Here is a 51,333-nt window from a genome sequence, read left to right on the forward strand (position 1 = left end):
CGCGGTTCATCGCTCCGGCCGTCGCGGTCATGCCACGCTCGAGTGCGGGCATCTGGACCTTCAGCATGTGGTCCAGCGGCTGCGACAGGTGGTTGAGGGTGATGCCCTGGATCCGCTTCTGGATCTCTTCCCACTCTTTGCCGTTGCGTTTGACGGTGTCGACCAGGGCGCGGCCCTGCCGGTCGAGGTTGTTGTAGGCCTCCATTCCCTTCTTGCCGTCAGCGAAGGCGTCCTTCATCCCGTTCAGGCCGACGACGAGTGTGCCGATACCGGCGGCGGCACCGGCGAAGATGGCGGGCAGCAGGGCGGCGTTCTGGGCGAGCGCCTGGATCTCGATGCCGACCGACGACAGCGCCGCCGCGCCCGCGGGCAGCGAGGCGATCCCGAGCGCGCCAGCATTGAGCATGGCTGCGCCACCGAACCCGGACAGCGCGCCGGAGCCGGATCGGCCGCCGTTGGTGGCGACGTTCACCGTGACCGTCTGACCGTTCAGCGCGGCGATCCGTGCTTGCGCGGCCGCGGTGTCGGCGTGGACGTCGATGTCGATGTCCTCACCGGCGAGCATCCGGAACATGCTGATCTGGCTGTATGCCATCGAGGTGTCCGCGCCGACGCGCACGTCCACGTGCAGGTCCATCGCGGCGAGCTTGGCCCGGATCAGGGTTTCGAGATTGTCGAGGCTGGTCTGGTCGACGCCGACTTTCACATCGAGCGCCTCATGGATCAGCGCCAGGTGCAGCGCCAGCTCATTGGCGAAATCGGTCAGGTCCGGGTTGATCTCGACATCCAGCGAGGCCCGGACCAGCTTCAGGTAGTCCTCTACCTCCTGCGCGAAATTCGTGAAGTCCGGCTTGATCTCGACGCCGAGCTCGGCCTCGACGCGCTCCAGGTCCTCTCGCAGCTTCCGGACGAAGTTGCTGAAATTGGGGCCGATCTCGACGTCAGCGGTGCCCGCGGTGTAGTTCGCCACTCACTCACCCCCTGTCAGCTGTTGTTCCATCTCGATGAGCGGTGCGCGGCGTTGCTGCTCGCGCAGTTCGAGATGCGGATAGTCGGGCCACGGCTCTGTCGGCGCTGCGGCCAGATCGGCGCGCACGGTGCCGTAAGCGATTTGGCTGAGGCGGTCGAGGATCTTCGTCAGCATCGCCTCGTGCCAGCCGAACCCCTCGATCCGAGGAGGGGTCGGGCGGTCGGATTGCTTCTGCGCGGCCAGCTCGGCGGCGACGTCCGGATCTTGAAGCCACTGCGACCAGCAGTCGGTGCCCATCTGTTGCCGGAACCGTTCGTGGAATTCGAACAGGGTGCGCCAGTCCCGCTCGCCTCGTAGCCAGTCGTCCAGGTCGAGACGCAGGATCGATTGGAGGTCCCAGCGCAGCGCGGCCCCGTAGACGCCGACGAGGTCTACGAGGCCGGAGTACCCCCCACTTCAGCCGCGCCCCGGCCGAGGAAGTGATTGGTCAGGCGTATTTGCAGGGCGATCAGGAGACGCTCGCCGTCGGGCTGGGTCTTGAATGCCTGCACCACACGCAGCAGGCCGACATCGCCGAGCAGCACATTCAGTACGCCGAGCACGTCCGCGCGGCGGCTGGCAATGTCGAGTGCGACCTTGGACTCGAGGTCGGTCGGAAAACGCGCGATCACCGGCGGATCGAAGCCCATCGCCTCGCCGAGTTCGAACGGCTCCGTCACCGGGGCGATCAGCTCGTAATCCCCGGCGATCGCCCGCAGTTCGTCGAACGCGGCGATCTTCTCCGCCGCCGCCTTCGGTGGGGCCTTTCGTGGGGCCTTCTTCGGTGCGGTCTTGCGGGGAGTGCTGGCAGCCATGATTCCTCCTGGGTATTTCCTGGCGGTCCTGGCGGAGCCGCCCCCGCGCTCCGCCAGGTAGGCGCGGGGGCGGCGCTAGGAGGGTCAGGCGACGGTGATCGCGGCGGTGTCGGTCAGCCCGCCGAGGGTGGCGGTGATCGTCGCGGCCGCGCCGGTGGCCACGCCGGTGACGCGACCGGTCGCCGAGACCGTCGCCCGAGCCGCGTTCGAGGTGCCGTACGTGCACTCGGCCGTGCGGTCGAACCCGTTGCTGTCGATCACCAGCAGCTGGAGCTGCTCGGCGACGGCGACGCTCGCCGCAGCCGGGCTGACAGTGATCGAGGTCGCCGCGGTGGCGAATCCAGCAGTGGACGCGATCGAATCGAACCCGGCGCCCGCGACACCGAAGTCGTACGGGCCACCGAACTCGGCGTCGTCCAGCACGGTGAGGGTGTAGCCGAGCCCGAGTTCCTTGCCGATCTGGCCCTGCATCGCGGCACGCTTGGACACCGAGGTCTTCGGGTACATGAAGTACGGGTACAGGTTTCCGCCGGAATTGGAATCCTTCGCAACGACCAGCGCCGAGTAGTACCGGACGTCGAGCGACGAGGTCTTGTGCGCGCGGAAACCCTTACCGGGCTGCGCGTTCACCGTCGACAGGTCCATGTTGTGCGCGAGTTCGAGGTTGATCTTGCGCCACTCCTGCGCAATCCAGTCGATCGTGAACGACTCTCCGGTGACGATCTTGCGCCGCGGCATCGGCGAGCCGTAGCCGTCGATGTCGGCGGTCTGAGTGTCCGGCGCCAGGCTTACACCCGCCGCCTTCTGGATCTCGCCGGAGGTCTTCCACCCGGCGGGCAGAGTCTGCAGAACACCGGACGAGTCGCACAGATCGGTCGGCATGTACGGCGCGCCGGGCGACCACAAGTGCAGCACCACCAGCCAGTCCAGCGCGGACATCACCAGCGGATCCTGCTTGTCCTTGAGGGTGAGGAAATCGGTAGCGGCCATGGCCGGCCTCCTTTCGGGCATGACGAATCCCCGCGACCCGAGCGGGTGCGGTGCGTCAGGGGTGGGTCAGAGAGGGAGGGACTCGCGGATACGCGCGTAGTCCGGCAGGTTGCGCGGTCGGCGCAGTTCGATGCGGTAGGTCGCCGGGACCAGCCGGTCATCGGGGTTCAATTCGGGCAACTGCTGAGGACCGACGATCTCCTCGATGCAGTCCACATACGTGATCGACCCGTCCGCGCGGCGCACGGGCCCGCCGTGCTCATAGGACAGGAACATCTGGCGCAGATACTCCAGAACCTCCCACGAGGTGGAGCGCTTGCGGGCGATCACGCCGAGCTGCACGGCCGCCGGATCCCACAGGCCTTCCGCTCCCATGCCGCCGCGGTAGGCACGCACCACCGGGGTGCCCGCCTCCACGAGATCGGCGAAGTCATCCGGCAGCCACGTCACCGCCAAGCCGGTCGGGGTCAGCAGGTTCAGGTAGTACTGGGCCAGATCGAGCGCGACCAACTCGGCGTCCGGCCAGCCGCCCTCCCACCAATCCGGGAAAACGATGTCGCTCACAACGACCCCAGCATGTTCAGCACACGGTTGAGGTCGAACACGCCTGCACGGATATCCTCGTCGCCGTCGTCGGAACCGAACTCGTGCGGCAGACCGTGCGGCGCTTCGGATCCGCCGACGATCAATCGTGAGCACCAGCGGTCTTTGTTGCGGCCACCGAGGAAGGTCTCGACCCGCGCCGACCGCGCCAGGCGGCGAGTGCGTTTCGCGACGATTTCCCGGTAGATGGCTTGCGCGATCTCGGCACGCTCGAACATGAGCGACCGCATCTGCGCCGACAGCAGCAGTCCGGCGATGGCCGGATTGCTGCCCGCGCCGCTGGCGTCACGGTAGGGGATGTTGTGGCGCATCAGATCACCGCCTTCAGCGTGTAGATGACGTAGCCGGGATCCCAGCCGGTCATGGGATGGACGCTGTCCCATTGCGCCGGGCCGAGCACCTGATACACGACCCCGGTGACTTCGCGCAGCAGTTGATCAGCTGGTTTCACTGCGAACTGCCCCTTCGGCACCGCCAGGGTGCTCGTCAGGGTCGCTGAATCACGCGCCGTCGCCGGGTACGCGCCGCCGGGTTCGGCGGGGATGTTCTGCCAGTGCACGCAGCGTTCGAGTGTGGCGACGACCGCCGGGGTCTTGTCGCCGACTCGGTCACGCGTACCACGCAGCACCGACCACGTTTCGCCGTACGGGGCGACGATCGGCTGCATTTACAGCCCCGGGCTCGACATCGACACCGCGCCCGACGCGTTCACGCCCAGCAGGGCCAGGATCGCGTCACGCTCGGCGTTGGTGATGTACAGGTTGCCGTCCGGATTCCTGTACGCGATCTGAGTACTGAACGGCCCCATCACCTGATAGGCACTCTGGGCGCCCTCGATCGCGGCAGTCGTCAACGCACGGCGAACCATGCTGCACGACAGGATCTTCAGGCCGGTGGCGAGTTCCTCGTCTTCGGCCGCCAGGGCCACGAGGTCGCCATACGACTTGAACCAGACGCCCAGCCACCACGCCGCATCGCCCATCAGCACAGTCACGGTGGCCTCGCTCGCCTGGGGCAAGGCCGGTGGCCGAGCGATGAGGTCAGCGTAGGTGGCGAAGGCCATCGGTCAGCCGTCTTTGTTCGCGTCCGAGTCGGCGCCCACGCCCTGTTCGCCGACCGGGTTGTCGGCCTGCTCCGGGTCGTCGTCGCCGAGGTCGATCACGATGTCCTGCCCGATGGGCTCGGCCGAGGTCTGCACGACGTTCAGCCGATCGAAACGGGCGATATGGTCCGGATGCACCTCGACGGTGTCGCCTTCGTTGGCCGTGCGGTACGCGCCCGCCGGATCCACATACGACATCAGGCCCAGGCGGACGGTCCTCTTGCCGGACTTGGCTACGGACGCTTTGGCGCCGCCGGCGTTCCGAGTCGTCATGCGTCCAGCCCCGTCACTTTCAACACCGAGTAGGGATGGGTGACCGCGAAAACCGGGCGGACCGAGGTCTGCACCCAGGTGGATTCGCGCGATTCCTCGCGGTAGGTGACGGTCCGCAGCTCCTGCTCGAAGCGGACCTGGCCGACGCCGCGCTCCTGCAGCGCGTACGCGGTACCAGCTGCGACGAGGTCCGAGGAGACCATGTCGACCTTCCAGGTGGCCAGCACCGACTGCCAGGTGTCGCCGTAGACGGTCTGGAAGTTCATCTCCTCCTGCGGATTCACGATCCACAGCGTCGGCACCGCACCGAGACCGAACCCCTTCATGACCTTCTTCGCCTTCACGAAGTCCGCGGCAGGTCGCGCGGCCGGGGTCGAGGTGGTCATCGACAGTGCGGTGGCATCCGCCCAGGACACACCCGTGATCTGCACCGCCGATCCGATCGCGGTGATCGAGGCCTCCAGTTCGGCGATCGCGCGCTGATGGATCTGGTCGCGCACATCGTTGCCGAGCTTGGTCGTTTCGGTCTGGATCACCGACAGGTCGTTGCGGTCGCGGGCCTCGTCGGTCACCGGGTACCGGCCACCGAGCTTCTTCACCTGCGCGGTCAGCGGCGCGGGCCGGTCGAACGTCACTTCCGGGAACTCGGCGCCAGGCGCGATTTCCTGCGCCCGCCGCACCGGCAGGATGTCGTTCTTGGTGGCCTGGGTGTAGAGCAGCGCGCCACCGGACACGCCGCCGCCGTTGACGAAGATCCGATCCGCGAAGTAGTCGACCAGCGCGGTATCCGACACGTAGGTGTTGATCCGCGTCGGCTCCTTGAGCATCAGATCGACGGTGATCGAATTCCCGCTGACCGTAGGCGGTCCGAACGGGTATTCCTGGTTGTACGGGCTGTTGGCCATGATGACTGCGCCTCCTTTCCTTACTCGTAGATCGCGATGAGGATGTCGTTGCCGTTGGTACCGGCCTCCACGGCCTTACCGACCGCCTTGCCGGAGGCCAGGGTGATCGGCCGGCCGGAAGCTCCGACCTCCACCTCGGCGCCGAATGCGATGGTGCCGCCAGCGGTGACCGGGACGATGCCGCCGCGGAACAGGGTCACCGTGGCACCGGATGCCGCGTCGTATCCGGCGACCGCGAGCGCCTTCGCGCCCGCCGCGGCAGTCGCGACACGAATCAGGCCATCGGCGCCTCGCGTGGCCGAGACGTCGACGAACGTCTTGCCGGTCACCGAGGCAGTGGTGCGGGCGGTGAATTCGCGGCCCGGCCGAAACAGCGGCTGGACTTCATTCGCCATGAGCTATCAGCTCCTTTCGGGGAGTCCCCGCGGACGCCAATCGGCGGGGTATGAGGTGTCCGGCGGTGCCGGAGGGGTGGGCGAGGCGCCGGGCCTCAGACCCTCGACCGGCCGATCACTCGGCGGCGGGGTCGGTGCGGGAGCGGAACCGAAGCGGGCCCTGTAGCGCTCGCCTTTCGCTTCCATCTCCTCTCGGGTTCCGGACCCGAGGAAGTCGTAATCCTCCGCGGGGACGCCGTACTTGGCGGCGACCGCCTCGCGAGTGAGTTCGGCGATGGTCTTCTGCGCGGTGTCGAGTTGGTCGGTGACCCGCTGCACTTCCGACTTCGCCGCCTCCTGCGCCTGCTCGTGCGCCTTCACGATCGGTTCGGCCTGCTGGTACTTCGTGCGCCAGCTCGCGTTCTCGCGGCGGAGCTCCGCGATGACGGTCGTGGCCTCCTCGGGCGTCCAGTCGGTCTTCAGCGGCTTCGCCGGGTCGGCGGCAACCGGATCCGGAGATGGCGCGACAGGATCGGCCTGCGGCGCTACGCCTGTCGGCGCGGGTGGCGCCGGATCGGTGGGCGCAGCCGGTGCGGTCACTGGGGTGGGATCGGTCATTCAGCAGCCCTCCTGGGGCGTCGGGCCGCCACCAGGGCGGCAGAAATGGCGAAACCCCGCAGGCGGGTGCCATACGGGGTTCCGAGTAACCGGGTCGAGCAGGTGCGCGTCAGCGCAGAAAAGAGGGCAGCCCGTCAGTCTCGTTCGAGCCGTCGAGCTGTCCGTCGAACGCGGCTCGAGCGGCGTCGATGAGTTGCGGTGGCACGTTGGGCACGGCGGCGGAAATCGCCTTCAGCGCTTGCTGCGTCGGGAAGTCCAGACCGGTGTCGGTGCGCACACCACCGCCTGTCGCCGCACGCTCGAGCGCCCGGTCGAAGGCGGCCTGCAACTGGTCGCGATCCGGCTGCGGATCGTATCGCCTCATATCCTTCTCCTTGACTCGACCAGTAATCGGTGCAGCACGTGCGCTGCTTCGGGCGCAGCGTCGCCGTTCATCTCGACATCGACGAAGGCCTCGGCCACAGCTTCTTCCCTGTTCAGGCTGACATCGCCTCGACGGCTGTAGCCGCTGAGTTCGCCAATCCATTCACGATATTGCGCAGCGAGCTCGGCGCGATCGGCCGAACTGGTGACGTTCGCCATGAAATGGCGTTCCAGCTCCTCGACAGCGTTCGCGCTGGCGTGGTCATCGCCCTGGATGTCGAGGACGTGGCCCAGTTCATGGACGGTGACGGCGTACACGGCGCGCTGTTCCATGCCGCGGGGATGGAATCCCACCGCGACGTCGCGCTCCGCCTCGGCCTGCATGCGTGCCGGGTCGAGCATGTACTCGCGGCTGAACATCAGTGACGTACAGGTCAAGGTCCCGTCCGGGTTCATGATCGATGTCGTGTTCGCGTACGCGTGGTCCTGCTCGTCGTCGGAGATGCCGACCACACGAGGCATCTCGATGTCCGGGTACCGGGCTGCCACGTCGTCGAAGGCACCGGCGAACTCGCGCAGTTGCTCCATAGGCAGAGCCGGGTCACTGAAACCAACCGCCATGACGCCGTAGCGGGCTTGCAAGTATGCTCCGACCTCCTGTGGTGAGGCCGCGGATTCGAGCGACTCCGGGACTCGAACATCGCCGGATGGACGCCGCCTAGGAAGCGGAGGCGTCGGCCTCTGCTCGGAGTTTTCGCTTCCTTGGTCGGCACGGCTGGCCCGAACCCGCTCAGGCGCGGCCGGACCGGCTCCGGTGCGCCTCCTGTCGGTGGCGTCGAATGTTCCGTCGGCCTGGGCGTCGCGTACGGCCCGGGTGAAGGCGCGGTTCGCGTCGCTGCCGACCAGTCCTTCGGTCGAGTCGGCCCACAGCCGGTCGAGCTGGGCGAGGATCTCAGGGTCACGTCGGCTTCTGCGCCACGCCCGATTGAACAGCAGCCGCGGTTCATCACCGCGGGCCAGGGCACTGGCAGCCATCCACAACCGTTCGAGCCGTTCGAATTCTTCGCGGCCTTCCCAGTCCTGGCCACGGCGCACAAGCACGGCCTCGCAGTCGCAGTTGTCGTGGTAGGACTCGCCCAGTGCTCGCGTTCCGCGGGTCCTGTTGTTGCGGCCGCGGCCGACGACCGTCAGCGCGGACTTGTCCGACCGATAGACCGGCCCGCGTGAGGCGAGCATCGCGCAGAACGCGCAGTTCTCCGCGCCGGACAGCACGCGCGCCCAGCCGATCTCCTCGTCCGCGCCCAGCGCCGTGTTCACGACCGCTTCCCGTCCGGCCTGCGCGACGTGACGGGTCAGGGTCGCCGAAAGGCGCTCGGCTACCTCACGCACCACGGTCGGGTCGGTGCGGTTCTCCAGCGTCGGAGCGGTGACACGCGCGCGGGCGCGACGCCTCGACGTCGGATCCAGTTCGGCCGGCGCGGCTACGCGGGCGCTCGGGCGCGGGGCCACCTCCGGCGCGGTGACGCGGGCACGGCTGGCTCGGGGCGAACTGTCCGGCGATTCCGGACTGTTCGGAGATTCCGAATGGTTCGAGTCCGCAGTGCGCTGGTCGGGTTGCGGTTGGGCAGCGGGCCGAGGCGGCGGCGGTTCGACCGCGCGTTCCAATGCGGCAACCACCGCCTCGACCGGATACGGGTTCGGTTCGGCGATGCGGATGTCCCGGTCGAAGCGGCGGATCTCCTCGACCGCCTGGCCGTAGCTTCGCTGTCTCCGGGCGACCACTTCGCGGTGCAGGCGGCGCGCCATCTGCTGGCGCTGTTCCGGTGTGACCGGCACGCCGTCGGCGCGCATTCGGCGCAGGATGATCCGGCCCAGCGCAGCGCCGAGGGCGCGGTGCAGCAGCCGCAGCGCGGCAGACAGCAACTAGACCTCGGCGGGGAGCTCGGTCGGCATCTCGTCCTGCCGGGCCCGCGCGGCAAGGGCGCGGTTGACCTTTTCGCGCGTCCAGCCGGGGATGTCCTCCCAGAGGATTTCGTCCGGCACGTTGAGCATCGTTGCCATCTTGCCGAGGGCGTCGACGGTCTGGGCGAGGCTGCGCGCTGTCTGGTCGCGCCAAATCACCTCGCTGGCAAAATCACTCGCCGCTTCGGTGTCACCCGCGATGTGCGCCGCAGTGCGCAGCATCTGCTCGTAGCTCTCGCCGAGGCTGGCCTCGATCTCGGAGACCTTTCGGTCCTTGCCCGCTTCGAGCGCCGCAAGGCTGGCCTCGGAGATGTTGCTGATGCCGGACAGGCCGAGCTGCTGCGCGGGGACCTGACCGACCGCGGCCAGGTCGCGCAGCGCGCTCTCTTTCGACTTGATGTAGTTCTCCAGGTCGGTGGCGTCGAACTGGCCGGCCTTGACCGTGGCGTCCTTGAAGTACCAAGTGTCGCTCGCGGCGTGGCGCAGCGCATCCGCCTCGCTCTTCGGGATCCAGCCCATGACGTAGCGCTGCCGGAACGCTGACCAGTACTGCGCGACCAGCATCTCGAACGTGGTTTCGTTGATGCGCTCCTGGATCGTCAGCAGCGGCTCGACGATCCCGAACTGTTCCTCGCCATCGAGCAAGATGCGGTCCTGGAACCGGACGACCGGGCACACACCGACATCGTGGGCGCGTGCTTCGATGTACTCGAAGTTGTTCGCCTTGATGTACGCCGGGTCCGTCCAGCCGAGACCCGACTGTGGTGGCACGTTCTTCGCGCCGATGAAGTGCACCAGCTTCTCGTCGTACAGACGGATGTGCGGGCCCTTCATCTCCATCGCGTAGATCGGCCATGCGTCGTCGACCGGTCCGCCGCGGCGCGGATCCCACTCCAGCGGTTCGCCATAGAGCGCGGTCATCTGCCTCGGTGAGGCACCCCGCAGCATCACCGGCGTTTCGTCGGCGGGGCCGTCGCCGTCGCTCGGTCGCAGCGACGGCAGCACCGTCACATACGAGGCGCCGTAATGCAGGGCACCGCGGTTGACGCCGGTCTGCTTCGCATCGAATGCGTTGCGCTGCCACCATTTCCACGGTCCGGCCTGCACGCCGGTACGCAATCCGCCCAGCGGATGCACGGCGACGTTGGTCAGGTAGTTGTCCACCTTCAGCGCTTGGCCGAAGACGTCCAATATCAGGGGCAGAAAGTTGGTCTGACTCTTCCGCGCGAGCCCCGGCATCGGACCGGCCATCTGCTGCGAAGTCGCGCCTCGGATCTCCAGCGCCCGCACTGCCTGCTCCGGCGTCCACGGGCGTAGCGCCGCCTCCAGTTTCTCGAGGCGCTGAAGCTCGTACGCGCGCGGGCCCGACAGCATGTATCGGACGGCGTCGAGGGCCTGTTGCCGGTTCACCGATCACCGCCTCTCACACGAACATCGCCTCACCGGATGGCTCCGGATTCGCGATCAACCAGATCTTCCGCATCAGCCGGGCGCCGACCATCGCCACCGCGCCGTCGACTTTCTTCGCCGAGCCGCGGCCCGATTTGCCGAGGCCGACGCCGTACTTGCCGGGCCGCCGGCGTGCGTTGTGCACGTGTGCGCGCAGCCGCTTGTTGCCGTCGTGGCGGAACGCGCCGTCCTTGATGTCGGTCACCGTGCGTTCGGCGTGCTCGGTGTGCAGCGCGGCGTGCCGTGGCGCGCGCATGTCCCAGATGATCGGGTGCTGCCGGTCGCCCGACTTGACCGCGGGCAGCCGCCAGTCCTGGATCTCGGCCCAGTCGTCGCACAGCGGTTCCCAGTACAGCTCGCCGCTTTCGTCGTCCCGGGCATCGGATGGGTCGCACCACAGGCCGTACACATCCCAGCGAGCGCACGCCCGGCGGACACGGCCGTCGACATCGGCGCGGTCGACCAGCCACGCGCGTTTGCTGTCCCAGTTCGCCGGGCGCTCCCAGATGCCGACGACGAACACGTCGCCGGTGTCGAGGCGGCAGCCGATCAGCGCGGTCGGGTCGTCGCTCTTCGAGCCGTCGAGGAACAGGAACACCTCGGTGCCCTCGGGCGGCGCGGGTGCCGGCGGATTCCCGAGGCGATCCCAGAGTTGCGGCGTCGTCCAGGCGTCGGCCGTGGCGACCACCTGGTTGAACCACTTGCGCCGCGACTCGCTCGGCGGGTTCGCCGGGTTCAAGATGCTCTTGACGATGCGGCCCTTAGGCCGGGTGTCCAGCCAATAGGAGTCCCCCGCGATCGAGTGGACCACCGCGGGCGCGTCCTCCGCCGTCAGCGGTGCCTCGGGCGGCGCTTCCAGCGAGTCGTACAGCAAGCCGAAGTCCATCGCGATCGAGTCCTCGCCCTGCGTCGCCTCGTACGCCTCGCGCATCCGCTCGCCGACCGAGTCCTCACCCGGCCGATAGGCGTTGCAGATGTCCATCATCCGGGCGGCGCCGGCCTCCGACTTCGCGGCGTTGCCCTCCAGTGCGCCGGCCATGTCGTGGCCGCCGTTGGACGAGTTCCAGTTCTGGGTCTCACATCGGAACACCTGCGTCGGGCGGCCGCCCTCGATCGCGAGCGGCGATGATGTGACCGCCTCGATCTGGCGAGTGTCGCCGAGCCCGTAGACGTTCAGCTTGCCGATCTGGATTCCGAAGTGAGCGCGCGTCTCCGCGGGCACCAGGGACGGGAACAGCTTCATCGTGTTCTTGGTCTGCTCCTGGCTGACCGCGATGATCTGCACCCACGCGTTCGGCTCTTCGCGCCCGATCGGCCTGTCGCCGTCCCAATGGTCGAATGCGACTTCGGCGAAACAGGCGGCCATCGCCAGGCATGCCGCGATGGGATCCTTGCCCCAGCCTTTCAGCCGTTGCAGCACCGCGGAGTGGTAGAGCCAATCGCCGTCCTGGTCGACCGCGAAGTACCACAGGATGTAGCGCGTCTGCTCCGGTGTGAACTGCCAGGGCTGACCCTTCTTGTCGCGCAGCCACTTCCCACACCACGCCAGCACGCGCCACCCGAGTGTGTGCTCCGGTAGCACCCATCCGTTGTCCCACTGCCAGACCGGGCCGATCTTGACCGGCTCGTATTCGAGGTCGACCGGCGGCACCGTGGTAGCGAGCTGTTCCTCGTACCACGCGATGATCTCCGCGAATTCGGACTCGGCAGTGGTGATGAGAGCGGGGCCAGCGCTACGCGCTCTGGCCACGAGTGGCCCAGCGGGCGTTTGCCGCGGCGCGGGCCGCCGTCGAGCGAGACTCTTTCTCCGCCTCGCCGCCGTCGGCGTCGGGCAGCTTGAGCTGCCGCAGCAGCGCCGCGAGTGTGGCGCGGTGCTGGCGCAGCTCGGTCACCATCGGGTGCACCACCATCTGCCCCATCGAGCCGGGGATCATCAGCGAGCCCTTGTTCAGCACCGCTTCGAGCTTGTCGATCAGGTCCACCTCGCGCGCGGCCTCGCGCAGCACGCGCAGCTCGTCGGGACGCAGGTCCCACTTGGCGACGATGTCGGCCCACAGTTTGCGACCACCCGGGGCGAGTCCCTTCGGCGCAGCAGGTTTCGATGCCATATGACCTCCAGGGTCTCGACCGCCACCAGGGCGGCTGGCCAATGAGCCGCCACCGGCGGCCGATCGGCCTGGAGGTCAGCTCAGTTCGGACAGATCAGCCAGGCGGCGCACCGAGCACGGCGCCGGACGTTCGGTGACCGTGATGTACCGGCCGACGCTGTAGCGCTCCACCTTCAGCCCGTCGTCGGTCACGTATCGGCGGCCGCGGCCCTCGGGCAGTCGGCCCCAGACATGCAGGCCGGTACCGGATGGTGAGACCTCGACGTAGGTGGGCGGCAGCTTGGCCAGGAACCGCGCGGCCGCCGGGGTCGGGACGCCGTCGACGAGGCAGTGGTCCAGATCCAGGCAGCCGATACCGGCACCCAGCACGAAGCCCTTGCGGGCGGCGGGCTTCACGCGCGACCAGGGCGACCACGTCTCGGCGTCGGTCGACGAGGCGGCCTTGCCGGTCGGCTGGATCGGGACCTTCGTCGGCAGCCCACCACGGTAGGCCTGCTTCCACATCACCCAGCGGTCGCGGGTGCGCAGCTCGGCGGGCAGCACCTGGCGGTCGCGGTAGGCGGCCTGCCGGCAGGCGTTCGAGCAGAACCGCGGCGTCCGGCCGCGCGCGTTCGTCGGCGCGAACCGATCACCGCAGTACTCGCACTCCTTGATCCCCACACGCCCATCCTACCTGGCGGTGTTACGAATTAAAGCCCCTATCAGCGGGGATACCCCGGGGTTGCTGGACGCTCCGCAGCCGCCCCGCGGCCGCACGGCTGTGACCTGCGGAAAAACAGGAGAGAGCCGCACGCATGGTCGGAGGTGCTATGCCTTCCGCCGAACTCGGACCCGATCGAGGGCCATCCCCCACCCACTAGCTACGCCTCGGCAACCGTCCGGGGTGGGGCTCGGGCTCGCGGTACCGGCTGAGCCGGGCTCGGCCGGCCGCGGCCTCGCCTTGGGTCTTGGCGTCGTGGCAGTCCTTGCACAGCACCTGGAGGTTGTCGTCGTCATCGGTCCCGTCGGCCTTGACGTTGAGGATGTGGTCGACCTCGCGCCCTGGCTTGCCACACTTCTGACAGGTCCGGTTGTCGCGCATCCGGATCTGCTCGGCCTGCGCGCGCGACACTCCGCGGTAGCGACCGGGCTCGCGGGACCAGGGCATCAGCCGTCCAGGCGCGCGAGCAGCGACGCCCAGCGACGTGCGCACTGTACGCAGGAACAAGGCGCGGACCTTCCGGGTAGGGGCGGCCTCACCTCGCCAGGGGCTGCGGCCTTGGCCGTGATCCGGTCAGCCACACGCTGAGCCAACCTGTCGATCAGTCGGTCGTACCAGTCGAGCAGTCGGCTACACATCTTCGTACGTCTGCTCGAAGATGTCCGGCTTGCATGGGTAGAAGCCCTTGCTGTCGCGGATGATCCACTCGCCTGTTTCGATGCCGACGTGCGCGTTGTTCGCAGCGATGAGCAGGTCGCCTGTCGGGTCGGAGTCCTCGGTGCGGTCTTCGGGATCGACTGCGTGGAACGCGCCGACGGTCCAGTCGCGCAGCTGCGCGGCGTTGTAGCCGGTCCACTGCATGGCCTCGACGACGATGGGGCGCTTGCGGTACCGGCGTGCGCTCACCAGTTCACCGTCCACAGGATGTGCAGCGGGATGGCCTTGAGCACGGCCGCGTGGCCGATGGGGTGGCACAGCAGCGCGTGCGCGATCGCATACAGGTCCATCGTGAAACCTCCTGGCGGATGGAGTGGAATGGGTTGCCCTCGGCGGGATTCGAACCCGCGTCTGCGCGATGGGGGCCACTTGCCTTTCGGCCGGCCTCGATCCGTACACGCGCGCCGTCTTCGGCCGCTGGACTACGTGAGGGCGGGGTTCGCAGCGCGCAGCGTGACCACCCGCGATGGATATGCGCGGGCTTGCGGAGGTTTGCGCGTCTCCCTGGGGCGCTTGCCGGGTACCTGAACCGGTTTGACGCGCTGCGAAGTTCAGGGGGTCAGACCCGAGGCGGCCAGTTCCAATGGCCGACGGTCGGTTCCTCGGCGAAGGGAATGTTGAGGATCCCGCGGGTGCCGCCGAGCATGTCGCACACTGTGAGGTTCAAGGTGCTGCCGTCCTCGTTGACGTGAGCGACGATGGCGGCGGACGGTGGTGCGTATTCGTGGTCCTGGAAGTGGACGACGCGTCCGACGCTCGGGCCTGGGGCGCTCACGCGGCACGCTCCCAGTCGTCGGCGAGCAGATCGGTCTGTGAGGCGACCCACGGAACGATCTCGCCGTCGACGGTCTTCATGTCGATGTGCGGCCGGTAGTTCACGGTCTGGCCGACCAGATCCGGCGCGGCCTGCCCGAGCGTGCGATCGGCCTCCACGGTGAAGGTCGAGCCGGGCACGAGTACGAGCCACATACCCTTGCCGTTCCATCCGGCGCGGGCGACGCGCCCGCCGTCACGGAGAACGGCGAGCGCCTGGCCGAAGTCCATCGGCATCAGAAGATGGCGCGGATGACGGCGCTGAGCACGTCACTCCAGTCGATGGCACCGATGGCGGCGGATCCGGCGGCGGACAGGGTGGACAGGATGGCAGACAGCATGGGTTGCTCCTTCATCAGAGATTGGAGTGGGCAGCGCGCAGCGAACTCCCCGTCCAAGGTTGGAGAACGGGTTGCGGAGCTGTGCTCGTTGGAGGGCTTACCGGCCGAGCCGTGGCCGGGTTGACGCGCTGCGTCCGTGGCGAGGACGGGATTCGAACCCGCGACCTGTGCGTTATGGCCGCACCGAGCTACCGAACTGCTCTACCTCGCTGCGTGCTCCGGGCACGAAAAAGCCGCTGCGATCCGATTCTGGGGTCGGGTCGTCAGCGGCGGTTTCGAGTCTCACTGTACATGAGCTGGGCATCTAGTTGATCAGGGCGCACAGCCAGTCCGAGCGATGAGGCCAGTCTGCGAGTGGGGTGCCATGTCCTAACGCGATGTTGGTTCCGCTTTAGGTCGCGCGATGCTGAGCTCGGACAACTTCGCAGCATCGAGGGCATCGACGGGCATGATCGCTGGGGGAAACCCGAACGCTCGGAAGTCATCGACTAGCGCAGCTCGAACGAATCCGAATGCGTAATCAAGCCCGTACTCACGCAGGAACTGCATCGTCTCTTCATCCCCGGGAGCCTCAGCTTCACCACCAAAGACGAACCGCACCATGACCTCGAAACTGGCTTCCACGGCCGCATTTTCCAGGTCGACCTTTGCGCGGAGATCCAGTACTGGAGCATTCCCAGCCTTGGGATCCCGGCTCATCACCGGCGCAATGCCAGCCTCGAAGTTGCCAGACTCCAGGTGCGATGCATCAAAATTTTCTGCGCGCTGCACGTACCTGCGTATCCAGATCACATCACCAGCGGTGATGCGGTTCACCAGATCGGTCACAGCGCGCTCAGCCGGAAGTTGTAGGCGTGGACAACGGAGGGCTCCGCAGGCCCGGCCGGGCCTGCGGGCGACATCAGTGTGCCCGAGAACCGACTGGTGGCGCGATGAGGATCGTCCTCCCACTTGAAGGTTTGAACCCGAAAGACGCCCATCACAGCCTTCGCGTACCGGCGGATCGTCGACATCGTGGGGTTCGTCGAACCGCTCTCCAACCTCGACACCTGAGACTGATCGATGCCCATCTCGGTAGCGACGTCAGCCAGCGACATCTGCCGCTGGATGCGAATCTCACGCAGCCCAAGGATGAGGTTCAACTGCTCATCAGCAACCGCGCTGCCCAAGTGATCTCTATCGGTTGGCTCTGCGATGCCAGGGAAGAGTTCCATCTCGCTGCCTCCTCTCTCGGTCCAAGGGTGCCCTATTGAACGCCCCAGCGCATGCGTTATAACGCAAAATCTATCAACTTGTTTCCCAGCGTCTCCATCTGGCTCTCACGTTCTCGCAGGTCGTCACCCCGGAGTACATCGCGTCATGGATGTCCCAGGTCTGATCCAGGGAGGTCCAGTCAGTCGTCTCACTGACCGGCTTGCTGCCGATCCCGCTACCGATGATCTTTTCTGTCGGAGGCCCCCATTCCGGACGCATTTCTATGAAGTACAGCCGGTACAGTGTTCGATTGTCACTGCTCTCGGCGTACAGCTCACCCGTCCACGGCATGGGCCAACGACCATCCTCGAACTTGGACCCTTTGAGGTCCTTGACTCTCTCCCCGACTGGGCAACGATGCGTGGGCCAGCCCTTGCGGTTCGGATCGGCGTTGTTTTCCTGCGGCGGTAGCCCCGTTCTGTAGGCCCGCCGCGCTTGCGCCTCCAGCAGTTCGGCGGCCTCCTCGTCCTCGATACGGAGCTTGTGAAACTGCTCATCGCACTCTGACGTGTAGGACCATGGACAGCCTGGTGTATGGATCCGGGACATGTAGACCCACACGCTCGGCTCACTAGCCAACGCGACCCTCCCATCACACGCAGCCACCGAGCTGGCGGCGACCCGTTGTCATATGTTGCCAGACACAGTGTTTCGGAGTCGGCCGATCTGAACGATTTGACCAGCGGTTTCGGATCGCTATCCGTTCTGCCGCGCACGGTGCGGTTGCCGTCCAACGTCACGCGCGGTCGATCCGATTCCAAGCTGGTCACGGCTGAATCATCCTCCCCGTCCACCGCTGCCTACGGTGTTCGTACGTGACCGCGGGCTGATAGGTGCCGTCAGGGATCACGCCCCATTCATCGGCGACGATCGGACGACCGTGTTCGGCGCTGTCGTATGTGCACTTCCACTCCGAATTCCAGAATCGCAGACGACGCTGTGTCGCGGCCCGAATAGCCCAATCGAGCAGACCTCTCGCTTGAGCGTCGAGGCGCGGCGCCAGATACGGGCGCGCGACCGCGTATGCGCAGCGGTCCAAGGTGGCCGTGGCTGGGTTGCGATCGGCTGGGCCGAACCAGGTAAGCGGGACTTTCGCGCGGTCGTCGCAGAAGTACGGATTGTCAGGCACCCGCACGAGCTCAAGGAGGTGATGATCGGTCCTGGCCTCGGTGAGTTCGGGTGTCATGATGCAGCCTCCTGTGGCTGTCCGAGCTGCGCGCGGGCCTCGGCGTCGGTGAGCGGTGCGGGCACGCGCGCGCATTCGCCGCAGTCGTCGCACCGGTAGACCATCGGCCGGATGTCGGCCCGGGAGTGCAGGACGATGCGTTCGTGCCCGCAAGGGCGGCACGCGAAGGCGGCGTCCGTGACGACATCCTCCATCGCCGTGTCATACCCGCCGTCGAAGTCCGGAAAGGCGGACGTCGACCTCTCGCATGCCCCCGCGTACTTACGCAGCAGCTCGATCTGGCGGAGGATCCGCTCCGGATCCTGGCGCTCGAAGTAGGCGAACAGCTTGCCGCCGAGCACGCCTGCGATCTCGGGGTCGCTATCGACCAGGTGCCACTCGTCGAGCGCGGCCTGCGCCAGCGCCTCGTCTTGGTCCAGATCGGCGCGCAGGCGCGCAATCACATCGTGGATGCTCACGCTGCCGCTCCTTTCTTCGTCTTGGCCGGCTCTCTCTTGGCGATGTCGAGGACGTCGCCGAGCCGGTACACCTGGTCGTCGGTGCTGTCGATCTGGTGGTCGGTGATGCGCACGTACCCGTCCCCGTCGACGTGCCGCCATCCGCGCGGCGAGAGGCGCCGCTCTTTGTTCGCCCACCGGTAGAGCGTTGCCTTCGCGACCGGCTGGCCGAGCGCGGGTAGCAGGCGTAGCAGTTCGGCGAGGCTGTAGGACTGTTCGATCGCGGCCGCGGTAGCTTTCGCCTCGATCTGGTGCACGTCGTACTGCGTCTTGCAACGGCCGCAGTACACGTACGCCGCGGTGCGGCCTTGATCGTCGAGTTCGGCGCGCAGCCCGAACCCGCACTTCTGCCCGTCCTCATAGGTCGCCGAGCACGCGCCGAGGTACCGGCGTTCGACGGGCCGGTCGACGAATCGCGTGAGCCGGTCGACGGCGGTGGTGATGTCGTCGAGCAGCTCGGCGGCGGCCTCGTGCGCGCGCAGCTGGTGACGGTGGCGTGCCAGCCACACCGCGGCCTGCGCCGTGGCGTCCGGCGGTGCCGGAGGCAGTGTGGTGGTGTCGATGATCTCGCGCTCGACTGGCGTCGCTCCACGTTTCACCGCGGCCTGCGCTGGCGTGGCGAGCGCGTCGCGTTTCGCGGCCGCCAGCTCGAGCAGGTACGGCCCGCCGATGTACGGCTCGACGCCGAGGTCCTCGGCGAGCACGCGCGTCCAGGTGGTGACCGTGTTGACGAGCTGGTGGTAGGCGCGGTCGCCTTCGAGCACGACTCCGCGCCCGGTGGTGACACGCACGGGCAGCACGGTGTCGGCGCCGCGGCCGACCTGGTGCGCGGTCATGCGGGCGAGCCCGGCTCGGGTGACGGCGAATTCGTCCAGCAGGCCGGGCACCTTGTGCAGGGCGTCTATGGTGCGCTGGCCGCATTCGCCGCACAGCGGCGCGTGGTCGGCCACCGGGCGTTCGCAGGCGACGCAGGGAGTCTCGGTCATCGGCGCCCCAGGAAGAACTCCAGCATGCCCTCGATGAAGCCGCTCACCAGTTCGCCGACTGCGGTTCCCGCGTCGATGTCGAGGCGGCGACGCTTCGGTGGTGTCGAGGGTTGTACTGGCGTAGTAAGTGCCGGGCTCGGCGAAATCCCTGAATCGGATTTCGGCTCGACGGATTCCGGGCGTGTCGGATGATCGGATCCGGCCGGGCCCGGCTTGCCGAGCACGTCGCGTTCGTAGACGTCGTACCAGGCCATCGCTATGCCTCCCAGGTGATTTCGAGCCAGAGCGCACCGGGCCGACCACGCTCGGCGGGGTGGATGACGGGGATCGTTTCGCGGATGAATTCCGCGGTGTCGTCCGGAGCGAGGCCGGCGTCGACCAGGCCGTCGATACTGGCCTTGCTGTCCAGGCACAGATTCCCGGGATCGCGGCGGCCGTTGCGGGCGGGCCGGTAGTGCAGTGTCACCGTGAACGGCAGCGTCGGTGCGATCTTGGCGGCCTTCGCTATCCACCCGGTCTGCTCGCGCACGAACCGGGTGTGCCGCCCGCGAGCAGCCCAGTGCATGTGTGTATTCGGATTGAGCTTCGGCGCCTGCCAGGGCAGCTCCAGCCGGGCGCAGACTTCGGTCACGCGCACCTCCTGCAGACGTGCCCGTCGTCGGTTGCGGCGATCTCGTCGCCGGGCTCGATCGGCCGGGAGCAGTCGGCGCAGCGGCCGTGGTAGCGGGCCGTGAACCAATACAGCGGTTCAGGTTTCGGCAGGTCCTGCTTGCGGCAGTGCGCGCACATGCTGACCGGCAGCTCGGTCAGCGAGCACTCGGGTTCGGCCACGCCTCACCGCCACTTCAGGGCGATGCAGCCGATGCCTTCGCGCCGCGCGCGCAGCATTTCCCAGATAGCCCGGCACAGCGATTGCCCCTGGTGCCGCGTGTAATGGCGATAGCCTTCGCCGATGTTCGTCCACACGAGCACTTCCCACTTGCAACCCATCAGGAACTCCTCTGCTGCGTGATGTCGGGCCGCTGCTCGGACAGCAGCCGTGTCGCCTCGTCGAGGCGCTCGTACTTCTCGGCGGTGCTGTGCCCGTCCCACTGGTTCGGGCCGCGCGGGATGCCGGCGAACAGATCCATGTCGGCCTGCGCGACGTGCCGCAGGCCTGCCCGGTGGACAGCTCGACCGCGACGACGGGCCAGTCCGGCTCGTCGGGGTCCACCCAGACGACGGCCGGGTAGATTGCGGCCAGGTGCGCGACGAGATGGGCGCGTTCGCGGTAGACGGTGTCAGGCACGTCGGTCCTCTCGTTCGGCTCTATCGATCGCGGCCCGGGCGCGCGGCGACAGGCGGCTCGGGTCGTAGTCGTTGGTTTCGGTGGGTGCTCGGCGCGGCCGGTGCAGCGGGCACGGGCGCTGCACGTCGGCGGCCTCGGGGGTGAGCCAGCCACCCGGGCGGCAGCGGTACGGGCAGCCGTCGGGAGCGGGGCTCGCCGGTGCGGTCGAGGGTCATGCCGCGCCGCCGATCTGGCGCGTACCCGGGCAGTCCTCGGCCCTGTGGCCCTGCCGCATGGACTTCGCCCGCCAGAATGGGTGGTGCTCGCACTCGGGGACGGCGCGCTGGAGGTCGACCAGCCCGCACGCCTCCTTTGGGCACGGGCACTCGTCCTCGATCGCGGTGCCTGGAGGCCAGCAGCGGCCGGAGTGGTAGCTCATGCCGCACCGCCTTCAGTGAGGTACTGCTCCGCGGCCTGCTCGTGCTCGGCGTTGTCCGGTGCGGCGGCGTGGATCTCGGCGAGCCGGTCGAGGCGCTCGTGCCGGAATCCGGCCCAGTGCACATCTCCGGCGACGACGACCGGCAGCGTCAGGTAGCCGAGCATGGTCACGATGTCGTGCGCGTCCTGGTCGGTGGTGACGTCGCGGTAGGTGTACTCGACCTGGAGCTTGTCGAGGTGGCGCGTCGTCATGCGGCACTGCTGGCAGCCCGGCTTGCCGTAGACGGTGATCAGAGCATCCATTCCGGCACCTCCGGATCCACGTCGGCAAAGTCCCGGATCACCGGATCGCTGTGCGCTGGCGGGCAGTGTCTCTCCGCCGGTGCGTCGCCGGGCAGGTAGACGGTGACCATCGGGCGCCGGCGGCATTCGCATTCGGCTTCGGTCGCGCCGCAGTTCGAGCACTCGCCGCAGTCCGCGCACGGGTCGCGGTCCTCGTCGGCTTCCAGGTGCATCCAGAAAAGCTCGGCGACACCAAACCGGGCCTGACCGTGGCTGTCGACGGTCACCGTCACGGCGTGGTCGCTGTCGACGTAGGTCGCGGTCGTGAGCCCGATGGCGCTGCGCTGAATCCCGAAGTCTTCCGGGCGGAGCGGCTGGTGGACGCCGTGGCGGATGGTGAACTCGCACGCCTCGGCGAGCGCGCGCTGAAGGGGCGTCTGCTCGGTGATGCGTTCAGCCACGGCCGTCCTCCTCGGTGGCGACATGGGCGGGCACGAAGCGCAGCCAGTCGTCTGCCGGGATATGCAGCACGGTGACGATGCCCAATCCGAGCAGCCGCTCGGAGGTGGCCGCCCGGCTCCAATTGCCGAGTGCGGGCCACCATTCCGTTGCCGCGGTGACGGCCTTCTGCCAGACGCGGCCGTTGCGTGTGAGGACAGCCGAGCCGCGCGGCAATGCATCGAGCTCGGTGGGGTCGGTGATCTCGCGGGCGGATGGACGCCAGGTCTCGGCGTAGACCGCCAGCGCACGCCACTCGACATCGGGAGTCTCGGCGCTGGCGTGCTGCACGTCGACCTTCGCCTCGTCGAGAGTCAGCCAAGGCTCACCGTCGAACGCGATGTGCCACTTGCCGTCTGCGTGGCGGTGGCCGGTGACCCAGCCGATGTGCCCGCGCTTGGCCCGCGCATCGTCGAGCGCCTGGGAGTTGTCGCGAGCAACGCTGACGGCTGCGGCATGCGCTGCCTCCAGTTCGGTGATGCGGGCCCGCAGCTCGATCAGCTCGGCTGCCATTCGGGCGATGCCGGTAGCTTGCGGTGTCCGCTCGTCGGGATACAGGTCAGTGCCCTCGGCGATCCGCCGCAGCTGCTCGTCGGTGAGTCGGTCGGTGTGGACGGGCTTGGTCTCTTCGATCCATTCGCAGAAAGGGCAGTACCGCAGCGGGTTGCCGTGCACCGACGGGTCGGGGCACTCGGCGGCGGGCACGGGGCGGGTCTGGTCAGGCATGGCGGCGGGTCTCCTGGGTGTCGATACTGGCGGGCTGGATGTCCCCAGGTTTGGGAACAAGGTCGTCATAGGCGGGAAGGTCTTCCCGGATCACCTGGTGAAGCACCTCCGACATTCGCCGCATCCACCGCTCCGCCGACACGAAGCTGTCGTGGAACTCGGCGTGCAGCCGTTCGTCCGCCACCCATGCCCCGCACTTGGGGCAGGCGGGTAGATCGGGACACGGGTTTGCGGGGGCGGGTTCGGCCGCAGACGGGCGGCGGGTGATCCGGAGGGGCTGGCCGCTCATCGCCAAACCTCACTCGATGGGGAATTGTTTTTCCACAGCCCGGCTCGCGCGGTCGTGAGTTGCGTTGAGAAGTCAGCTACGCGGCGGGTTTGGTTGGTAATGGTTGGTATGGGTTGGTGGCGTATCACCGGTGATCCCCAGACTTGCTCTAAATGATCCCCAGACTTTTCGTGGATGATCCCCAGACTTTCCCGGCGGGCCGATTTCCCGGGATCACCTGTGATACCCAGACTTTCGGCCTGTGGATAACTCCGGGGATCATGGGCGATACCTAGATCGCCACCCTGTGGATAACTCCACAGATCACTAGTGATCCCCAGAGTTGCGGCGGCGGCGCGATGTCTGCGGATCATGAGTGACCCCCAGACACCGCTTCCTCGTCCGGATCGAGCATCGGCAAATCGAGCACATCCGACGGCATCGTGAGCCGATACTCGTCCGACTTCTTCGCGTGCCGGTTGCCCTGCTTCACGCGCTCGACCAGGCCCACCCGGCGCAGCTCGGCGAGGCCCCGTTTCACGGTCGGCTCGGACACGCACATCACACGCGCCAGCCGCTCGACGCCCGCGACGATGTGCGACCCGTCGCCGTTCGCGTACGTGGACATCATGAGCCCCAAATGCTTTGCACTAGCAGGGATCTGCACGCGCCGCAAAATGCGTTGCCACTCGAACGTGTCAACCGGCATCAGCTCGCGCGCGCTGCCCGTCATTGAATCCACCACGCGCCTCCACACGGTCGATAGGAGGGACAGCCACCGTTCGTGGGTGTCCCGCTCAAATACGTCCACCGCGTAGCGCATTTCACGCATCGGACACCTCGAACAGCGGGTAGTGCTCGGCCTCGATGCGCGCCTGCGTCATGCCGTGACGTGCGCAGGTCGGGCCGAGCCGCCGATCCACTGACGCCGCTGATACCAGCCAGTTGCCACAACGGCGGCACTGCACCGCCAGCCGGGTCGGGGTCCCGTCCTCCAACTGCCCCTCGACCAGCCCGGTCATGGTGCCCCCTCACCGGACGGATCCGGTGCCTCGAGTTCCAACATGGGCGCGGCCTCCTCGCCAGTTTTGCGGCACTCAGCACAGAGCCGGTCGCGCGGCACCTCGGCATCAGGCACGAACGGCCGCCGGCACTCGCGGCAGTCCATGAGCTGGACCGGCCCGTACTTGCCGACGCGGTAGCGGTTCGGGATGGGGCGCCGGGGCTTGGGCCGCCCCGGCGTCACCCCGTAGCGGTTGCTGCCGGGCCAGGGCCCGACCACTACGTCGTCGCTCACGTGTCCCCGTTCCGGGCGGGGTTGACGATGCGGCCGACACGGGCGCGGACGTAGGTCTCGGCGGCGGCCTGGTCGACGATGTCGATCAGGCCGTCCTCGCCGTCGGTGCCGAACGCCGCGATCGTGTTGGCGAGCTTCTGCTGTTCGACGAGTTCACCGAGGCGAGCCTCGATGGCGAGCAGGGCGTGCGCGGTGGCCTCGCTAGCGAGCGCGGTCGACCGGGCGTCGTCATAGGCAGCCGGAATGTAGCCGAGCGCCTTGCGCGCGGCGATACGGTGGTCGGTCACGGATCAGCCCTCCCCGCAGTAGCAGGCGCCGTCATCACTGCCGCAGCTACGGCAGGTCAGGAAGTCGGCGTAGGTCGGTTCGGCGCAGTAGCATTCGCCTTCGGGGCACCCGCGCGGGCAGCCCATCGGTTCGGCATCCTGGTAGCGGCAGTACGACGGGTGGCTGTTCCCGGTTGTGCCGCAGTCGGGGCACCGTTCGGTCGTGTCAGCGTGGAGGCTGTGCGGGTAGCTCACTGGACACCTCCAGTGATCCGATCCCACATCCGCATGGCCCAGTCGGCATCACCCATCGCGGTGTGCCGCATCTGCTCGCTGGGTGGCTCGACGCCGATGGACCGGGAGACGTCCTCGGACTTCCAGGGCAGGGGCGGCGCGAAGACCTCCTCGGTCTGCCGGTCCCAGGCGTGCAGCCATCCCATCGCCAGCGTCTCGACATCGATGAGGTGGTAGTGCCACGCCGGGGTGAGGTGCTGCTCGCGCAGCAGGTTCGCCAGCACCTCGGTGTCGAAACTGGGGACGATGCCGATGAGGTGCGCGCCGTGGGTGAAGCGGGCGATGTTGTGTGCGGCGTCGCGCGGGCGCAGGAACTCGCCGTCGTCCTTGATGCCGAAGCAGAAGTCCGGGATGGTGCCCGCGAGATACCGGCCGTAGGGGTGACGTTCGTAGAAACGACCGACCCGCAACCCGAACGGGTCCGCTGTTTCGAGGTCGATGTCGATGAAGAACTGCGTCTGATGCTGTGTCCCGTCGGGCTCGCGGCGGATCATCGCCACCTCCCAGGCCTTGCGGCCGGGGTGCACGCCGTCGGTTTCGGTGTCGAGGAAGCAGAGGGGAGCGGTCATTTCGTGAGCTGGCCTTCCAGGTTGAGGCGCCCAGCGCGGGCACGACTTCGGCGATTGCGTGGCTGTTGGACGGGTGCCGGTCACGAGGCGGCCGCCTGCGTAGGCCCGACGGCGCGGATGGCGTCCGCGTTCGCGGGTGTGACGTGGCCAGTCTTGGTGTGCCAGATGTTGCGGACGGTCGAACGGTCCAGCCCGGCCGCGTCCGCGATCGCCCGCAATGTCCACTGCGCGTCGATGAGCGTCTGCATGTGGGCGTGCACGATCCCGATCGGGGTGTGACCGCGGGCGCAGCCGCGGCAGCGCGGCGGGTCACCGGAAAGGTTGCGTTGCAGCGACTCCTGCCCGCACCGGGCGCAGACACCACGCGCGTCTGGCTTCGGCGGGGCGGGTGGCCGGTAGTTCGGGTCATACCGTGCCCGCAGCCGCTTGTTCTCCCGCTGGACGTCCATACGGTGCCCGGCCCACACGCCGTAACCGATGCCGTGGGCGACGGCGTAGATGCCGCACGCGCCGATCACCGGGCAACTGACGCAGACCGCGCGTGCGTCGGCGGCGGCGTCGCTGGCCTTACTCACCGGGAACCACAACTCCGGATCGGGGTGATCGGCGCACAGCCCGTCGTCCATCCACGCTGGTGCCATGCGGCGCAGCAGGTCCAGCATCTGAATGCTTTTGCCCATCACTGCACCCCCGCCTTGCGGTAGCAGGACTCGCACATGCCGTCGCGGCCGCGGCGCGCGTGGCCGATGAGCGCGACGTTGCTCATCGGCCGGTCGCATCGGCGGCACAACGTGGCAAGCTTGCGTGCCAATGCGCCAGTGAGACCGAGCATCTCGAGCAGCCGAGCGGCGTCCTCGGAGCCGCCGGCGTTGCGGCACACCGTGAGTGCCGCACGGTGGCGCTCCTCGGCCGTGCTCTCGCGGACCTCGCCCAATTGGTCACCGACCCGCAGTTCGGTGTCGTCCATCACCGCACCCCCAACTCGCGGTCGATCCCGCGGCGGGGATCCGGCTGGGTATCGGTGCGCACGGGCACGCCCTCGCACTCGTCGGCCGTCTCGTCGATATCGGTGTCTACCGGCGCCCGGCCGCGCGGCCCGATGTAGCGCACATAGACCACACCGCCACGAGAGACGGCGTGGAACCGGTCGGACGGCAGCGTCCTGTACTTGCCGCTGTTGACGCGGGACGGCACCACACGCGCCGACCCCGGGGCCAACTCCACAGGCCACTTACCCCACACCCGAGGCCGGTCGCGCAGCGCCTCGGCGAACTCGGCCAGCACCGACCGAGGTTTCGGTGGCGCGGGCAGTTTGTGGAAGAACTCGAACTCGTAGCTCACCGGCCGTCCACCTTCCGTGCGTCGGCTTGATCCACCGAATCGGCGGGGGGCCGCAGAACGCGGGTCAGGTAGTTGCCGACGACCATGCCGGCGAAGTACACGGCCACACCGGCGAGCGCAGCGGCGACGACGGCGATCTCGATGATGTGCGCGAGCGGGCTCATCGCGCCCCCTTCGCGATCGCGAGGCGGATCACGGCCTCGGTCAGCAGCATCGGCAGCGTCTCCGGGCGGTAGGTCTCCATGATGTAGCCGACGAGGGGCAGCGTGTGCCGCTGCGAGTCGACCGGCTGCCCGGACGGGCACGCCTTCTGGCCCGCGACCATGCCCTCGATGAGGGCGTCGAGGCTGTCTCGCACGCGGGCGTGCACCTGGTTGAACTCGACCGCGGTGTCGGTCATCGGGCCACCTCCGCCGCCGGGGCACCCAGCACGCGCACCGGCAGATCGGCGTAGATGCCGCGCCAGTCCCGCCGACCCTGCGGCGTACGCTCCGCCTCGACCAGGCCGAGCTCGGCCGCGCACTGCTCGGCGGCAGCAGAGTCGGAGTCACGCCGGTAGGCGCGGGGCATCCCGACGAACTTGCCGCCGATGCGATTCCAGAACAGCCCCGGATACGTCGCCTGCAACTGGGCGAACGCGGCATCGCCCGCGCGCCCGTGCGGGCGCAGCTCTGTGATCAGCTGTTCGATGTCCTCGGGCAGGTAGCGCAGTGACCCGACCTGCTCTGTGCGGTCCAGGATTCGACGCAGCCGCGCCATCAGGTAGTCGATGTCCTGAGCGGTGTCGTCAGTGACCGGGTCGAGGTAGCCGTTACCGATTTCACGCCGGACGCGCATCCACTCCGGCTCTTCGGCCTGCGTGGTGGTGTTGATGGTCGTCACTCAGCCACCACCTCGAGCAGCTGCTCGCCGGTGGCGCGGGCGGGCACCTGGACGTCGGGCGCGTGCGCGGCGAGCATCGTGAGGTCGGCACGCACCTGGTCGAGGGACTCGGCGACGTAGCCCAGGTAGGCGACGATCGCGCGGGCTCGGGCGGCGAGCTGTGGCAGCCCAGCGAATTCGATGTCACGCGCCAGCTCAGCCAGGGCCGCAGCAGGGATCACGTTGTTCGGTACCTCAGTGGGTGCCATGGGGGCGCTCGCGCGCTGCGCGTAATCGAGGTCGTGCAGCGGACGCCCGCCGTCGACCACGACGTCCTGCGGCTGCTGCGCATGCGCGGCATCCTCTGTGCGTGGCGCCGATTCGAATTCGAGGACGCGCCCGCATTCGAACGACCCGGCCACCGGCGCGGTCGCGTACTCGGTCAGCACCCCCAGCTGTGCGCGGGCCTGGTCGAGGTGGTCCGCGCAGGCGTACACCACCCGGTCCAGCGACCCATGCAAGCGTCCATCGCGCGCGCTGTAGCCCTCCAGTCGGTGCACTGGTGGCGTCTCGCACTTCACGAACTGCCTGGATGTCGTCATCTTGTATGCTTCCCTTCGTTGTCTCGGGATGCGCCCGTCGAGTTACCGGCTCGACGGGCGCTGTGGGGTAACCGGTTTGGCGTGACGCCGGACCAGCGGGCTACCTCGCCGCTGGTCCGGGTCACGATCCCCCTGGAATCGGGGGACGATTCCTGTCCAGCAGCTGCTGCCACTGGGTGAACTGGACGGCGAGCTCCGCGAACGATGCGACGAGATCCACGACAGCGGCAGCGTCCGCGCAGTCCTGTGCGGTCAGGGTCGGTGTGTTGATGGCGCGGTCGAACAGCTCGGAGATGTGGGCGTCTATGCGGGCGGCGCGTTCGCCGGGTGTATGCGCAGTCACAGCGGCAAGCCCACCGTGACCAGCAGGAACACCAGGACTCCGAGCAGCAGCACGGCGCCGACACGGGCGAGGTCGGCCAGCAGGCCGAGCCAGCTTTCCGGTTGAGGGACATGCGGATTCACGACTCACTCCTTGCGTAGGGCGGCGATGGTGAGGGCGATGAGCCCGGAAGCGCCGAGCGCGCCGAGCAGGATGATTGCGATCAGTCCGCTCACCGCGACCTCCGCGACCAGGCGCGCCGCGCGAGTGGAGTCACTGCGGCGAGCACTGGTGCCCACACCGCGACGAACACGGCGGCCGTCTGCCACGCGCTCACCGGGCACCGCCGACCTGAGGGCGGCGGAGCACGCGGCGGCGGGCGGCGACCAGGCGTGCGTCGTTGTCGTTGTCGCCGGTCAGCAAGCCCTCGGCCTGCAGCTGCTCATAGATCGAATCGAGTTCTCGGGTACGGGTTTGGGCGCCGCTCATCGCGTCCCCCACGCGGGCAGCGAGTTGATGTACCGGTCCAACGAATCCCGCATGAACAGGTTCTTCGTGCCCTCCTTGCGGACCACGAGCACCTCGTCGCGCACCAGATCGTTGAGCTTGGTCTTCGACAGACCGGTGTAGGCCATCGCTCCCGCGAGATCGAACGCGATCGGCCGCACGTCGACCGTGGCCTCCAGGGGCGGCTGTTCAATTGTTGCGTTCGGGCGTACGGCAGCGTTTGCCGCACTTGCACGCAAGCCAGGCCTGATTTGGTTAGCCTTCACGACACCGCTCGGCATTCGCTGCGCGCATCGGTTGACACTTCAGGCAAGGCTAAATCCTCATGGGCGGTGAACAGTTCCTCCCATGGCACATCCAGCCGCGCGGCAATCGAGATCGCGAGATCTTCGGTCACCGTCTTCATCCGACCGGTCTCAAGCGCGTAGATCGTTGTATGCGACCGCCTGACCAGCATTCCAAGCTCTCGCTGGGTGTAGCGCTTCTGCTTCCTCCACCTTCGCAAGGCGGCCGGATCCTTGATCCGCATCCAGTAGTTCCTCTTTCTTCCGACGCGTCGGTTTCTTCTCGCTATCGCCATCCTGCTTCTCCGTTTGCCAAGCTGTCAACCGATGCACATGACACTAATCACCGGCTTGCCAAGCTGTCAACTGTCATTTATGCCGGTAGATGTGGGATCATTGGGGCGGAAGGTTGCCAACCACTAACCAGCCGACTACTTATGCAACAAAGCACGCCTTGAGGAGACTCACACCCCGTGACCACATTGCGTGACCTACTCCAGTCCGCCGTCGACCGCGGCATGTCCACGCGTGCGATGGAGGCGGAGGTCGAAAAGGCAGCGCGGACATCGGGCGTCGATATGCGGTTGAATCGCGGCACCGCGTCGCTAATCCTCAGCGGCAAGTACAAGTCGAAGCCGTCGGACTCGACTATCCGGGCAATCGCCCACCTCGCCGGCGTCCCCGAGTACAGGGCATTCGAAGCGGCCCAACGCCCACAGCCGACAAACCCGTTCCGAGACGAGCTCCCCGAGGGTGTCGATCACCTATCCCCTAAGCGGCGGCGCGTAGCGCTCGAAGTGCTGCGCGCCCTCGTCGAGGCGGAAGAGTTGGAGCATCGACTCGCCGCGGTGCCGGAGGACGATGTACCGATGTCGGACGTCTATATGCCGGACGGGGCGCTGAATCCGGACAAGCTGCGATTCGTCAGGACCAGCGACGCCCGCCGAGCGGGACTGCTCGAGCATCTACAGTCAGGCGAGCAGGAGCGGTAGGTCACGTCCGTATACCATCCGAATTTCGGATGGAACTGCCAGCCGTCCCGAGTTGCCATACCGCGCGTGCGCACCTGCACTGCTGCCGATAGCAGCCACTCACGGGCGGGGCCACCGAGCCCACAGCACGGCACGACCTCGATCCGCTGGTCCAGTCGCACGCCGATCGATCCGACGAGGTACCAGCAACCGCATGTGACCATCTCGCCATAGGGTGCGATCACGCGGATTCCGAGCAGCGCGGCCAATTGCTCTGCGCCCGTGAATAGCTCGGGCGATTCCCCGTTCACAACCCCTGCGCTTCATAGTTCTGGAACGATCGCCGAGCCCACACTGGCCACCCCTTGGGTTCATGCGCGGCGGCAGGTCTTCCCTTCGAGATGGCCGGTCGGGGCGCGTTATTCGGATAGGTTCCCGCGTGTGCCCTAGAGCACGTACGCTTGATCTGAAACATAACTCCCAAACGGGAGTACTGCAAGGTATGGTTCGACAATCCAGGTTTGGACCGTCGACCAGGGGGGAACGCTGTTCCGCTCTGTCACCAGACGTGGATGCATCGATGGAGCTCCCGAGCTTAGGGTGAGGTCATGGCGCTGGCACGACGGGGAGAGCTGAACTGGGCGCTATCGCGCGAGATATTTACTCGCCGCGAGGAGCTCGGCCTGTCTCAAAAGGAGACGGCGAGCCGGGCCGGGATGAGATACAACGTGTATCAGCGGCTCGAGTATGACGAGCGGGCCATGACCGTGGAGCAGCTCGCCGCCATCGCGGATGCGCTGGAAACAACGGGCGACGAGATCTACAAGGCCGCGAAAGGGCGGGTCGACCGCGGCGAGGTCCCCACTTTCTCCGAGCGCGCAGCCGAGAAGCTGGACGCCGCGATCGGCTACCGCCGAAAGTAGTGTAACTTTGAGCGATCGGCCAGCTATATCGGACATATGGGCGTTAACCTGTCGATTGTGCTCGCCGCGATCGTCCTGACACTTGTTCTAGCTATGCTGGCTGTGGCTTCGTTTCGGTTCATCTTCGCGTGGTCCGATAGACGGTCGCGCGCACTGACTCTCGCGCTGGCCGCATCTCTGCTCGGAGTGGCCAGCGCGCGACCGGTGTTCGACGGGCCGGTGGACTCGGCGCTCGCCGGGGTGTTCGGCGAGAACATAAGCGATCTGGTCCATGTGCTGTTCCTGGTCGCACGGAACTGGCTGGTCGGCCTGATAGCCTTGCGCCCCTTCGGCTACCAACGCGCGTGGACGACGTTCATGGGGGCTGTCGCTCTCGCGATGATCGTGACATCCCGCGCCGGAGACGCCCGTCGCTACCCGGTGTCGGACGAATGGGAGCTGCACGACGCACTCAGCGTCATCTACAGCGTGTTGTACGCCCTGACGGTCGGCGCGACCTCCGCGCTCGTCGTCGCGGCCGCGGTGGTGGCGCTCCAGTCGCGGCGCGGCATCCGGCGGGCGCCGATGATCGCCCTCGCCGCAGTCGGCGTCATCGGAATCACCTACGCCATCACCACGATCGCGCTGCTGATCGCCGCGCCCGGAGTGCTGAGCGACTACGCAGGGGTCATAGTGACGGCATGGAGCCTGCCACTGAACGCGGCCCTGGCCGTGGCCGGCCTCTACGGCCTCGGTAGACCGCGCACCGAACTGGCCGCGACGGCGGCGTGATTCAGGACTGGCCAGGCACGATCACCTCCGGTAGCAGCAAGCGCGAGAACTCGCCCATCCCCGCCCGGGCGCGGCCGAGGTCCACCTTCCGGTAGATCCGGTTCGCGGTGACGGTCGACTGGCCGAGGATCTTCATACGGTCGGCCTCGGGGATCTCGAGGAGGTTGTTCGCGGTGTGCCGACCTCCGTGGCCAGGGATGATCGGAACCTCGGCCGCGGACTGAGCGTCCTCCCAGAGCTCGGCGTCGGCAGCGAACTGGATCGGCTTACCAGCCGCTGAGGTCCACACCAGCCCGTATTCGTTGGGCTTGCGGTTCTCGAGGTAGACCTGCAGGATCGCTGCCAGTTCGGGCGCCATAGGTATCAGGTAGCTCGTGCGGGTCTTCAGCCGCACCAATGCGGAACCGAAGTACAGCGGCCGGATCTCGTACCCCTTCGGCACGTCGTAGCGGTCTGGGTCGTCGCTGTACTTCATGCCCTCCTTGAGCGGCAGCCACTGCAGCTGCCAACTCTTGTCGATGGTGAGGTTCTCGAAGTCGATGCGGTCCTCTTCGAGCCCGAGCAGCTCGCCGCGGCGCATCGCAGTGAGGTAGCGCGCAGCGATCAGTGACGTGTACGGGTTCTTCCGTTGCATGGCTGTGGCGAGCACCTTGCGCGCCTGTTCGGCCGTGTGATGGGGGATCTCGGCGCTCACCGCCTTCGGCCGGGCGACGAACTTCGCGACATTCTCCCGCACCAGCGGCGGGCGTTCTTTCAGCGCGGCGTCCAGGCCCTGGCTCATGCGGTCGTAGGCAACTTGGATCGTCCGGGACTTCCATTTCGGAACGGTTTGCACCTCGGACTGTCCATCGTCATCCTCGACGAGGATTTCCTTTGTCGCGGTGGTGCAGTACTCGACCAGGAACCGGATGTGCAATGGCTTGAGCTTGTTCATCCGGATGTGGCCGATGGACGGGATGATCTGCTGGCGGATCGTCGCTCGGTAGGACTTCCATACGTTCGGCGCGAGCTCGGATTTCTTGTGCTCGAGCCATTGCAGCATCCACGTCTCGACGGTGATGCCTTTCTGTAGCTGTTCCAGGCCCTGAGCGATCTCGAATTTCAGTTCCTCGAGCTTTTCGATCGCCTTGCCCTTGTCGGCACTGGAGATCTGCGAGCGGTAGCGCTTCGGGTCGAGGTCGTCGGGTATCTCGACGCGGCCGATCCAGATGCCGTCGGCGCGCTGGAACAGTGCGCCGGTGCCCTTGGTCCGGCGGCGCCGTTTTCCGGGCGTGCGGAATTTCTCGCGCTCGTTCCTTGCCATGCCGATCACCCCGTGCTCCACTGAACGGACCATGGGTACGCACCTGCATTTGCTCACAGCAGACTGGTACGTCAGAACCATTCTGACCGTAGCTGTACCCTATCCCTGTACCCTATGCTCTGGTATCGTACGGTATCGCAGCAACAGCCAAAGCGGTTACCAGCAGCGGATTTACAACAATAGCCCAGGTCGATATCATTGGGGCATCTGCTTCCCAAGCAGACAGCGCGGGTTCGATTCCCGTCATCGGCTCCACGCGAAACCCGCCCTGACCAGGGCGGGTTTTCCCTTTGACTAGCGAACGAGTAATCGTGTGGTTCCTGCCAAACGCCCATTCCCGTTGCTGCAGCCGGCATCGACGTCCGATGCGGCGGCCATTCGCACCAACGACTGGACGGCGTTTCGGCAACTGGAGAACTTGCACGACCACTGGACTCTGAAGTCATGGGCGCCCGGCCGGTCCGGCTACTACTGGTATCTCACTTTCGACGATCCCGCGCTGACCGATCTCGCCGAGCGGTGTCAGAAGACCCTCGCCGACGGTGGGATCGACCTGGTGCCCCTCGATGCTCTGCACATGACTCTGCTGAGCGTCGGCAAGGTAGGCGAAGTATCGGATGAACAACTCGCGGGTATCGCGGAGACCGCACGTGCACGACTCGCCGATATCGCACCGTTCGACCTCGAGGTAGGACCGCTCACCGGATCATCGAGTGCGCTGCGATTCTCTGTCGCCCCGTGGCACAACCTACTCACGTTGCACCACGCGCTTCGTGCGGCGACCGCCGCACACCGGCCCACGAGTCGCCTCGCCGAGACGACCGACTTTCGGCCACACATCGGAATCGGCTACCTCAACAGACCCCGGCACTCTGCGGCGCTGATCACCGAAGTCGCCGCGCTGCGGGATCTGCCGCCGGTCACCGTGCGCGTCAGCAAGGTCGACCTGGTCGAGCTGCGCCGCGACGGCCGCCGGTATCGCTGGACCGACCACGCCGTGCTCCCGCTCGGCTGAGCGGTTACCCCTCCGGCGCGGAGAACTCCCGCGCGGATGACGACCACGCCCGCAGCGAACCGAGGTACTCGTCCGAACCACGCGCGCGGATCGCTCCGATAATCGCTCCGAGCTCGTGCGCCCGCTGCCAGACCGAGCGAATCGGGCGATCGCTGGACGTGTTGAGCGCCTCGACTCCGAGGTACGCGGCCCGCTCGACATCGCGGCAACCGGCGCCGAGCATCGCTGCCGCCATGTCGAGACGCACCAGAGATCGGCTCCATACCGAGTCCGAGTCGGCGACTCGATCCTCGACCTGCTGGCCGTACCCGAGACAGCGCTCGTACTCACCTGCCGAAAGGAATGCGGTGGCAGCGTTTGCCATGATCCGCGCCTCGCCGTAGGGAGCGAAAGTGAGAGCGGGCGTGAGGCCGGGGCCGGTATCGAGCGCGGAAGCCGTGGTGGTCGCAGCGGCGATCGCGGCCGCGACGCCGGTCGAGTCGCCCACCTTTCCGAGAGCGCGAGCCAGCCCGTTCGAGTACAGGCGGATGGATTGCGGCCCACCGTCTGCCAAGTCCAGCCCCTCGTAGGCCGCCCGGACCGCCGCCGCGTAGTCGCCTTGGTAGTAGGCACAGAAGCTCTCGGTGCCTTTCACCCATGCCTGTAGATCGGTGTCGCCGAGCAATTGGCCGATAGCGAACGCCTCGCGGCAGTACATCCGGGCGTGCCCGAAACGTCCGCGGTTGACCGCCATGTACCCGAGCACGCCCGACAGTCGGCCGGCGATGGAGTAGAGCGCACGAAGCTGCGCAGGGTGTCGACGCTGCCCGAGCATCGCCTCGACCTGGTGACGTGCTGTGATCACTTCGGGTGCCAGCCGGCGCGGCCCTTCAAATTCGTAGCGGTGTACGACGTCGTCGACTGCCAGCATCAGGATGTCGAGAACGTTGTCGTCCGTGTCTATTTCGGTCAAAGCCTGGACCCGCTGTGCGATATCGGTGGGATTCTCGAAAGTGTCGGCGACCGTGCGCATGCTTGCGGAGCGCGGCCCCGGCATGAGCGCGGCTTCGAACCGCGCCCGCTCAGAATCGGTTAGCCGATCGAGCATGGTGTCCATCGCTGCGGCGTATCTGCCTGACAGCTCTATAGTTTCGCGCCGCGTCTCCCACTTGCGTACCGCTGCAACAGTGAAGCCGATGATCTCGGCGAACTCCGGCTGGCTGACACGCAACGCCGCAGTGCGTAGAGCACGAACCTCGACCCCCGTCCACTTGGTCACGATCATCTGATCTGCCCATCTGTGTGTTCGTCCGTGAACGTCAGCGTAGGTCTTCCGTAGTAGTCGCGTGGCTTCAATAGCCGGTATTTCCGCTGGAAAGTACCGGTAGGCGCCCGACGCCGGGTGATGCCGGTCCGTCGGCGGCACCGTACCGCCAGCCGACGGCGAGAGCCCCGGCGCCGGGTGCACACCAACCACATCGACCAGCGAGGACGGTATGACCGCGAAGGACGATTCCCCTGATCTCACCGCCGTGCGCGCCGCCTTCTCCGCCGACGATGCTGCCAAGCTCGCCATCGCAAGGACCGAGGGACCCCTGTGGATGGCTGTGGATAAACCGCAGACCTGGGTATTCGTCGACGAGAACGGTACGCAAGGCGATGAGTTCAGAATCGCAGGCCCGGTTTTCGGAACACCGGAGCTCTACCAGGGGGATGCCGAATGAACGGGTGGATCACTTTCGCGATCGGTATCGGCGCCGCGCTCCTGGTGATGGCCCCCGCAGTCGCGGCCTCGCTGTGGTGGCAGGTTCCCCCGGATCACGACACCATGGAGGGGCGTGTCGCCGCACCCCGCACAGGCGACAGATCATGGGCTGTGGGTTGCCTGGCCGATACCCCCGACGTCGCAGAGGCGCACATGATGATGCAGCGGCACCGAAGCTGCGATATCACCGCATGCCGCCGGAAGCAGGCAGCCTGGCAAACACTCATCGATACGGGCAGAATCCGGCCGGACGCCTCGCGGCAAAGATAGGCACCATCAGTCGAGTGGCCCATGGTTGAGACGAATCGCGAGTAGCCCCTCCGTCATGTGCCACTCAACGAAGTGCCGGGCGGTTACCGCCGCTGGGGGTGGTGTGGGTTACAGGCAGTGGCAGGCGCCGCTGGACAGGGCGTGCACGAGGCAGGCCAGAGACTGGGCGTCGCTCGAGCCCGAGGAGACGCCGACAGGAGTCGCCTGAGTGCCGACGGGAGCCGGTTGCGGGCTCGACATGGGCTTCAGAGGTAATCCGCTGGATGTAACCGTGGCGTTCGCCCAACCTGCACGTGCTGCAAGAGAGATTGCAACGGCGGCGATGACTTTCAACGTCGTGCGGACCACCACATCACCGGCCTCTACGGTGGTGGTTGAGGATGGGGTGACGGCGCGATGCCTCGAGACACTAGAAGGCGTATCGGAGTATTCGGTTGGCTTGCCGAGACAGTCCTGAGCTGAGGGCTATGGCGCGGGTTACCGCGCGTAACGGTTGTGGGAATAGGTCGACTTCGCCGGCGCGGGTGAGAAGTTGTTCTTCGATCAGTGTCAGGCGGGCGCCCCAGGTTTCGGGTTCGTGGGCGTCGTCGAATCCTTGGGCGGCGCTGATGCCGAGGGCCTTGATCGACGGGTGGTATTTCATGGCCCAGGCGGCGAAACGGGTGTAGCCGTTGAGGGCGAGCTCACCGGTCGGGAAGTGTGTGGTCGCCTCGCGGATCAGGGTGTGGAACGTGTCGCCGGGCAGGAAAGGCAGCAGGCCCTCGGCGACGATCATGGCTGGTCGATCGGCGGGCAGCTGCTGAGTCCAGCCCGGCTGGGTGAGATCGACGCCCAGCGGATGGGGGCTGTGCGGAAGCAACTGTCGGCGCAGTTCGATGACCTCAGGGTAATCGACGTCGTACCAGTCGACATCGGCGGGTGGATCGCATCGGAGCATGCGGGTGTCCAGGCCGCAGCCGAGATCGAGTACCACCGCATTTCGGTGCATGGCGGTGAACGCGCGTACCGCGTCGTCGAGTTTTTTCGCGCGTAGCGCCGTTCCGCAGATGAGGCTGGGTTTCAGCTCGAGTTCGGTGAAGTCGTAGTCGATCCGGTCGGCCAGCTCGGCCTGGTGGGTGTCGCCCAGGATCGGGGTGCGGGTGGTCGCGTCCAGTGCTCGGGCTTGCAGGGTGAGGAGCAGGGTTTCCTGAATCGGGTCGAGGTCGGGTCGGATTCGGAGCACGATCGGTCCTTCAGGTGGTGGTGTCCGTGTGTCGGGCGGCGATGTCGCGCAGCCAGGTCAATGCCTGCTGAGCGGCCCGGATGCGTTCGGTGAGAGCGGGATCGGTGCCGCCGACCAAGGAGAGTCCGTCCTCGGCGATGTCGCCGAAGGCGCCCAGGCCGGCGATTTTGCGATGGATGACCTTCTCCCAGGCGTCGTCCTCGATGCGGTAGTAGGCGGTGCGGTCACCGGGGATCCGCACCTTGCGGACGAGGCCGATGGTGGTCAGCAGGCGCATGTTGGAGGTCAGCGAGGCGCGGCTGGCGTGGATCGCCTCGGCGATCTGGCCGGCGGATTGCTCCGGCGGATCGCAGATCATCAGTAGGCCGAGGATTCGCCCGGTGATGGGGGGCAGTGCCCATTCCTCGACGCAGAAGGTAGCGACTCGCTCCACCCACTCCAGCGTGGCGCGCTGTCGATCCGGTTCCGGCATGCTGTGTCCTCCTGCGCTGTACTCGGCTCGATTACTGTGGCATAGCGGTCACCGACTCCCGGGTCGGCTCCGGGGTGGGAGCGACAAGGCGGGTCCGGCGCAGGTGCCGGTCGAACCACTCGACGGCCAGAGCCATGGCCTCCTCCAGCCCGGGACCGGTGTAGAGACCGAGCACGTCGTAAGGCAGGATCTCGAGTCGTTTCGGCTCGCCGGCCTTGGCGAAGGCGCTCTGCGCCTCCTCGAGCATGTGGTATGGGTCCCAGCCGCCGTTGGCGATCATCAGCAGCGGGGTCGGCGCCAGGCGATGAATGAGGTCCTCCGGCGCAAAGGTCAGCAGACGTTCGGCGGAGTCGAGGGTCTTCTCGTTCCGGTAGTTCGGGAACATCTCGGCGGCGAGATCCGGTGCGCTCTCGACGTTTTCCCCCCGCAGCGTCAGGTGCGGCACCCGAGCACTGTCGTGGCCGACATATCGGCGCTCCCAGTCCTCGTCCAACCGGTCCCGCAGCGCGGCTACGCCCTCCCTGCCGAGCAGCCGCTCCAGATATCGCCATCCGTTCCACACGCTCGGGCTCTGCACCACAACACATTTCACGCGCCGGTCCAATACCGCGGCCTGCGTCGCCACCGAGCCCCCGATGCTGACACCCCAGAGTCCGATCCGATTCGGGTCCGCCTCCGGGCGGGTTTGCAGATACGACACCGCGCTACGAAAATCTTCCGTCTGTCGCTGCGGGTAGTCCTGGCCGCGAGGTTGCCCCGCGCTGGCCCCGACCGTGCGATAGTCGATCGCCAGTACCGCGAACCCCGCCCGCACGAAATACGGTGCGAACACTCGCAACGCCTCTTTCACCATCACCCCTGAGTGCCCCAGCACCAGACCGGGGACCGGACCGTCCGCCGCGGGCAAATACAGATCACCAGCACACGCGGTGCCAAGGCTGTTGAACGTCACTTGCTCGATATGGAGATCCATCAAAGCTCCCGTCGTTGCTAGTCATTTCAGTCTTCACTGAAACGACTAGCAATGTCAACTTCGCCCCCGAAACCCGTTGCCGATGCGATCATTACGCCGTGGGCTGCCGCCGAACGAACGACCTATGAGGCGCGCGGTGGTATCCGACGCACCAGCGGATGCGTTGCGCCGATCGCCGACTCCGTGGACCCGTCGGGACCCGGCGCCGCAGACCTCGACCACCGAGGCATCGTGTCGTCGCCCCTCCCTCGACCACCACCGAAAGTGAGCCGGAGCCGACTATCCGACGGTCTCGGATGACGGGGGTAACCACTCCGTGATGTGCCACTCAACGAGGTGCCAGGCGGTAGAGGGAAGTCGTTTCGCGGGTGCGGGCGTGGTGGAGTGGAGAGGTGGGGTTGTGGGCTCGGTGGTGGGTGGGGCGGGTCGTCAGTTGGGCGGTGATGTGGAGGCCTGCGGTTGTGATGCGGTCGAGGAGTTCGTCGTGGGGGCGCAGGCCTAAGTGTTCGGGGAGGTCGGAGAGGATCAGCCAGCCTTCGCCGCCGGGGCGCAAGTGGGCACGGAGGCCGGAGAGGAAGGTGTACAGCATGGACGAGTTCTCGTCGTATACGCCGCTTTCCAGGATCGAGGTAGGTGTGCCGGGGAGCCAGGGGGGATTGCACACCACCAGGTCGGCCTTGCCGTCCGGGAAGAGAGCCGGGCCTTGCACGGCGATGGATGACAGGCCCAGTCGGTCGAGGTTGGCGCGGGCACAGGTCAGCGCACGGGAACTCTTGTCGGTGGCTGTGATTCGAGTGCAACCGCGGCGGGCCAGAACGGCGGCGAGCACGCCGGTGCCCGTGCCGAGATCGAAGGCTGTCTCGGTCCGCGCGGGTAGCGGCGCGGTTGCTACCAGATCGATGTACTCGCCCCGGACCGGGGAGAACACACCGTAGTGCGGATGAATGCGGTCGCCGAGCGCGGGCACGTACACACCCTTCTCTCGCCACTGCGCCGCCCCCAGCACGCCGAGCAACTCGGTGAGCGCGACCACCGTACGCCCCCGCGCCGCGCCGTACGCTTCGGTGCAGGCGCGCCGCACATCGGGAGCGCGACGCAACGCCAGCGAATAGTCGTCTTCCAGCAGCACGAGCAACTTGCCGAGCACTTCCGCGCGCCGCCGACGAGACGCGCGATACCGGCGGAACGCCTCGGCCGGATCGTCGCCCAGCGAAACCTTCCGCTCGACCCGCCGACCCATCGCCCGCAGCAACTGCCGCGCATTGTGGAAATCACCGCGCCACAGCAGGCCGGTCCCCGCTCGCGCCATTCGGCAAGCCGCTTCGGCAGTCGTCCAGTCGTTCACCACCACGAGGGAATCGGGTGGTGGCGCGCCATTCTCGGAATGCCAACGGGCGCTCGGGCAGGTGTTGTCCTCGGTCCAGGAAACGGTGGACACCGCGTACTCCTCGTGTACGAACGTGCAAAGGGCACGAAGAGCACCTCGACGCGGAGACGCGAAATCGCCTGTGCTGCTATCGCACAGGGGCCATCAGGTCGCCTGTTTACGCCCGCGCCGAAGTGCGCGGGAAATCACCGAGAACCATCCCGAGCGACATAGCCGGACCTTTCCGTAGGAGACGCCTGAGTCTCCCACAGCGCCGCCGGTACAGCCCAACCATGGGCCGTGAGAGGTCGTCCGGTCGCTTCGACCGGCAACTTGCGTCACGCAGTTTGATGTCAGGTCTTGCAAGGACGCCGTCGCGTCCCCTGCACGACCGGACGGACCCCGCCGCGTTCTGGCGAGTGAACCAGCCCCTCAGGCCGCCCCGTTCGCCGATTCCGCGTGCAGTCGGCGGAACTTGCTGCCGTGGAAAACGAGCGGGTCCACGTCGGTGCGGGTGGCGATGCGGTGGATGCGGAGGATGACCACCGCGTGGTCGCCTGCCGGGACGTGCGCTTCCTGGACGCCCTCGATCCAGGCGGACGCGCCATCGATGAACACGGCGTCGCCGGAACCGCGGTGCAGCTGGATATCGCGGAAGCGATCGCCGTCGCGGGTGCCGAGCGAGCGGGCGGCGGCCTGCTGGTCGGTGCCGAGCAGGCTGAGACCGAGGTGGCTCGCGGCGGCGAGCTTGGGCCAGGTGGCCGACGAGTTCTGCACGCAGAACGAGACCAGGGGCGGATCGAGCGAGACGGGCACGAACGTGCTCACCGCCAGACCGTGCGGGGTTCCGTCGATTTCGGCGCACACGGCGACGACGCCGCTGGGGAAGTTGGCGAACGCGCGACGCAGACCGGCTCCGTCGGCGGGGAATTCGAACAGGTCATGCATGATTCGCAGCTTTCGAGCTGTGGGCCAGTGCCTGGGCGACCGAACGCCACCGACCACTGTACCGGTCGATGACGCCGTCCTCGGCGAATGTGCGATCGGACAGGTAGAGCCCGGGCAACGCGGCGGTGGCCCCGATTTCGACGAGCACGGGCTTGAGCAGCAGGTCGGGCGCGAGAGCGTGGGCCGGTCCCGCGCCGAGCATCACCGGGACCGCGAGCACGCCTTCCAGGCCGGTCCCGCCCTCGAACTGTTCGAGGAACAGCTTGAGCAGACCGGTGTAGGTCGCCTTGAAGGTGGGGCTGGCGAAGACGACGAGCTCCGAGCCCGCCACGGTGCGCACCGCCTCGGCTACGGCCGGGTCACCCCAGCTGAGCAGCGCGGGACCGAACTCGACCAGGTCGATCACGGTGGGCTCCACCTCAGGTCGCAGCCCCCTCGCGACCAGGGTGGCCGCGGTGAGCGTGCGTGAGGCGGGTTTCGGATTTCCGACGACGACAGTGACTGCCATTTCGTCTCCTTTCAGATCACACCGTGGAGCGGTGGCGCGGCGTCGTGCAGCAGGGCCCTGCCGATGTGCTGGTATTTCCAGCGCACCGGATCGTGCAGGGTGTGCGTGCGCGCGTTGCGCCAGAAGTGGTGCAGATTGAGATCCGCCGCCGCGCTGCGCGTTCCGCCGACCTCGAACAGTGCGGCGGACACGTCGTTGGCGGCGCGGTCGGCGAGTATCTTGGCGGTCGCTACGGCCAGCGACGACTGGGCGATGTTCGCGGCGCTCGGATCGATCCGGATAGCCGCGTCCAATGCCCATCCGGCCGACGAGAGCGTCGCCTCGGCGGCGGTCACCGCGACGGACAATTCACCGAAGCGCTGGATCAACAGGGGGTCGTCCACCGCGTTCGCCACCCCCGCCTCGAACCACGGACGACTCTTCGTGCGCACGAATTCCGTTGCCGCGGTGAGGGCGCCTCGGGCGATGCCGGTGTCGATGGCGGCGTGCAGCAACTGGGCGAACGCGCCATAGCCGGTGGGTGCGCGCACCGCGCCGGAGCGGGGAATCACCTGGTCACGATCGACGAGCACACCGTCGAACGACACCGTTCCGCTACCGGTGGTGCGCTGCCCGATCCCGTTCCAGTCGTCCACGACGCGCACGCCGGGAGTGTTGGCGGGCAGGTAGACGATGTACTCCCCGGGTTCGAGACCGCTGCGCCCCTCCGGGTCGTCCAGCCGGGTCAGCACCGCGAACAGATCGGCGAACAGCGAGCCGGTGCAGTAGTACTTCGCGCCGTCCACCCGGAATCGATCATCGACCGGCCGCAAGGTGGTTGCGATGTCGGCGACGGTCGCGCCGCCGCGCTCGGACTGCGCGTTGGCGATGCGCCCGCCGTCGAGCACCCGCCCGAAGTACCGCTCCTGCTGCTGGGCCGTACCCGCGAGCCGGAGCAGGTTCACATACACGAAGTGGCTGTGCGGGATCTGCGCGATGTTGGGGTCGGCCGTGGCGAGAATCCGCGTCACTTCCGCGACCGCGCTGGGCGGCAGATCCGCGCCGCCGTGCGCGGCGGGGACGGTGATCGCGAGCAGACCGCTGGCCGCCAGCCGATCGACCTCCGCGTACGGCAGCGCGCGCTCCCGGTCGCGTTCGGCGGCTCCCGGCGCGAAGTCCGCCGCGAGCCGCTGTGCGACCGCGAACGCTTGTGCCGCCGACAGGATGCGATCGGCGGCGACCGCGGTCATCAGTTCACCGCCGCGACGGGCCGCTGCGCGGCTTCCAGCTCACGCACCAGCGGGAGCACCTTCGCGCCGAAGTACTCGATCTCCTCCTGGAAGTGCAGGAAGCCGCCGAGAATCAGGTCGACGCCGAGCTGCTTGTAGGCGACGATCCGCTCGGCCACCTGCTCCGGCGTGCCGATCAGCTGGGTGCGGAAACCGTCGTTGTACTGCACCAGGTCCTCGAACGTGGAATCGGCCCACATGCCCTTGCGGTCCTTGGTGGACGCGCCCGCCTGCTGCACCGCGTCGCGGAAGCCTTCCACCGCGGGCTTGTTCGCCTTCTCGACGATCTCGCGCAGGGTGTCGCGAGCTTCCCGCTCGGTATCACGGGCGATGATGAAGCCGTTGAGCCCGAATCTCACCTCGCGGTCGTGGGCGCGGGCGACGGCGCGCAGGTCGTCGAGTTGCTCGGTGACGCCGTCGAAGTCCTTGCCGTTGGAGAAGTACCAGTCGGCGTAGCGGCCGCCGTTGCGCCGTGCGGCGGTCGAGTTGCCGCCCTGGAAGAGTTCGGGATTCGGCCGCTCCGGGGTGTTCAGCGGCTTCGGCTTCAGGGTGAAGTCCCGGATGCGGTAGAAGTCGCCGCCGTAGTTCACGTTGTCCTCGGTCCAGATCTTGCGGATCACCTCGAGGAATTCGGCGCTGCGCCGGTAGCGCTCGTCGTGCTCGAGCCACGGCTCGCCGAGCGCGGTGAATTCACCGGCGAACCAGCCGGACACGACGTTGATGGCGAACCGGCCATTCGACAAGTGGTCGGCGGTGGCGCCGAACTTGGCCAGTACCGCCGGATGCCACAGCCCGGGATGCACGGCCGCGATGACCTTCAGCCGCTCGGTCGCGCCGAGCAGCGCGAGACTGAACGAGGTCGATTCGTGCTGGTACTCCGCGCCGTAGGAGGCGGTGTAGCGCACCTGGGACAGCGCGTAATCGAAGCCGTTGTTCTCGGCGGTCTGCGCGAGCTTCTTGTTGTACTCGAAATCCCAGCTGGTGCGTTGTTCGATATCGCTGGTGACCAGTCCCCCGCTGACGTTGGGCACCCAGTAGGCGAACCGGATCTGCTCGGCGATCTGCTCCGTGGTCATAGCTGCTCCATGGTTATCGGGGGTAGCCGTCGGATCGGAGGCCGGACGCCACGCGTGCGTCCGGCGCTCCTTCCACTCCAGCACCGGCCCCCGGTCGGGACGAGGTTTTGAATCTGCGCGATTCGGATCAGGCGTCGGCGAGCGCGGGCGAGTAGCTCGACCTGGCGAACTTGCCCGCGGGCGCGAACCGGCCCAGTAGTGCGGCGGCGTCCTCGCCGGTGACCCGCGTGATGAACTCGTTGACCGCTTCCGGCGAGTCGACCGGCAGGAACGGCTGCGGCCGGTGCAGCAGGCCGACCAGCGCCGAAGCGAACGCCGGGTCGACGGCCGCCGCGGCGAAGAACGCGTTGCCGACCTCGGCCAGTTCGGGATCGCTGAGGAACAGCCTGGTCACCTTGTTCGCCGCATCCGCGCGCGCGGCGAGGAACGCGGCGTACTGCCGCGCGATCCACGCCTCGTCGAATGGTCCTTCGTGCACGGCGGCCGCCGCGACCAGCCGCTGCGCCTGGATCAGGCCGCTCTGCGCGCCCTGCCCGGCGATCGGATCGTAGGCGATGGCGGTGTCACCCAGCGCGGCGACCACGTGGCCCCCCGCGGTGCGCCCGACCCCCGACCGCACGACCGGGCGCACCGCGCCCTTCAGCCACGAGTGCGGATCCTCGGGGATGGTCTCGGTGGCCAGCACCTCCGGCAGGTCCCACTCGATGTAGTCGCGGTAGAGGTCCTGCACGATCCGGTGCGCCGACTCGGCGGAGTCGGCCCCGGCGAATCGCTTCTCCCAGTCACTGCCGGGCCGCGCCCAGCCGAGGAAGGCCCAGCTCGGCCCCGCGTCCTTGTGCAGGTACGGGCCCCACCAGCCCTCGCCTTGGTCGGCGAGGATGGAGAAGCCGCTGTGCGCGCCGCCCGCCACGCTGCGATGCGCGAAAACATCTTCGTCGTGGCCGATCCCGGTGACGACGACGGTGAGCAAGGACCGCTGCGGCGCGTCGTAGGGCGTGCGCTGCGCGTCGACGGGGAACAGGTCCGACAGCCCGCCGCGGCCGGTCGCGACCAGGGTGAGGTCGTTGGCGGCGGCGATACCGTCGAGCGTCTCCGGCGTCACTTGCTCGACCGCGAACCGGCCGCCGCGCTCCAGGAACGCGGTGAGCCGCTCGTCGGCCTTGAGCCGGGTGTCCACCGCGACGCCGACGTATCCGTCGAAATGGCCGTCGAATTGGATCAATTCGGGACGATCGGGGCCAGGTCCGGCGATGCGTACGCTCAAGCCGGTGTGCCGGGGCGCCCGCGCGGTGTAGCTGTCCAATCCGAGCGCGGCCTCGGCCTGCTGGGTCTCGCCGAATTCCAGCGCGGTGCCGGTGGCGGGCACGTCGTCGCGTAATGCGCGCTGATCGCGCTCACTGTAAAGGGTGACGTCGAAACCGGCGTCGAGAAGTCCTAGCGCCGCAGTGACGCCGGTCTGTCCGGCGCCGATTACCGCGGCCGAACGAGTGGAACGGGATACGGGTTGCTGCGAAGTCATGCAGGGATGATGCGATGGGCGCGCGGTGCTCGCAGAGTGTTGCGATCACCGAGAATCAATAAGCAGACAGCGAATTCGCAGCGCGTACCATTCGGGCCATGTCGTTTGTCGTCGCCGACCTGACCGGAGACCGCACCGAGCAGTACCGCCAGCTCGTCGCCCAAGCCGAAGCGCTGGTCGCGGGCGAGACCGACCGCATCGCCAACGCCGCCAATCTCGCCGCATTGGTATTCCACGCCCTACCCGATGTGAATTGGGTGGGTTTCTATTTCTACGACGGTCGGGAACTGGTGGTCGGCCCGTTCCAGGGCAAACCCGCGTGTGTGCGCATCGCGCTGGGAAAAGGCGTCTGTGGCACGGCGGCGCAAACCAGAACCACTCAGCTCGTGCCCGACGTGCACGCATTCGAGGGGCACATCGCGTGCGACGCCGATACACGTTCGGAAATTGTCGTACCGCTGGTCCGGGACGATGCGCTGATCGGGGTATTCGACCTCGACAGTCCGCGGCCTGGGCGGTTCGACGAAGTCGACCGCGCAGGGTTGGAATCCATAGCCGAAATCTTCTTGACCGCAAACTGATTGCCTTCAATCGCAACGTATGCGACTCGTCGTCGACAGGCGGGTGCCGCGGTCCTACTTTCGGTCGAATCTGGGATACACCCAAGCCAATTGCGGCAGCAACTGCCCCTCCGCCGCACCCACTGCGACGAAACAGCCGTCGGCCGGCTGCGCAGCGCGCATTGTGCAGCCGTGGGCAGAAGCCTCGATACCTGGATAGTTGACATCGTCGATCGTGACAGCCGACGTGGTAGCACTGACTCTCCGCATCACGTCTCGTAGGCTTATCGCCAAGACGTCGTCACCGCGATGCAACCGGGAGACAAGTCCGCTCAACGATTCCGCAGCGAACAGCGGCAGCCGTTCCGATTCTGCCGGTAGCCCTTGCCGGAGAGAGGTCCCTGCAGCATATGTGACGGCATTGATTACGGGGTTTGTCGACTTGACAGTAGCCAGATCGGCAAAACCATCCCAGCACCGGGTTTCCAGAGTGAACTCAAAGGGCAGAACGGCAATCGGAATGCCCATCGCGGTCGCGATAGCTTCAGGATCAACGGACCTCGGAGGCAGAGGTGCCGGGTCATTCGACATTTGCATGCGCTTCTCCGTCCGGAAGTGATACGTCCGAGCAGACCCCGGACCCGCCTGGCGTCGGCGGACGTACGGCACCACGTAGACCACAATAGGCCTCAGTCGACCGACGCCACCGGAAGCAGGGTGGCGTGACGCCGTCCGGAAATCAGGTACTCGCCTCGACCGTCACCCCCGGACGCGAGACCGTATCCGGCAGAGCCGTCGATCCCGCACCGCCCAGGCGGTAGCTCGCGCCCCGATGATCCGCGGGCAATCGATCACCCGCGCCGAACAGTGCGTTGCGTAGCGTGCCCGGCGTGTATTCCGGTGTGTACGCGCCTCTGGCGGTCAGTACCGGGACGACGTGCCGGACGATGTCTTCGAACGTTCCCGGTGTGATCGCGTAGGCCAGGTTGAAGCCGTCCAGGTCGGTTTCGGCGGCCCATTCCTGGAGCAGGTCGGCGACCGTCTCCCCGGAACCGACGAAGACCGGGCCCATGCCGCCGATGCCGGCCCACTTGCCGATGTCGCGGACGGTCCATTCCCGCCCGTCGTCGTCGAATTCCTGGAACGCCGCCACCGCCGACTGGATCGCGTTGCTTTCGACTTGGCCGATCGGGTCGTCGAGGTCGTAGCGGGACAGATCGATGCCCATCCAGCCGGACATGAACACCAAGCCGCCCTCGACACTGGCGTAGGACAGGTACTCCTCGTGCTTGCGCCGCGCCGCCTCGTCGGTCGCGTCGGTGATGATCGTCGCGAGCGCGTAGATGCGCGCGGCGTCACGGGCGCGGCCTGCCGCCGCCAGCGCGTCCCTGATCCGGGAAACCGTCTGCGCGAGCACTCGTTTCGACGGACCGGCGATGAAGATGGCCTCGGCGTTCTCGGCCGCGAAACGCACCCCGCGCGGAGACGCGCCCGCCTGGTAGATCACCGGCGTGCGTTGCGGCGACGGCTCCGACAGGTGGATGCCCGGCACGGTGTAGTGCGTGCCGCGATGACCGATGTGGTGCACCTTGGCCGGGTCCACGTAGACGCCCGCGGTCGCGTCGCGGACCACCGCGTCGTCCTCCCACGAGCCTTCCCACAGCTTGTACAGCACCTCGAGGTATTCATCGGCCTGGTTGTAGCGCTCGTCGTGGGCGAGCTGGTCGGCCGCGCCGAAATTGCGTGCGGCCGAGGGCAGGTAGCCGGTCACCACATTCCAGCCCAGCCTGCCGTTGGTGAGATGGTCGAGCGTGGACAGCCGCCGCGCGAACGGGTACGGGTGCTCGAATCCGGTGCCAGTGGTGATGCCGAACCCGAGATGCTCGGTCACCGCCGCCATGGCGGAGACCAGCAGCAGCGGGTCGGCAACCGGGATCTGCGCGCCTTGGCGCAGCGCGGCGATGTCGTTGCCGCCGTATACGTCGTATGTGCCCAGGACGTCGGCGATGAAGATGCCGTCGAAGCGGCCGCGTTCGAGCAGCTTCGCCAGCTCCGTCCAGTAGCCCAGCTCCTTGTAGCGGTGCGATTGGTCGTCGGGATGCCGCCACAGCCCCGGGGACTGGTGGGCGACGCAGTTCATGTCGAATGCGTTGAACCGGATCCGGCGGGTCACTGCGCGGCTCCTCCGGCCGGTGTACGCTCGCCCGCGCTCCAGGCGAACGGCAGATCGGCGCCGTTGAGCAGGTGATCGCCGATCGCCCGCGCCTTCTGGATCGCCGGGTTGTGCACCGAGATGGTGCGGGCGTTACGCCAGTGCCGATCCAGCCGCAGCTGTTCGGAAACGACGGATGCGCCACCCACTTCGAACAGCAGCGATGTGGCGGGCAGCACCAGATCGATGACGGCGAGCTGGGCCCGGGCCGCCGCGAGTTCGGCGGCCACCACCGCGCTCTCGTCCTTCGCGCCGCCCGCCAGCACTCCGTCGAGCACGTCGGCGACGGCGAGCACACTGGCCTCGGCCGCGAACGCGGCCGCCGATAGCCGCCCGATCACCTGTTGCACCAGCGGATCGTGCCGCGGCAGGTCGGCGGCGGAGTGTGTGTAGCCGCGGGTACGCGCCGCGACCCACTCCCGGATGTCACGCTCGGCGCGCTTGGCGATGCCCGCCAGCACAGCGAGCTGGACCAGTTGCAGGTAGGAGGTCGCGTAGGTCGGCCCGGGCGCGCCGTAGCCGGGACCGAGGATTCGGTCTTCGGGTACCGCTACGTTGGTGAATTCCGTTGTCCCACTGGCCGTCAGCCGCTGGCCGAAGCCGTCCCAGTCGTCGTGCTGACGCACTCCCTCGGCGTTCGCGTCCACCAGCACCCCGACGCGCTCACCGTTCCGGTCGGCGGCGGCCAGAATGTAGTCCGCGTACAGCGATCCCGTGCTGTAGTACTTGACACCATTGAGCAGCCAGCGCCCGCCGTCCTCGGTCAGCGTGGTGCGGTAGCGGTCCACCGCGCCGACACCTGGTTCGGTGATCGCGTTGCCCACCAGCGTGCCTTCGGCCACCGCGCGCAGCCACCGCTCCCGCTCGGACCCTTGCTCCGCAAGGAGTTGATCCTCGACGAACGAGAAGTGCACTCGCAGCGCTTGCGGCAGATTCGATTCCGCGGCGGCGAGTTCGATGAGCAACCGGAACAGCTGCCGGACGGTGACGCCGTAGCCGCCGAACTCGACAGGAACGCGCAGCGCGCCGAATTTCGCCGCGCGCAGCAGTCCGACCTCGTCGTAAGGAAGCGTGCGATCGATTTCTCGCGTCACGGCGCCCTGGGCGATCCGGTCGAAGATCGGGCCGAAGATCGCATCCAGTTCGGAATCGGTAGTGGATTTCGCCTCGGTGGTCGTCATCAGCCCACCATCGCGCACCCCGCGCGGTCGCTCACGGGTTGCGCGCAGCGCGATCGAAATGCTCGCCGAAGCGGGGAGATCGACCGCTCAGGTGCGCGAGGTCGCGGCCAGGTCGACTTGTCCGCGTGCGTTGGACAGCGCGGTGACGACGCAGGTGCCGAGTCACATGCGCTGTCGCGGGCGACGCGGTGCCGCTGTCGGTACCCGCCGCTACAGTCGCGACGTGGCTGGTTCGCGGTACTCGTTCACGGCGGAAGTGTGGGAACACCAGGGGAATGCCGCTTGGCATTTCGTGTCGCTGCCCGCAGACGTGGCCGACGAGATCGAGGAGCGGTACGCCCATCGTTCCGGCGGATTCGGCGCCGTGCGGGTGCATGTGGTCGTCGGCGGCTCCCGGTGGTCCACTTCGCTGTTTCCGGACAAGTCGCGCGCGACCTACGTCTTGCCGATGAAGAAAGCGGTGCGGGTCGCCGAGGGGCTCGAAGCCGGATCGGCCGCGCGAATCGAGCTCACTGTCGCGCTGTGATCAGCGAAGCTCCGGCGGGCGCTCAGTATTCGGCCGGACGCCCCGCGAATCATCCCGCGGCGACCTTGCGCCTGCTCGCACTTCGCTTGACCGCCACCACCACGATCACGAGCACACCGAGCACCACGCCACCGAAACCGAGGGCGAGCGCACCGAACAGTGTGCCGACGAACGACGAGCCGAGACCCTGTCCGATGGCGACCGTCACCTCGGAACTACCCGCCGTGGTCACGCGATAGGCGCCCGGCTTCGCGGCCTCGAACGAGAACCCGGCCCGTCCCTCGTGGCTGCCGAAGGAATACGTGATGATCGCGTCGTACTTCTGCAACTCCAGGTGCTTGCCGTCCGGATCGAGCACCCGGAGGTTGACCGTGCCGGAGGGGCCCCGGGACGATGCCCCGGCGTACTCGAAGTACACGGTGTAGCCGCCGGACTCCGCCAAGTTCACCATGCCGGAGCCGGGCACCTTGACCCGCTGGAAGTCGTCGATCCGGCCCGAGGTCTGCAGGAAGCCGAGAGCGCCGAGGACGATCCCGCCGATGACGCCGAGGCCGATCAGCGCGCCACCCAGCGCGAACCAGCGACCGGATGGGCTGATCGGTTGCGCGGTAGGCGATCCCACCGGACTCGGCGATGTCGGAAAAGGCGGCTGTGACACGGTCGAACCCTCGGCTTCTGGTCGACACCCGCGTCGACGTAGCGACAGCGTACGGTCTGATCAACCGCCTCGCTACGCGAATCGTCGACCGCCCCGGCGGGCCGGAACTCAGCGCGTCTGAGCCGCCGACATGCACTCGCTCGCGATACGACCGCTGGCAGCGCGCGCCTTGTCCGCGTCCTCTTTGCTCATCCCCAGCGTTTCCTGGTTGGGAGACTTGGTGTCGTACTCGTCGCTGATCATGATCCGCAGTCCGGCCTGCGAAATGCCCTGGTCGACGAACACTTTCGCCGCGCATTCGGCCAGTTGCTTGTTCTTGAGGCCCTTGTCCTGCAACGACTTGGCGAGATCGGCCTGCGTCACCGTGGGCGCCGCCGTGTCCTTGTCGCTGCCGCATGCCGCGAGCACCGGCAGCGCGATCAGCGCCGCGGCGATCATGCAGATCCGCACCTGACTCCTCTTCCTCGACTGACCACTGTCGGTGGCGTGGCCACCATAATGCCGTCCGGCCTTCAGCGGTAGTCGTGCGCGGTCTTTGCCCAGGAGGCCTCAGAGGTCCATGGCCGCGCGCAACGCGGTGTCGAGCCGTTCCAGCGTGTCGGTGTCCACCACGTCCACCCGCTCGGCCAGCCAACCGCGGAAGATGCGCCCGATGTTCCCGGCATGCACCCAGCCGTGTTCCTCCACCGGAACCGCGAGGATGTCCTGCGGATCGTCCTCGAGCACCTCGGCCGCGATCAACCAGGGGCGCGGCGATTCGTTGATGCCGTCACTGCTGATGAGCACGACCGTTCGGCGGCGCGGCGAACCATGCGGGTTGTAGATCCACAGTTCACCCCGACGCACGCATCGCCTCCTCAGCGGCCGCCAGTTCGGCCGCGTCCGCGGCGGCCTCGGCGGTCACATCCGACACCGGACCGACCCCGGTGCGCACGGCCTCCCGTCGCGCGGCCTTCGAAA

The 51,333-nt window shown here is 67.2% G+C and carries 81 protein-coding genes and 2 tRNA genes (2 of these 83 running past the window's edge); 7 read left to right on the top strand and 76 right to left on the bottom strand.

Features of this window, described 5'->3' with window-relative positions; translation table 11 throughout:
* The 58 genes from ACL03I_RS01700 to ACL03I_RS01985 all read right to left on the bottom strand — a co-directional run.
* On the bottom strand, positions 1 to 970 hold the 5' end (the start) of the coding sequence (locus ACL03I_RS01700; protein WP_412804966.1) for a lytic transglycosylase domain-containing protein. The gene continues 3,362 nt to the left of window position 1, outside the view; 970 of the gene's 4,332 nt are visible here — the first part of the coding sequence; its start codon is at positions 968 to 970; the stop codon falls past the left edge of the window.
* Positions 971 to 1,267: a hypothetical protein gene (locus ACL03I_RS01705; protein ID WP_412804967.1), complete on the bottom strand. Its 297-nt coding sequence runs from the start codon at positions 1,265 to 1,267 to the stop codon at positions 971 to 973. It lies immediately after the preceding gene.
* A gap of 134 nt (positions 1,268 to 1,401) precedes the next feature.
* A complete protein-coding gene (locus ACL03I_RS01710; protein WP_412804968.1) occupies positions 1,402 to 1,824 on the bottom strand; it encodes a hypothetical protein in 423 nt (140 codons plus the stop codon).
* 84 nt (positions 1,825 to 1,908) lie between these two features.
* Positions 1,909 to 2,814, bottom strand: a complete 906-nt coding sequence (locus ACL03I_RS01715; RefSeq protein ID WP_412804969.1) for an Ig-like domain-containing protein — start codon at positions 2,812 to 2,814, stop codon at positions 1,909 to 1,911.
* Positions 2,815 to 2,880: 66 nt separating this feature from the next.
* Positions 2,881 to 3,378 carry a phage tail termination protein gene (locus tag ACL03I_RS01720; RefSeq protein ID WP_412804970.1) on the bottom strand — a complete coding sequence of 166 codons (498 nt, stop codon included), beginning with the start codon at positions 3,376 to 3,378 and terminating at the stop codon, positions 2,881 to 2,883.
* Entirely contained in the window at positions 3,375 to 3,728 is a 354-nt protein-coding gene (locus ACL03I_RS01725; RefSeq protein ID WP_412804971.1) for a hypothetical protein, read from the bottom strand. Before ACL03I_RS01725 ends, ACL03I_RS01720 begins: the two co-directional genes overlap by 4 nt.
* The gene (locus ACL03I_RS01730) at positions 3,728 to 4,084 is read right to left on the bottom strand and encodes a hypothetical protein (RefSeq protein ID WP_412804972.1); all 357 of its coding nucleotides are present in this window, start codon (positions 4,082 to 4,084) and stop codon (positions 3,728 to 3,730) included. Before ACL03I_RS01730 ends, ACL03I_RS01725 begins: the two co-directional genes overlap by 1 nt.
* Positions 4,085 to 4,480: a hypothetical protein gene (locus ACL03I_RS01735; RefSeq protein ID WP_412804973.1), complete on the bottom strand. Its 396-nt coding sequence runs from the start codon at positions 4,478 to 4,480 to the stop codon at positions 4,085 to 4,087.
* A gap of 3 nt (positions 4,481 to 4,483) precedes the next feature.
* Complete coding sequence (locus tag ACL03I_RS01740) at positions 4,484 to 4,792, bottom strand: hypothetical protein (protein WP_412804974.1); 309 nt, start codon at positions 4,790 to 4,792, stop codon at positions 4,484 to 4,486.
* Complete coding sequence (locus tag ACL03I_RS01745; protein WP_412804975.1) at positions 4,789 to 5,697, bottom strand: major capsid protein; 909 nt, start codon at positions 5,695 to 5,697, stop codon at positions 4,789 to 4,791. Before ACL03I_RS01745 ends, ACL03I_RS01740 begins: the two co-directional genes overlap by 4 nt.
* A 20-nt stretch (positions 5,698 to 5,717) precedes the next feature.
* Positions 5,718 to 6,092, bottom strand: a complete 375-nt coding sequence (locus tag ACL03I_RS01750) for a capsid cement protein (RefSeq protein WP_412804976.1) — start codon at positions 6,090 to 6,092, stop codon at positions 5,718 to 5,720.
* 6 nt (positions 6,093 to 6,098) lie between these two features.
* A complete protein-coding gene (locus tag ACL03I_RS01755; protein ID WP_412804977.1) occupies positions 6,099 to 6,689 on the bottom strand; it encodes a hypothetical protein in 591 nt (196 codons plus the stop codon).
* Between the two features lie 109 nt (positions 6,690 to 6,798).
* Entirely contained in the window at positions 6,799 to 7,053 is a 255-nt protein-coding gene (locus ACL03I_RS01760; RefSeq protein WP_412804978.1) for a hypothetical protein, read from the bottom strand.
* Positions 7,050 to 8,975 (bottom strand): VG15 protein, encoded by a 1,926-nt coding sequence (locus ACL03I_RS01765; RefSeq protein WP_412804979.1) that lies wholly within the window; start codon positions 8,973 to 8,975, stop codon positions 7,050 to 7,052. The genes ACL03I_RS01760 and ACL03I_RS01765 overlap by 4 nt, the downstream gene beginning before the upstream one ends.
* Positions 8,976 to 10,424, bottom strand: a complete 1,449-nt coding sequence (locus ACL03I_RS01770; protein WP_412804980.1) for a phage portal protein — start codon at positions 10,422 to 10,424, stop codon at positions 8,976 to 8,978. It abuts the gene before it with no gap.
* A gap of 13 nt (positions 10,425 to 10,437) precedes the next feature.
* A complete protein-coding gene (locus ACL03I_RS01775; protein ID WP_412804981.1) occupies positions 10,438 to 12,213 on the bottom strand; it encodes a hypothetical protein in 1,776 nt (591 codons plus the stop codon).
* The gene (locus tag ACL03I_RS01780; RefSeq protein WP_412804982.1) at positions 12,197 to 12,571 is read right to left on the bottom strand and encodes a hypothetical protein; all 375 of its coding nucleotides are present in this window, start codon (positions 12,569 to 12,571) and stop codon (positions 12,197 to 12,199) included. Before ACL03I_RS01780 ends, ACL03I_RS01775 begins: the two co-directional genes overlap by 17 nt.
* A 75-nt stretch (positions 12,572 to 12,646) precedes the next feature.
* Positions 12,647 to 13,231, bottom strand: coding sequence for a bifunctional DNA primase/polymerase (locus tag ACL03I_RS01785; protein WP_412804983.1), 585 nt, complete (start codon positions 13,229 to 13,231; stop codon positions 12,647 to 12,649).
* Between the two features lie 196 nt (positions 13,232 to 13,427).
* On the bottom strand, positions 13,428 to 13,778 hold the full coding sequence (locus ACL03I_RS01790; protein WP_412804984.1) for an HNH endonuclease: 351 nt from the start codon (positions 13,776 to 13,778) through the stop codon (positions 13,428 to 13,430).
* 123 nt (positions 13,779 to 13,901) lie between these two features.
* Complete coding sequence (locus tag ACL03I_RS01795; protein WP_412804985.1) at positions 13,902 to 14,177, bottom strand: hypothetical protein; 276 nt, start codon at positions 14,175 to 14,177, stop codon at positions 13,902 to 13,904.
* A gap of 135 nt (positions 14,178 to 14,312) precedes the next feature.
* Positions 14,313 to 14,422: transfer RNA gene (locus ACL03I_RS01800), tRNA-OTHER, on the bottom strand.
* A gap of 125 nt (positions 14,423 to 14,547) precedes the next feature.
* Complete coding sequence (locus ACL03I_RS01805; RefSeq protein WP_412804986.1) at positions 14,548 to 14,763, bottom strand: hypothetical protein; 216 nt, start codon at positions 14,761 to 14,763, stop codon at positions 14,548 to 14,550.
* Positions 14,760 to 15,038, bottom strand: a complete 279-nt coding sequence (locus ACL03I_RS01810) for a DUF2829 domain-containing protein (protein WP_412804987.1) — start codon at positions 15,036 to 15,038, stop codon at positions 14,760 to 14,762. Before ACL03I_RS01810 ends, ACL03I_RS01805 begins: the two co-directional genes overlap by 4 nt.
* Positions 15,039 to 15,279: 241 nt before the next feature.
* Positions 15,280 to 15,353 (bottom strand) — tRNA-Met (locus ACL03I_RS01815).
* Positions 15,354 to 15,511: 158 nt separating this feature from the next.
* Entirely contained in the window at positions 15,512 to 15,970 is a 459-nt protein-coding gene (locus tag ACL03I_RS01820; RefSeq protein WP_412804988.1) for a hypothetical protein, read from the bottom strand.
* Positions 15,967 to 16,356, bottom strand: a complete 390-nt coding sequence (locus tag ACL03I_RS01825; RefSeq protein WP_412804989.1) for a helix-turn-helix domain-containing protein — start codon at positions 16,354 to 16,356, stop codon at positions 15,967 to 15,969. The genes ACL03I_RS01820 and ACL03I_RS01825 overlap by 4 nt, the downstream gene beginning before the upstream one ends.
* Positions 16,357 to 16,429: 73 nt before the next feature.
* Positions 16,430 to 16,957 carry a hypothetical protein gene (locus ACL03I_RS01830; RefSeq protein ID WP_412804990.1) on the bottom strand — a complete coding sequence of 176 codons (528 nt, stop codon included), beginning with the start codon at positions 16,955 to 16,957 and terminating at the stop codon, positions 16,430 to 16,432.
* 205 nt (positions 16,958 to 17,162) lie between these two features.
* On the bottom strand, positions 17,163 to 17,582 hold the full coding sequence (locus tag ACL03I_RS01835) for a hypothetical protein (protein ID WP_412804991.1): 420 nt from the start codon (positions 17,580 to 17,582) through the stop codon (positions 17,163 to 17,165).
* A complete protein-coding gene (locus ACL03I_RS01840) occupies positions 17,579 to 18,040 on the bottom strand; it encodes a hypothetical protein (RefSeq protein ID WP_412804992.1) in 462 nt (153 codons plus the stop codon). The genes ACL03I_RS01835 and ACL03I_RS01840 overlap by 4 nt, the downstream gene beginning before the upstream one ends.
* A complete protein-coding gene (locus ACL03I_RS01845) occupies positions 18,037 to 19,065 on the bottom strand; it encodes a hypothetical protein (RefSeq protein ID WP_412804993.1) in 1,029 nt (342 codons plus the stop codon). The genes ACL03I_RS01840 and ACL03I_RS01845 overlap by 4 nt, the downstream gene beginning before the upstream one ends.
* On the bottom strand, positions 19,062 to 19,319 hold the full coding sequence (locus tag ACL03I_RS01850; protein ID WP_412804994.1) for a hypothetical protein: 258 nt from the start codon (positions 19,317 to 19,319) through the stop codon (positions 19,062 to 19,064). The genes ACL03I_RS01845 and ACL03I_RS01850 overlap by 4 nt, the downstream gene beginning before the upstream one ends.
* A gap of 2 nt (positions 19,320 to 19,321) precedes the next feature.
* On the bottom strand, positions 19,322 to 19,696 hold the full coding sequence (locus ACL03I_RS01855; protein ID WP_412804995.1) for a hypothetical protein: 375 nt from the start codon (positions 19,694 to 19,696) through the stop codon (positions 19,322 to 19,324).
* Entirely contained in the window at positions 19,693 to 19,896 is a 204-nt protein-coding gene (locus tag ACL03I_RS01860; protein WP_412804996.1) for an LIM domain-containing protein, read from the bottom strand. The genes ACL03I_RS01855 and ACL03I_RS01860 overlap by 4 nt, the downstream gene beginning before the upstream one ends.
* 3 nt (positions 19,897 to 19,899) lie before the next feature.
* Positions 19,900 to 20,055 (bottom strand): hypothetical protein, encoded by a 156-nt coding sequence (locus ACL03I_RS01865; protein ID WP_412804997.1) that lies wholly within the window; start codon positions 20,053 to 20,055, stop codon positions 19,900 to 19,902.
* Complete coding sequence (locus ACL03I_RS01870) at positions 20,055 to 20,195, bottom strand: hypothetical protein (protein WP_412804998.1); 141 nt, start codon at positions 20,193 to 20,195, stop codon at positions 20,055 to 20,057. The genes ACL03I_RS01865 and ACL03I_RS01870 overlap by 1 nt, the downstream gene beginning before the upstream one ends.
* A gap of 369 nt (positions 20,196 to 20,564) precedes the next feature.
* Positions 20,565 to 20,771, bottom strand: coding sequence for a hypothetical protein (locus tag ACL03I_RS01875; RefSeq protein ID WP_412804999.1), 207 nt, complete (start codon positions 20,769 to 20,771; stop codon positions 20,565 to 20,567).
* Positions 20,768 to 21,073, bottom strand: coding sequence for a glutaredoxin family protein (locus ACL03I_RS01880; protein ID WP_412805000.1), 306 nt, complete (start codon positions 21,071 to 21,073; stop codon positions 20,768 to 20,770). The genes ACL03I_RS01875 and ACL03I_RS01880 overlap by 4 nt, the downstream gene beginning before the upstream one ends.
* Positions 21,061 to 21,513, bottom strand: coding sequence for a hypothetical protein (locus ACL03I_RS01885; RefSeq protein ID WP_412805001.1), 453 nt, complete (start codon positions 21,511 to 21,513; stop codon positions 21,061 to 21,063). Before ACL03I_RS01885 ends, ACL03I_RS01880 begins: the two co-directional genes overlap by 13 nt.
* Positions 21,506 to 22,276, bottom strand: coding sequence for a hypothetical protein (locus ACL03I_RS01890; protein WP_412805002.1), 771 nt, complete (start codon positions 22,274 to 22,276; stop codon positions 21,506 to 21,508). Before ACL03I_RS01890 ends, ACL03I_RS01885 begins: the two co-directional genes overlap by 8 nt.
* Positions 22,269 to 22,565, bottom strand: a complete 297-nt coding sequence (locus ACL03I_RS01895) for a hypothetical protein (protein ID WP_412805003.1) — start codon at positions 22,563 to 22,565, stop codon at positions 22,269 to 22,271. Before ACL03I_RS01895 ends, ACL03I_RS01890 begins: the two co-directional genes overlap by 8 nt.
* Positions 22,566 to 22,914: 349 nt before the next feature.
* Positions 22,915 to 23,376 carry a hypothetical protein gene (locus ACL03I_RS01900; protein WP_412805004.1) on the bottom strand — a complete coding sequence of 154 codons (462 nt, stop codon included), beginning with the start codon at positions 23,374 to 23,376 and terminating at the stop codon, positions 22,915 to 22,917.
* Positions 23,369 to 23,566 carry a DUF6011 domain-containing protein gene (locus tag ACL03I_RS01905; RefSeq protein WP_412805005.1) on the bottom strand — a complete coding sequence of 66 codons (198 nt, stop codon included), beginning with the start codon at positions 23,564 to 23,566 and terminating at the stop codon, positions 23,369 to 23,371. The genes ACL03I_RS01900 and ACL03I_RS01905 overlap by 8 nt, the downstream gene beginning before the upstream one ends.
* On the bottom strand, positions 23,563 to 23,841 hold the full coding sequence (locus ACL03I_RS01910) for a hypothetical protein (RefSeq protein ID WP_412805006.1): 279 nt from the start codon (positions 23,839 to 23,841) through the stop codon (positions 23,563 to 23,565). The genes ACL03I_RS01905 and ACL03I_RS01910 overlap by 4 nt, the downstream gene beginning before the upstream one ends.
* The gene (locus tag ACL03I_RS01915) at positions 23,838 to 24,128 is read right to left on the bottom strand and encodes a type 2 periplasmic-binding domain-containing protein (protein WP_412805007.1); all 291 of its coding nucleotides are present in this window, start codon (positions 24,126 to 24,128) and stop codon (positions 23,838 to 23,840) included. Before ACL03I_RS01915 ends, ACL03I_RS01910 begins: the two co-directional genes overlap by 4 nt.
* 230 nt (positions 24,129 to 24,358) lie before the next feature.
* Positions 24,359 to 24,970, bottom strand: coding sequence for a hypothetical protein (locus ACL03I_RS01920; protein WP_412805008.1), 612 nt, complete (start codon positions 24,968 to 24,970; stop codon positions 24,359 to 24,361).
* Positions 24,971 to 25,050: 80 nt separating this feature from the next.
* Complete coding sequence (locus tag ACL03I_RS01925) at positions 25,051 to 25,650, bottom strand: WhiB family transcriptional regulator (RefSeq protein ID WP_412805009.1); 600 nt, start codon at positions 25,648 to 25,650, stop codon at positions 25,051 to 25,053.
* On the bottom strand, positions 25,650 to 25,937 hold the full coding sequence (locus ACL03I_RS01930) for a hypothetical protein (protein ID WP_412805010.1): 288 nt from the start codon (positions 25,935 to 25,937) through the stop codon (positions 25,650 to 25,652). Before ACL03I_RS01930 ends, ACL03I_RS01925 begins: the two co-directional genes overlap by 1 nt.
* On the bottom strand, positions 25,937 to 26,311 hold the full coding sequence (locus tag ACL03I_RS01935) for a hypothetical protein (RefSeq protein WP_412805011.1): 375 nt from the start codon (positions 26,309 to 26,311) through the stop codon (positions 25,937 to 25,939). The genes ACL03I_RS01930 and ACL03I_RS01935 overlap by 1 nt, the downstream gene beginning before the upstream one ends.
* Entirely contained in the window at positions 26,308 to 26,475 is a 168-nt protein-coding gene (locus tag ACL03I_RS01940; RefSeq protein WP_412805012.1) for a hypothetical protein, read from the bottom strand. The genes ACL03I_RS01935 and ACL03I_RS01940 overlap by 4 nt, the downstream gene beginning before the upstream one ends.
* Complete coding sequence (locus ACL03I_RS01945; RefSeq protein WP_412805013.1) at positions 26,472 to 26,711, bottom strand: hypothetical protein; 240 nt, start codon at positions 26,709 to 26,711, stop codon at positions 26,472 to 26,474. Before ACL03I_RS01945 ends, ACL03I_RS01940 begins: the two co-directional genes overlap by 4 nt.
* A complete protein-coding gene (locus ACL03I_RS01950) occupies positions 26,708 to 27,193 on the bottom strand; it encodes a hypothetical protein (protein WP_412805014.1) in 486 nt (161 codons plus the stop codon). Before ACL03I_RS01950 ends, ACL03I_RS01945 begins: the two co-directional genes overlap by 4 nt.
* A complete protein-coding gene (locus ACL03I_RS01955) occupies positions 27,190 to 27,774 on the bottom strand; it encodes a hypothetical protein (protein ID WP_412805015.1) in 585 nt (194 codons plus the stop codon). Before ACL03I_RS01955 ends, ACL03I_RS01950 begins: the two co-directional genes overlap by 4 nt.
* A gap of 121 nt (positions 27,775 to 27,895) precedes the next feature.
* On the bottom strand, positions 27,896 to 28,117 hold the full coding sequence (locus tag ACL03I_RS01960) for a hypothetical protein (RefSeq protein WP_412805016.1): 222 nt from the start codon (positions 28,115 to 28,117) through the stop codon (positions 27,896 to 27,898).
* Positions 28,114 to 28,239, bottom strand: a complete 126-nt coding sequence (locus ACL03I_RS01965; RefSeq protein ID WP_412805017.1) for a hypothetical protein — start codon at positions 28,237 to 28,239, stop codon at positions 28,114 to 28,116. Before ACL03I_RS01965 ends, ACL03I_RS01960 begins: the two co-directional genes overlap by 4 nt.
* Before the next feature lie 3 nt (positions 28,240 to 28,242).
* Positions 28,243 to 28,395, bottom strand: a complete 153-nt coding sequence (locus tag ACL03I_RS01970) for a hypothetical protein (RefSeq protein WP_412805018.1) — start codon at positions 28,393 to 28,395, stop codon at positions 28,243 to 28,245.
* 34 nt (positions 28,396 to 28,429) lie between these two features.
* Complete coding sequence (locus tag ACL03I_RS01975) at positions 28,430 to 28,585, bottom strand: hypothetical protein (protein WP_412805019.1); 156 nt, start codon at positions 28,583 to 28,585, stop codon at positions 28,430 to 28,432.
* Entirely contained in the window at positions 28,582 to 28,764 is a 183-nt protein-coding gene (locus ACL03I_RS01980) for a hypothetical protein (protein ID WP_412805020.1), read from the bottom strand. The genes ACL03I_RS01975 and ACL03I_RS01980 overlap by 4 nt, the downstream gene beginning before the upstream one ends.
* Positions 28,765 to 28,865: 101 nt before the next feature.
* Complete coding sequence (locus ACL03I_RS01985) at positions 28,866 to 29,132, bottom strand: helix-turn-helix transcriptional regulator (protein WP_412805021.1); 267 nt, start codon at positions 29,130 to 29,132, stop codon at positions 28,866 to 28,868.
* A gap of 273 nt (positions 29,133 to 29,405) precedes the next feature.
* Here ACL03I_RS01985 and ACL03I_RS01990 point away from each other — a divergent pair, with 273 nt between their 5' ends.
* The 3 genes from ACL03I_RS01990 (at position 29,406) to ACL03I_RS02000 (ending at position 31,552) form a co-directional block, all read left to right on the top strand.
* Positions 29,406 to 29,879 (top strand): hypothetical protein, encoded by a 474-nt coding sequence (locus ACL03I_RS01990; protein ID WP_412805022.1) that lies wholly within the window; start codon positions 29,406 to 29,408, stop codon positions 29,877 to 29,879.
* Between the two features lie 587 nt (positions 29,880 to 30,466).
* Positions 30,467 to 30,781 carry a helix-turn-helix domain-containing protein gene (locus ACL03I_RS01995; RefSeq protein WP_412805023.1) on the top strand — a complete coding sequence of 105 codons (315 nt, stop codon included), beginning with the start codon at positions 30,467 to 30,469 and terminating at the stop codon, positions 30,779 to 30,781.
* Positions 30,782 to 30,883: 102 nt separating this feature from the next.
* Positions 30,884 to 31,552 (top strand): hypothetical protein, encoded by a 669-nt coding sequence (locus ACL03I_RS02000; protein WP_412805024.1) that lies wholly within the window; start codon positions 30,884 to 30,886, stop codon positions 31,550 to 31,552.
* Between the two features lies 1 nt (position 31,553).
* Here ACL03I_RS02000 and ACL03I_RS02005 read toward each other — a convergent pair whose 3' ends face one another.
* Entirely contained in the window at positions 31,554 to 32,888 is a 1,335-nt protein-coding gene (locus tag ACL03I_RS02005; protein ID WP_412805025.1) for a tyrosine-type recombinase/integrase, read from the bottom strand.
* A 280-nt stretch (positions 32,889 to 33,168) separates the two neighbouring features.
* Between ACL03I_RS02005 and ACL03I_RS02010 the strand changes: the two genes are divergently transcribed.
* Positions 33,169 to 33,870 (top strand): 2'-5' RNA ligase family protein, encoded by a 702-nt coding sequence (locus tag ACL03I_RS02010; RefSeq protein ID WP_412805026.1) that lies wholly within the window; start codon positions 33,169 to 33,171, stop codon positions 33,868 to 33,870.
* 4 nt (positions 33,871 to 33,874) lie between these two features.
* Here ACL03I_RS02010 and ACL03I_RS02015 read toward each other — a convergent pair whose 3' ends face one another.
* Positions 33,875 to 35,128 (bottom strand): helix-turn-helix domain-containing protein, encoded by a 1,254-nt coding sequence (locus tag ACL03I_RS02015; RefSeq protein ID WP_412805027.1) that lies wholly within the window; start codon positions 35,126 to 35,128, stop codon positions 33,875 to 33,877.
* Positions 35,129 to 35,345: 217 nt separating this feature from the next.
* On the opposite strand from ACL03I_RS02015, the gene ACL03I_RS02020 reads away from it, so the two are divergent.
* Positions 35,346 to 35,573 (top strand): hypothetical protein, encoded by a 228-nt coding sequence (locus ACL03I_RS02020; RefSeq protein ID WP_355071437.1) that lies wholly within the window; start codon positions 35,346 to 35,348, stop codon positions 35,571 to 35,573.
* A 720-nt stretch (positions 35,574 to 36,293) separates the two neighbouring features.
* On the opposite strand, the gene ACL03I_RS02025 is transcribed toward ACL03I_RS02020, so the two are convergent.
* The 9 genes from ACL03I_RS02025 to ACL03I_RS02065 all read right to left on the bottom strand — a co-directional run bounded on the left by ACL03I_RS02025 (position 36,294) and on the right by ACL03I_RS02065 (position 45,236).
* Positions 36,294 to 37,106, bottom strand: coding sequence for a class I SAM-dependent methyltransferase (locus tag ACL03I_RS02025; RefSeq protein ID WP_355071435.1), 813 nt, complete (start codon positions 37,104 to 37,106; stop codon positions 36,294 to 36,296).
* 10 nt (positions 37,107 to 37,116) lie between these two features.
* Positions 37,117 to 37,578, bottom strand: a complete 462-nt coding sequence (locus ACL03I_RS02030) for a GbsR/MarR family transcriptional regulator (RefSeq protein WP_412805028.1) — start codon at positions 37,576 to 37,578, stop codon at positions 37,117 to 37,119.
* A gap of 31 nt (positions 37,579 to 37,609) precedes the next feature.
* Positions 37,610 to 38,551 carry an alpha/beta hydrolase gene (locus tag ACL03I_RS02035; protein ID WP_412805029.1) on the bottom strand — a complete coding sequence of 314 codons (942 nt, stop codon included), beginning with the start codon at positions 38,549 to 38,551 and terminating at the stop codon, positions 37,610 to 37,612.
* A 328-nt stretch (positions 38,552 to 38,879) separates the two neighbouring features.
* Positions 38,880 to 39,989: a methyltransferase gene (locus ACL03I_RS02040; RefSeq protein WP_412805030.1), complete on the bottom strand. Its 1,110-nt coding sequence runs from the start codon at positions 39,987 to 39,989 to the stop codon at positions 38,880 to 38,882.
* Between the two features lie 360 nt (positions 39,990 to 40,349).
* Positions 40,350 to 40,865 carry a flavin reductase family protein gene (locus ACL03I_RS02045; protein ID WP_355071427.1) on the bottom strand — a complete coding sequence of 172 codons (516 nt, stop codon included), beginning with the start codon at positions 40,863 to 40,865 and terminating at the stop codon, positions 40,350 to 40,352.
* Positions 40,858 to 41,373, bottom strand: coding sequence for an NADPH-dependent FMN reductase (locus tag ACL03I_RS02050; protein WP_355071426.1), 516 nt, complete (start codon positions 41,371 to 41,373; stop codon positions 40,858 to 40,860). The genes ACL03I_RS02045 and ACL03I_RS02050 overlap by 8 nt, the downstream gene beginning before the upstream one ends.
* A gap of 11 nt (positions 41,374 to 41,384) precedes the next feature.
* Entirely contained in the window at positions 41,385 to 42,602 is a 1,218-nt protein-coding gene (locus tag ACL03I_RS02055) for an SfnB family sulfur acquisition oxidoreductase (RefSeq protein WP_412805031.1), read from the bottom strand.
* Positions 42,602 to 43,717: a dimethylsulfone monooxygenase SfnG gene (gene sfnG, locus ACL03I_RS02060; protein WP_355071422.1), complete on the bottom strand. Its 1,116-nt coding sequence runs from the start codon at positions 43,715 to 43,717 to the stop codon at positions 42,602 to 42,604. Before sfnG ends, ACL03I_RS02055 begins: the two co-directional genes overlap by 1 nt.
* Before the next feature lie 127 nt (positions 43,718 to 43,844).
* Positions 43,845 to 45,236, bottom strand: a complete 1,392-nt coding sequence (locus ACL03I_RS02065) for a styrene monooxygenase/indole monooxygenase family protein (RefSeq protein ID WP_355071420.1) — start codon at positions 45,234 to 45,236, stop codon at positions 43,845 to 43,847.
* Positions 45,237 to 45,334: 98 nt separating this feature from the next.
* Here ACL03I_RS02065 and ACL03I_RS02070 point away from each other — a divergent pair, with 98 nt between their 5' ends.
* On the top strand, positions 45,335 to 45,817 hold the full coding sequence (locus ACL03I_RS02070) for a GAF domain-containing protein (protein ID WP_412805032.1): 483 nt from the start codon (positions 45,335 to 45,337) through the stop codon (positions 45,815 to 45,817).
* A 54-nt stretch (positions 45,818 to 45,871) separates the two neighbouring features.
* Here the strand turns inward: ACL03I_RS02070 and ACL03I_RS02075 are convergent, their stop codons facing one another.
* The 3 genes from ACL03I_RS02075 to ACL03I_RS02085 form a co-directional block, all read right to left on the bottom strand.
* The gene (locus tag ACL03I_RS02075; RefSeq protein WP_412805033.1) at positions 45,872 to 46,324 is read right to left on the bottom strand and encodes a hypothetical protein; all 453 of its coding nucleotides are present in this window, start codon (positions 46,322 to 46,324) and stop codon (positions 45,872 to 45,874) included.
* A 211-nt stretch (positions 46,325 to 46,535) separates the two neighbouring features.
* Entirely contained in the window at positions 46,536 to 47,969 is a 1,434-nt protein-coding gene (locus ACL03I_RS02080) for an LLM class flavin-dependent oxidoreductase (protein WP_412805034.1), read from the bottom strand.
* Positions 47,966 to 49,189: an acyl-CoA dehydrogenase family protein gene (locus ACL03I_RS02085; protein WP_412805035.1), complete on the bottom strand. Its 1,224-nt coding sequence runs from the start codon at positions 49,187 to 49,189 to the stop codon at positions 47,966 to 47,968. The genes ACL03I_RS02080 and ACL03I_RS02085 overlap by 4 nt, the downstream gene beginning before the upstream one ends.
* Positions 49,190 to 49,412: 223 nt before the next feature.
* Here ACL03I_RS02085 and ACL03I_RS02090 point away from each other — a divergent pair, with 223 nt between their 5' ends.
* Entirely contained in the window at positions 49,413 to 49,715 is a 303-nt protein-coding gene (locus tag ACL03I_RS02090) for a DUF1905 domain-containing protein (protein WP_355071400.1), read from the top strand.
* A gap of 49 nt (positions 49,716 to 49,764) precedes the next feature.
* On the opposite strand, the gene ACL03I_RS02095 is transcribed toward ACL03I_RS02090, so the two are convergent.
* The 4 genes from ACL03I_RS02095 to ACL03I_RS02110 all read right to left on the bottom strand — a co-directional run.
* The gene (locus tag ACL03I_RS02095) at positions 49,765 to 50,337 is read right to left on the bottom strand and encodes a hypothetical protein (RefSeq protein ID WP_412805036.1); all 573 of its coding nucleotides are present in this window, start codon (positions 50,335 to 50,337) and stop codon (positions 49,765 to 49,767) included.
* Between the two features lie 144 nt (positions 50,338 to 50,481).
* A complete protein-coding gene (locus ACL03I_RS02100) occupies positions 50,482 to 50,811 on the bottom strand; it encodes a hypothetical protein (protein WP_245562771.1) in 330 nt (109 codons plus the stop codon).
* A gap of 111 nt (positions 50,812 to 50,922) precedes the next feature.
* A complete protein-coding gene (locus ACL03I_RS02105) occupies positions 50,923 to 51,219 on the bottom strand; it encodes a hypothetical protein (RefSeq protein ID WP_355071396.1) in 297 nt (98 codons plus the stop codon).
* Positions 51,206 to 51,333, bottom strand: partial view of a hypothetical protein gene (locus tag ACL03I_RS02110; protein WP_063016531.1) — the 3' portion only. The gene runs 97 nt beyond the window's last position; the window shows 128 of its 225 coding nt (coding positions 98-225); the start codon falls outside the window, past its right edge; the stop codon is at positions 51,206 to 51,208. Before ACL03I_RS02110 ends, ACL03I_RS02105 begins: the two co-directional genes overlap by 14 nt.

Source organism: Nocardia sichangensis (assembly GCF_047200615.1).
Taxonomy (GTDB): Bacteria; Actinomycetota; Actinomycetes; order Mycobacteriales; family Mycobacteriaceae; genus Nocardia; species Nocardia sichangensis.

Bases quoted from the DNA above. Each gene is read 5' to 3' on its own strand.
- ACL03I_RS01705 (WP_412804967.1), bottom strand. From the start codon at position 1,267: ATGGGCACCGACTGCTGGTCGCAGTGGCTTCAAGATCCGGACGTCGCC.
- ACL03I_RS01710 (WP_412804968.1), bottom strand. From the start codon at position 1,824: ATGGCTGCCAGCACTCCCCGCAAGACCGCACCGAAGAAGGCCCCACGA.
- ACL03I_RS01715 (WP_412804969.1), bottom strand. From the start codon at position 2,814: ATGGCCGCTACCGATTTCCTCACCCTCAAGGACAAGCAGGATCCGCTG.
- ACL03I_RS01725 (WP_412804971.1), bottom strand. From the start codon at position 3,728: ATGCGCCACAACATCCCCTACCGTGACGCCAGCGGCGCGGGCAGCAAT.
- ACL03I_RS01730 (WP_412804972.1), bottom strand. From the start codon at position 4,084: ATGCAGCCGATCGTCGCCCCGTACGGCGAAACGTGGTCGGTGCTGCGT.
- ACL03I_RS01735 (WP_412804973.1), bottom strand. From the start codon at position 4,480: ATGGCCTTCGCCACCTACGCTGACCTCATCGCTCGGCCACCGGCCTTG.
- ACL03I_RS01740 (WP_412804974.1), bottom strand. From the start codon at position 4,792: ATGACGACTCGGAACGCCGGCGGCGCCAAAGCGTCCGTAGCCAAGTCC.
- ACL03I_RS01745 (WP_412804975.1), bottom strand. From the start codon at position 5,697: ATGGCCAACAGCCCGTACAACCAGGAATACCCGTTCGGACCGCCTACG.
- ACL03I_RS01750 (WP_412804976.1), bottom strand. From the start codon at position 6,092: ATGGCGAATGAAGTCCAGCCGCTGTTTCGGCCGGGCCGCGAATTCACC.
- ACL03I_RS01755 (WP_412804977.1), bottom strand. From the start codon at position 6,689: ATGACCGATCCCACCCCAGTGACCGCACCGGCTGCGCCCACCGATCCG.
- ACL03I_RS01760 (WP_412804978.1), bottom strand. From the start codon at position 7,053: ATGAGGCGATACGATCCGCAGCCGGATCGCGACCAGTTGCAGGCCGCC.
- ACL03I_RS01780 (WP_412804982.1), bottom strand. From the start codon at position 12,571: ATGGCATCGAAACCTGCTGCGCCGAAGGGACTCGCCCCGGGTGGTCGC.
- ACL03I_RS01810 (WP_412804987.1), bottom strand. From the start codon at position 15,038: ATGCCGATGGACTTCGGCCAGGCGCTCGCCGTTCTCCGTGACGGCGGG.
- ACL03I_RS01825 (WP_412804989.1), bottom strand. From the start codon at position 16,356: ATGGAACTCTTCCCTGGCATCGCAGAGCCAACCGATAGAGATCACTTG.
- ACL03I_RS01835 (WP_412804991.1), bottom strand. From the start codon at position 17,582: ATGACACCCGAACTCACCGAGGCCAGGACCGATCATCACCTCCTTGAG.
- ACL03I_RS01845 (WP_412804993.1), bottom strand. From the start codon at position 19,065: ATGACCGAGACTCCCTGCGTCGCCTGCGAACGCCCGGTGGCCGACCAC.
- ACL03I_RS01850 (WP_412804994.1), bottom strand. From the start codon at position 19,319: ATGGCCTGGTACGACGTCTACGAACGCGACGTGCTCGGCAAGCCGGGC.
- ACL03I_RS01865 (WP_412804997.1), bottom strand. From the start codon at position 20,055: ATGGGTTGCAAGTGGGAAGTGCTCGTGTGGACGAACATCGGCGAAGGC.
- ACL03I_RS01870 (WP_412804998.1), bottom strand. From the start codon at position 20,195: ATGGATCTGTTCGCCGGCATCCCGCGCGGCCCGAACCAGTGGGACGGG.
- ACL03I_RS01875 (WP_412804999.1), bottom strand. From the start codon at position 20,771: ATGAGCTACCACTCCGGCCGCTGCTGGCCTCCAGGCACCGCGATCGAG.
- ACL03I_RS01880 (WP_412805000.1), bottom strand. From the start codon at position 21,073: ATGGATGCTCTGATCACCGTCTACGGCAAGCCGGGCTGCCAGCAGTGC.
- ACL03I_RS01890 (WP_412805002.1), bottom strand. From the start codon at position 22,276: ATGCCTGACCAGACCCGCCCCGTGCCCGCCGCCGAGTGCCCCGACCCG.
- ACL03I_RS01895 (WP_412805003.1), bottom strand. From the start codon at position 22,565: ATGAGCGGCCAGCCCCTCCGGATCACCCGCCGCCCGTCTGCGGCCGAA.
- ACL03I_RS01900 (WP_412805004.1), bottom strand. From the start codon at position 23,376: ATGCGTGAAATGCGCTACGCGGTGGACGTATTTGAGCGGGACACCCAC.
- ACL03I_RS01905 (WP_412805005.1), bottom strand. From the start codon at position 23,566: ATGACCGGGCTGGTCGAGGGGCAGTTGGAGGACGGGACCCCGACCCGG.
- ACL03I_RS01920 (WP_412805008.1), bottom strand. From the start codon at position 24,970: ATGACCGCTCCCCTCTGCTTCCTCGACACCGAAACCGACGGCGTGCAC.
- ACL03I_RS01925 (WP_412805009.1), bottom strand. From the start codon at position 25,650: ATGGGCAAAAGCATTCAGATGCTGGACCTGCTGCGCCGCATGGCACCA.
- ACL03I_RS01930 (WP_412805010.1), bottom strand. From the start codon at position 25,937: ATGGACGACACCGAACTGCGGGTCGGTGACCAATTGGGCGAGGTCCGC.
- ACL03I_RS01940 (WP_412805012.1), bottom strand. From the start codon at position 26,475: ATGAGCCCGCTCGCGCACATCATCGAGATCGCCGTCGTCGCCGCTGCG.
- ACL03I_RS01945 (WP_412805013.1), bottom strand. From the start codon at position 26,711: ATGACCGACACCGCGGTCGAGTTCAACCAGGTGCACGCCCGCGTGCGA.
- ACL03I_RS01955 (WP_412805015.1), bottom strand. From the start codon at position 27,774: ATGACGACATCCAGGCAGTTCGTGAAGTGCGAGACGCCACCAGTGCAC.
- ACL03I_RS01975 (WP_412805019.1), bottom strand. From the start codon at position 28,585: ATGAGCGGCGCCCAAACCCGTACCCGAGAACTCGATTCGATCTATGAG.
- ACL03I_RS01985 (WP_412805021.1), bottom strand. From the start codon at position 29,132: ATGCGGATCAAGGATCCGGCCGCCTTGCGAAGGTGGAGGAAGCAGAAG.
- ACL03I_RS01990 (WP_412805022.1), top strand. From the start codon at position 29,406: ATGTCCACGCGTGCGATGGAGGCGGAGGTCGAAAAGGCAGCGCGGACA.
- ACL03I_RS01995 (WP_412805023.1), top strand. From the start codon at position 30,467: ATGGCGCTGGCACGACGGGGAGAGCTGAACTGGGCGCTATCGCGCGAG.
- ACL03I_RS02005 (WP_412805025.1), bottom strand. From the start codon at position 32,888: ATGGTCCGTTCAGTGGAGCACGGGGTGATCGGCATGGCAAGGAACGAG.
- ACL03I_RS02020 (WP_355071437.1), top strand. From the start codon at position 35,346: ATGACCGCGAAGGACGATTCCCCTGATCTCACCGCCGTGCGCGCCGCC.
- ACL03I_RS02030 (WP_412805028.1), bottom strand. From the start codon at position 37,578: ATGCCGGAACCGGATCGACAGCGCGCCACGCTGGAGTGGGTGGAGCGA.
- ACL03I_RS02035 (WP_412805029.1), bottom strand. From the start codon at position 38,551: ATGGATCTCCATATCGAGCAAGTGACGTTCAACAGCCTTGGCACCGCG.
- ACL03I_RS02045 (WP_355071427.1), bottom strand. From the start codon at position 40,865: ATGCATGACCTGTTCGAATTCCCCGCCGACGGAGCCGGTCTGCGTCGC.
- ACL03I_RS02050 (WP_355071426.1), bottom strand. From the start codon at position 41,373: ATGGCAGTCACTGTCGTCGTCGGAAATCCGAAACCCGCCTCACGCACG.
- ACL03I_RS02055 (WP_412805031.1), bottom strand. From the start codon at position 42,602: ATGACCGCGGTCGCCGCCGATCGCATCCTGTCGGCGGCACAAGCGTTC.
- sfnG (WP_355071422.1), bottom strand. From the start codon at position 43,717: ATGACCACGGAGCAGATCGCCGAGCAGATCCGGTTCGCCTACTGGGTG.
- ACL03I_RS02065 (WP_355071420.1), bottom strand. From the start codon at position 45,236: ATGACTTCGCAGCAACCCGTATCCCGTTCCACTCGTTCGGCCGCGGTA.
- ACL03I_RS02070 (WP_412805032.1), top strand. From the start codon at position 45,335: ATGTCGTTTGTCGTCGCCGACCTGACCGGAGACCGCACCGAGCAGTAC.
- ACL03I_RS02075 (WP_412805033.1), bottom strand. From the start codon at position 46,324: ATGGGCATTCCGATTGCCGTTCTGCCCTTTGAGTTCACTCTGGAAACC.
- ACL03I_RS02085 (WP_412805035.1), bottom strand. From the start codon at position 49,189: ATGACGACCACCGAGGCGAAATCCACTACCGATTCCGAACTGGATGCG.
- ACL03I_RS02100 (WP_245562771.1), bottom strand. From the start codon at position 50,811: ATGATCGCCGCGGCGCTGATCGCGCTGCCGGTGCTCGCGGCATGCGGC.